Here is a 57,671-nt window from a genome sequence, read left to right as displayed (position 1 = left end):
GCTACCGTTCAAGAAATGCTTGAACGTCATTTTGCACGTTATGTGTAATCAAAAAAAGCTCACTTGCCTTTCCGCGTCGCATGACGTGCAGAAAAGACCAGTGCGCTTTTTCTTATTGTGCTTCTTGATCCAAAAAGGGTTCGACATAAATCGCTTCCAATGGCTTGTGGAACAGATAGCCTTGTAACGTATGACATCCGAGTCGTCTTAATAACTCGGCTTCTTCAGTCACTTCTATTCCTTCTGCGACAATCGACATATCCAGTCTTTTTCCTAACTGAATGATCATCTCAACAATCGCCCGTTTCTCTTCTGAATCAATCGCCGCTTCGACGATTTCTTTTGGAATCTTTAGTTGATCAAACGGCAGTTCAACAAGTGTCTGCATCGAAGAAAACCCTGTTCCGAAATCATCAAGTGCAATCCGAATCCCATAGGAATGTAGTTCATTGAGCGTATCAATAATTTGCATCGTACCTTCAATAAAGATATGTTCCGTCATTTCGATTTCCAATAAGTAAGGTGGAAATCCCGTCACGTTCAATATATCGAGTGCGTTTTTCGTAAAATCCGGTTGCCGCAACTGCCATGGCGAGACATTCACGGCAATCGTAATCGGAGTCCTTCCTTGTTCAAGCCACATCTTCCCTTGTAGGCAAGCCTTTCGCATGACCCACCCACCAAGTGTCTCGATGAACCGCGTCCGTTCGGCTAAGGGAATGAACTCGAGGGGAGAAATAAGCCCATACGTCGGGTGATTCCAACGAACCAAGGCTTCTGCTCCCGTTATGCGATGACTTGTTGCATCGACTTGTGGTTGAAATAAAATAAAAAAATCACGATCGAGATCTGCATCATATAAATCCCGTGTCAGTTGCAAGGCTCGTTTCCGTTCATTTTGTGTTGCTTGATCGGTAATCGCAAATGTATTTTTCCGATTTGATTTTGCTGTGAACAAAGCGATTTCCGCATCATTGATGACATGATCAATCGATGCCCCATTTACGAAGGCAACACCGATGCTTGCCGTCATATTGATTTGCTTAAAATCAATCTGGATACGCTCCGAAATACTCGATAAAATCGCGTCACACAATATTTGTACCGGTTGATTCGGTCTGGCATGCAAAAGAAATGCACTTCCACTCGCTTTGGCGATGAGACAATCTGAAAAACGCGTCACCAATCTTCTCCCGATGATATGCAAGGCACGATCACCCGTTCGATAACCAAACGCATCATTGATCGTCTTAAAATCATCAAGATCAATCAAGCAGATAAAATCGCCGGTCGTTGCTTGTTTTTCCGTTTCAATGACAAAAAAAGATCGGTTCGCAAGTTCTGTAATCGGATCGATAAACGCCTGTTCCTTCAGGCGAGACAAATAATCGATATTCCGTTCTAAACGAGTGACATATTGGTTATGAATCAATAAACTAATCAACGTCGCAATCAGAACTAGACCCATTCGCGCGATATGATCTGATGCATTGTATACAGAGGATCCAGCCGGCGATTCAAACCAGACATACAATAAAGAAACGATGCTTATACCTGCTACATACAACAACATCGTCCGACTGATGACGACGAGGGAGGTCAATAAAAATAATAACGAGGCCGCCCACACCGTCTGTGCTCCACTATCGAGAAAGGGATAATTGATGAATGGAATCAACAAAAATACGCTGGACATGACATGGGGTTTCCACTTTTCAGTTAAATTACTTCTTCCAACCATCCATTGACAAAAACCTACGAGAACGATCAGACCTGCACGCCATACATCGATCCGTTCCAACCCTGATTCACCCATCGCACTAGAGAGAACGTATAAAATCGCCCCACAACCCGTCAATACAAAGATGATCATTCCGAATAAGCGGTAATTCGCCTTCACTTCACGGTGATAGTCAAGATTCGCTGATGAAGGTCGATATGACAGCTTCATAACATCCCCTCGTTTCGGTTTCTTGTCCTGTCTTTTTCCTTTTTAAACTGGAATTAAAACCTATATTCTCCATCATTTTGGTTTCTTGTGTAACGTCTAAGTCCACCTTGATTGGGGTAATTGACTAATATAGAAAGGAGCGATCCGTTATGAGTCGCCTATTATTCATCGAAGCTAATGATAGCACCCATCAATCAAAAGGTATCAGTTCACAGATGAACGAAACGTTCCTGTCCAGTTACCGGACACATCACTCGGAAGATGAGATTGTCGTCTTAAATCTATTCGAAGAACGCCTGCCTTTTTTTGACCTGAAACTCGCCACATCTGCGGCAAAACTGTTTCGGGGGGAATCTCTGGATGCTGAAGAAAGTGTCCCGGTTGAAAAGTTGCAAGATTACCTGACCGGTTTTCTCGACTCGGATAAAATCGTTTTTTCATTCCCGATGTGGAATTTGACCGTTCCTGCTCCGCTCCATAATTATATGGATTACTTGGCACAGGCCGGTCAGACGTTCCGTTATACATCTGAAGGTTCTGTTGGACTCGTAACGGGGAAACATGTCTTGTTGCTCCATTCACGTGGCGGTGATTACTCGACTCCTGACAAAGTCAGCTCGGATCATGCCGTCCGCTACATGATTGACATCCTTCGCTTTTTTGGAATCGACGATGTTGAATCGGTAATTCTTGAAGGTCATCAACAATATACGGACCGGGCCGATGAACTCATAAAAAATGCCCTCTCTGCTTGCGAGAAGGCCGGGCAACGATTTTAAAATTTATACAATAAAAATTCTTCATGACTGTCGATGACAAGCTGTTCGTAACTCGGCATTTCAAAAGCTTTAAACAGACTATAGGACAGTGTAAAATCTCTTTTGATATCTTGAAGAGCACCATTCGTTTTTTTCGTGAAGTAGCCACGTTGATAATAAAAATGTCCTAAAAACGAAGCATCATCTAAGGCTAAGCTTTCCTGAATCCCGACAGCCACTACTTGAAGACCTTTTTGGTAATTTTGTTGGAACGACAGTTGTTGAGCATGATTATAAATGATTTTGATTCTCATTTTTTTTAATTCAATCGTATCGTAGTTCAAGTTTAATATTTCTTCATACACGCTTTCCGAATGAATAAATTGTTTGTTTTCAAAATAAAAATTAGCCATTGCCATTTTTATGCGCAGATACATTTGCGGAGATTCAAACCACACTTCTTCCGTATCCGTTAAATGTCCCAATTGTGAGATACTGGTTCGAAAATCGACTTTTTTAGTCCGCTCCCCACTGATGATTTTAAAGTATTCTAATAAAAGAAGAATTTCCTTGTTTGTGGACTGGCTTTTTATTTCTTCGATTTGATCCATCAATTCTTCAAATTGATGATTTCTCAACAATCCTGTAAGAAGCCGGTCACATTCACGGAACTGCTCACTTTTATATTGATCGCGGAACAACATTGACATTGGTACTCTTAATCGCTTGGCAATTTGTTGCAACAAGTCAATTGTTGGCGAATTACGCCCATTCTCAATCTTACTGATTTCTGCTTGACTGCAAATTCCCTGACACAGATCTGCTTGCGTCATTCTTTTTCCTTTACGAATTCGTTTGATTTCATTTCCAATCGATACCGGTAGTGAATTCATTAACTGTCTCCCTTAACAAAAAGCCATATCAAAATTTAAACAATAAATAATCAGTTCTTCCTGTTTCTACGATTTCTACATAACGTTCAAGATTTAGTGCAGCAAATAAAGAATAAGATAATGAATAATCTTCTTTTACAGTTTCCATCTCATAATCTAACTTTTCTTTGAAATTAGCCCGTTGATAATAAAAATGGCCAGAAAAAGAAGAATTTTTACGTATGATACTCTCATCAATTCCTAGTTCAGTGACTTTTAGTCCTTCTTTATAATCGCCTTGAAAAAACAATTGTTGCGCATGATTATATAAAATTTTTAAGCGCAAATGTTTCAGTTCTTCGGTTTCAAAATCCATTTTCAATAATTCTTCATAGATTTTTCTCGAATGTACATATTGTTGATTCAAATAGTAATAATTAGCAATTGCTAATTTAATACGCAAATACATTATTGGAGACTCGTACCATACTTCTTCATTGTCAGCTACGAACGACAATTGTGAGATACAGGATCGATAATCTAGAGACTTTTTTCCTTCTAATGCAATCAACTCAAAATATCTTGCCAATAAATGAATTGAAGAATAGAGTGGCAAATCCACCGTTTTTTTGGCAAATACTATTACTTCATCAAATTGTTCATTACGAAAAAGTTTTGTGAATTTATGGTCATATTCCCGAAAGATCATCGATTGAGTATCTTCTTCGAATAATTGTAGAACAGAGACGTTTAATCGCCGGGCAATTTTTTGAATCATATCTATTGTCGCGGACACTTTACCTTGCTCAATTTTACTCAGCTCCGCTTGACTACAGATATCTTTGCATACTTCTTTTTGAGTGAGGTTTTTTTCAAGGCGAATTTGCCTCAAGTGGTATCCGATTGAAGTAGAAAGTGGAATCATTTTGAACAGTCCTTTTTATTCTGTTTTAGTAATACTCGAAAAAAGGAAATTTTTTTTGACATCTTTTACAATATCGGCATACCGAAACATTTGAAAAGCACTAAACAACTCATAAGCCATCATATAACTTTGACAAGTATTTGCTTCCAATCCATACAATTCCTCAAAAAATTCTCCCTTTTGATAATAAAGATGTGCCATGTACGAAAAATTATGGAGATGCACACTTAATTGAATTCCTTCTTGAGTGACAGTAAGTCCTTTATCAAATTTACCAACTTTAAAAAGTAACTTTGCATGATTGTAAATAATTTTTAGTTGTTGTGTTCTCATCTCTATATCATTTCTAAAATCTATATCTTCCAAATCAGCATATATTTTTTCCGCTTGTTTATAATCGAAATTTTCTGCATATAAAATCGCAAGTGCCATTTTTATTCGCAGATATAGTCCTGGACTTTCAAACTTGAGTTCACCTTTTTCAGTTAATCGAGATAATTTAACTGATGTTGTCCGATAATCAAATTTATCCATTCGATAATCACTAATGATACGATAATATTCGAGCAACAACATCGTTTCACTCGAAATACTATTAGATTTTTGAACTTCATATTTTTGAATTTGATCATAATGACCTTCTCTTGTTAGTTTTAGCAACATATGATCAAAACGATTAAACGTTTCGATTTCCGCTTTATTTTCCAATAAATTAGAAATAGGCACCTCTAACCGTTCAGCAATTTGCTGCAACAAATCAACGGTAGGCGAATTGTGTCCATTCTCAATTTTACTGATTTCGGCTTGGCTGCAAATATCTTGGCACAACTCAGATTGTGTCCAATTCCGTTCTTGCCGAATCCGCTTGATTTCATTGCCAATCGAAATATTTAATGAATTCATCGATTTCTCCTTCAAGGTCAGTTCCTGTTCCAAACTAAAACAGGTCTTCCGCGCAAGTAATTGACTTGTGACGGAAGACCTGTTTATTTTTGATGCTTCCGGCGAGAATCGAACTCGCACTGCAGCATTACCATTGCTGAGGTCTGCCATTAACCTACGGAAGCCTATTTTTTCTAATATTAGTATAACGTAAACCTGACATCATTTCAACATTTTTGAAAGAATAGAAAAAGCAGCTATTCTCATTTGATCGAGATAGCTACTTTCGTTCATTAAAGGACTGTTTTTGTTAATGAGTTATCAAAGACAATCAACACGGAATAATGTTCATCCGCTTTCGATGCAACGAATGTCGAGAATTTGAGTGTGATGATTGAATTTGAACCGACACCATTTTCTTCAAAGAAATGATTTAACCGTTCTTCGAGTTCTTCTGGTGATCGACCAACTAACACTTTAGAATGTAACATGAAATCCACCCCGTCCTTTTTTTTGTGTACGATATTGAGTTTTCCCAACGTCCCTCCGTTTAAAACCTTTATTTTTCGAACTTGCCGAAATGAAGCCCGTTCGGTACTGTGAAGACAGTAGCAATTCTATTTTGAAAGGAATGAAGACAGATGCAAGAATACTCCTTTGATGAAGTGTTGGAAAAAAGAAAAACCGGATCTGCGAAATGGGATGGGTTGGAACAATTATTTGGATCTGATCAATTGATTCCGATGTGGGTCGCCGACATGGACGTCCGCCCCGCAGACAGTATTACAAAAGCACTGACAAAACGGGCAGCAAGCGGTCATTTTGGCTACTCCCTATTCGAAGAGGATGCAAAACGTGCGATTTTGCATTGGTTTAAAAAACGATATGATCAACCGGTTGACGAGGAAACGATTCTTTATTCCAGTGGAGTCGTTCCTGCCCTGGCGCATAGCGTGTTAGCTTTAACAGAAAAAGAGGATGAAATCATCATCCAAACCCCTGTCTATCCTCCATTCCATCATGTCATCGCGTCAAATGAACGACAATTGATTGAAAATCCTCTTCTTCTCACGAAGGGACGTTATGAAATCGACTTCTCATTACTCGAGCAACAGATGAAGACGGCACGGATGATCATTTTATGTAATCCTCATAATCCGACAGGACGTGTCTTCAGTCAGTCTGAGATTCAGCGTCTAGTAAGCTTGGCTAAACAATACGACTTGTATATCGTATCGGATGAGATTCATGCCGATTTAATTTTTTCAGGTTCACGCCACTATCCGATCATTGGGTTTGATTACGATAAGGTAATTTTAGTAAGTGCCCCGTCTAAAACATTTAACATCCCGGGTCTATACGCCTCGTATCTCATTGTACCGGAAGCTGAAACCCGACTAAAAATCGAAGCGGTTCAGCAAGCACATTTTGTTCATCCGAATGCTTTGGCTTCAACTGCCATCATCGCCGCCTATACCGATTCTCACAGTGAACAGTGGCTAGGCAACTTACTGGATTATTTAGAAGCTAATCGAAATCATGCCGTGCAACGAATTCAGACAGAGATGCCTCGTTTGACGGTGGTGTCACCTGATGCGACGTTTTTACTCTGGATCGATTGCCAAGCACTCCCGTTTGACGATGCAAGACGCGCCACTTGGTTAGTCGAGGAGGCCGGTTTGGCATTGACACATGGTCGTCCCTTTGGCACAAATGCCCTTGCATTTGAACGATTGAACTTTGGTTGTCCAAGGAGTCAGCTGGATGAAGCCTTGGATCGTCTTCACTCAGCTTATCAAAAACTGAATTTCATGGATTGAGTTTTCTTTTTCCTAGTCACACCACACGAATTGATGGGGATTTATCCATTCGTGTGGTGTTTTTTAGATATCAAAATGTTTTAATTATATCTAGTTTAATCCGTATAAAAAAAGGCATTTTCTTTACGTTTCGACCACTTTTACATGACGGAATTCAGAAAAATAGAACTTTTAGAGGGACAAAATGTGTCCCAACCCCTTGATAGTTATGGCTTGAAGCCATTTCCAATGACATTGTGAAGGCTTGCGTTACTGTTTCATCCCCTGTAAGGTGGGGAACAAATCGATTGTGCTTATTTGACAAGACAGTTAACTAGCGCAAAAAACAACGTTATTGGAGGCTTTATTGTTATGACGCAAGAATGGATTTCAATTAGCTTGTACTTAGTCATGATGCTTGCCATCGGCTACATTGCGTACAAGCGAACGACAAACACAGAAGATTATATGTTAGGCGGTCGTGATTTAGGACCTGGTGTGACGGCACTATCCGCCGGCGCCTCAGACATGAGTGGCTGGATGCTGATGGGATTACCTGGTGCGATGTATGCGACGGGTGTATCCGCATTATGGCTCGCATTAGGATTATTAATTGGTTGTTACGTCAACTACTTGATTCTTGCTCCACGTTTTCGCCTTTATACGGAGATGGCAAATGACTCGATTACGATTCCTGATTTTTTAGAAAATCGTTTTAAGGATACGTCACGTGTCTTGCGAACAGTTTCAGCCGTTGTCATCATCGTCTTCTTTACGTTCTACACATCAGCGGGTATCGTATCCGGTGGTAAACTGTTCGAAAGTTCGTTTGGCTTCGATTATCATTATGGTATGCTCTTGACGATTGCGGTCGTCGTCGCCTATACATTGTTTGGTGGCTTTCTCGCAGTCAGTTGGACCGACTTCGTCCAGGGTTGTATCATGTTCATCGCTCTCGTTCTTGTACCAATCGTTGCCTTGACAAATGTCGGCGGGATTGACGGAGCATACAGCTATGCTGAAAACTTAGATCCAACGTTATTTGACCCGTTTAAAGGAACAACCCTTCTCGGAATCATCGGATTTCTCGCCTGGGGACTGGGCTACTTTGGACAACCACATATCATCGTCCGTTTTATGGCGATCCGCTCAGTAAAAGATTTGAAAAAAGCGCGCCGTATCGGAATCGGCTGGATGTTCATCTCGATCCTTGGTGCGATGATGACAGGACTTGTCGGAATTGCCTATTTTGAAGGACAAGGAAATGGGCTTGGCGACCCAGAAACCGTCTTTATCCGTTTTTCTGACGTCTTATTCCATCCCTATATCACAGGATTCTTGATGGCAGCCATCTTAGCCGCGATCATGTCGACGATTTCGTCTCAGCTACTCGTAACATCAAGTGCCTTGACGGAAGATTTTTATAAAACGTTCTTGAACAAAAAAGCATCGGATAAACAATTGATCTTAACAGGTCGCATTGCGGTCTTAGTGATTGCTGTAATCGGTTCCGTTTTAGCCTGGAACCCATCTGCAACCATCTTGTCACTCGTTGGATACGCTTGGGCCGGATTTGGTTCCGCGTTTGGCCCAATCATCTTGCTTTCCCTTTACTGGAAACGGATGACGAAACAAGGTGCCCTAGCCGGTATGCTGTCTGGTGCGATCACTGTCATTCTTTGGGTCCAGTTTGGTCTCAGCACGACGCTCTACGAGATGGTCCCCGGATTCTTTACAAGCTTGACCTTTACCGTTGTTGTCAGCCTGTTGACGAAACAGCCTGCTGATGCCATCCAAGATAAGTTTGACGACATGGAAGAAGAATTAAAAGAAGCTGTTGAATGACTAAAATGCCTCTTCGCAAGTTGCGGAGAGGCATTTTTTGTACGCGTCACAGTTCCAAGACACCATAATGCAGTTTCGAAGATTTACGTTTCGTTCGTTCGAAACCAAATCGGTCAAACAAATCGCTTTCGAAATGGGCTTTTAAGACGATCCGCCGCCGAGCGACTCGTTTCGCTTCGATCAATACGGCTTCCGTCAACGGTTCATAATTCGCAAGTTGGCGTAATCCATTTAAGTGTGTGGATTCCGAAACCGTTTTTTCAAACATCGGATCAAAATAAATGACATCGACTGCGTCATCCGAACAACTTTTGAGATATGTCAGGTGATCGGCATCTCGAACGACAATCCGCCGCATCGCATCGACGATCGGCTGATACCGTTCAATCCAGTGCTTTAAACCTTGACGGACGATCAAAGCGGTTGCTGCGTTACTTTCTAGTCCAGTCACTCGTCCGGAAGAGCCGACCGCATGGCTCATGACAATTGCATCCGCACCTAACCCTAGCGTACAGTCGAGCACCGTCACACCTTCCACCAACCGTGCGATTGTAATCAAAGGATCGTGTCCACTCGCATCAAATTGTTTGATTCGGAAAACTGCACTTGATGGATGAAAGAAAAACGAATGGTCTGTCCCTTCCGGATAGTACTCCAATTGTTTTTTATCAACGACAAGGACCGGAAGCCGGTAGTGATCATGAAGCGACCGAATGCTGAGTTTTTTCCGTTCAACGATTTGGAAGTCGACCGTCTGTTCCGTTTCAGCTAATCGTTTTGCTCGAGCATTTACGTCAGGTGTAGGTCTCAAACACGTTGTTAATACAATCCTCTGTTTATTCAAAATCTTTCCACTCCCAGAAAAAAATAAGCTAGCCTACGCCAGCTTATTTCTTTTTCTTCAATAACCCTTCGATGTCCTCGATGAGTGCTTTTTTTGAAATCAAGTCTTCTTGTTTTTCTTGTTCGACTTTGGCGTCGACGGTCGTCCGTTGCAACAAGGCTTGTAACGTCTCATCGATACTTGATTTCAGATGATCGCGATCTTCTTTATTTAATGCAAGATCGTGACGCACTTCGTCACCTTGTTCATCCAGTTGGCGTAACCGCTCCGTTAATTGTTTTGCTTCACGATTTAAATCTGAGTATAAACGTTCAATCTGTTCCAAGCGTAATTTAATTCCATCCCGTTCTGTGAACACATTCCCCAACTCCTTCCAGCATACAGATGTCTACATCATTACTTTACCATATCCATCACTAAATGAAACAATCACAATCCGTTTACAATCCCCTTATTTTTCGGGATGACTGTTTCCGGCATTCGTTTCAGCTATCTTTTGCAATTTCTTTCTTCGAGTCGCTATAATGAATAAGCAGAGTGAATTGCGATCAGAGGAGGACAACGTCATGGATTTAAAGCGTCGAGCATTACGTCACGTCGACCAGACCGAATTCGAACATTTTTTAAAGTACGGGGAACAGGCTTACGGATTATCCAGTCAGGAAATTCAAGGCTACAATCATGAACTCGGGGTGGAACGCGCTTTTGATTCCGTCGAACACAGTTATTCAGAAGACTTTTATTTTGATATTCTTGTCGACGATCAACTGGTGGGACGCCTACTTCTATTGAAAATGGGCCATTACTTCCAACTGGACTTAATGATTTTTGATGCCTATAGCCGACGGGGTTATGGAACCAAAGCTGTTCAGTTCGCTTTACAACAATCAGACGTGCTAGCGGTCTATGAAGTACGTGCTCGTGTCTTACCGACGTCACCTCACCAAGAGATTGCCTGTCAGATTTTTAAGACGAATGGATTCGTACAACAGAATGATTATTTTAGTAAAGGTCGCCGTAAACGTTATTCGTTGCAACGACCTTGATCGTATGCCGACGCGAACTTGCGTCGGTTTTTTTTGACAGATCCTCAATTTAAGCGTAAAATTTTTCTTTGTATGATTCTGAAAGGAGGACACGTGGATGAATGAATGGTTATGGTTCCCTTCGATTCTTATTACGATGGGATTATTATTACTCAGTTATCGTTTGTTTGGTAAAACCGGTTTGTTGATGTGGATTGCCATCGCAACGATCATCGCGAACATTCAAGTGACACAACAAGTTGAAATTTATTCTTATATCTTCACATTAGGGAATGTCGTGTATGGAAGCTGTTACTTGGCAACAGACATCTTAAACGAAAAATACGGGAAAAAAGTTGCTCGTCAAGGCGTCTACATGGGCTTTTTCTCTTTGATCACAACAACATTCCTCATGCAATACAGTCTTTTGTATACACCCCTTAACGATACGCTTGCTAAAGACATGTCGAGTTCCTTAAACTTATTATTCGGCTTACTTCCGTGGATTGCCCTTGGTAGTTTATCCGCTTATCTCGTTTCTCAACTATTTGATGTCTTCATCTATTCTAAGATCCGCCAAAAAACAGGCGAAAAAAAGCTGTGGTTGCGGACGACTGGTTCGACCGTCTTAAGCCAACTGATTGATACGTTAACGTTTTGTGCGATTGCATTTCATGATTTACCGTTTGATATTTGGTGGCAGATTTTTGTGACGACGTACTTAGCGAAGTTTGTAATCGCTTGGGTCGCTACTCCATTCATGTATCTTGCAAAACGAATCCATCCGACGGCTTCTTCTAAAGATCTCGCTGCTTGATTTGTTGATTTCCCTTCTTTTGAGACACCCGTCTAGAAGATTGTCTTCTTTTAATGGATAATGGAAATTAGGAGGTGGTCTTCTTGAAAATCAAACGAAATGAGTCGTTTCGGTATCACTTTGATGAACCGATCACTGGTGAATTCTATCTCGTCAAAGAAGGACGTCGGACACCGGCTGGGTTAATGGAAATTCACAATATTTCTCCCAGTGGTATCGCCATTGCAACGCCATTGAAGTTGCCAATCGATCGTTCGACTTCTATCGTCGTCGAATTTTCACTTTTACTCGGTTCAGAACCGCTGAACGTATCCGGTCAGATTTTACATGAAAAATGGACGGAGGCACAGCGTTTATATGGTGTTCGATTAGACACGACGAAAGAAGATCAACAACGAATCATTGAGGCGATCAAACAAATCGTCAAGGAAAAACCTTGAACTCCACCCACTTTTCGGTACAGTTGAAGTGGGCGGACTCAAAAAGTGACCACGCAAATCACGCGCTTCCCTACAGGATTCGCGTGATTTCCTTTTACCAAATACTAAAAACGGGTTGACGGATTTGAAATCCGTCAACCCGTTTTTGTTAGAAACTTATTTTTGAGGCCGTTCCTTTTTTATTGCATTGTGCGATACACGATTGCCTCGTAAGGACGAAGTGTCAACTTTTGGTCTGTCACGATAGGTGAGGCGTCATAGTTTCCAATGACTGGATCTGTCGTATCGTGTACGAGCGGAACCGTTACGTCTGATTGAGCAAAGGAACAGTAGATATACCATGTTTCCTTTTCATACGTTCTCGTATAGGCATAGACTTCAGGCTCTTCTTCCAAGATTAACGCATACTCTCCATAAACAATCAAATCATGTTGATGGCGTAATGCAATCAATTGTTTATAGTAATAGAAAATCGAGTTCGGATCTTGTAAAGCTTGTTCGACATTGATGGATGGATAATTCGGGTTGACCTTCAACCAGGGTGTTCCCGTCGTGAAGCCTCCATGGTCTGTCGCGTCCCATTGGATCGGAGTTCGAGCGTTATCCCGTCCCTTTAGATGAATCGAGCGCAACAAGTCTTCGGGTGATGCCCCTTGTTCGATACGTTCTTTCCACATATTTCGAATTTCGATGTCTTCATAATCATCGATCGATTCAAAAGCGACGTTTGTCATCCCGATTTCTTCCCCTTGATAGATGTAGGGAGTTCCTTTTAATAAATGTAACAACGTCGCCAACATTTTCGCTGACGCGACGCGGTAGGTCGTATCATTTCCAAAGCGACTGACGACGCGTGGTTGATCATGATTGTTCCAATAAAGTGAGTTCCACCCTTTTTCATGAAGAGCGACTTGCCATTTCGTGAAGTTTGTTTTTAGTTTTTGAAGATCAAACGGTTGGACATCCCACTTCCCGTTTGGTCCGGAATCCAGATCCATATGTTCGAACGTAAAGACCATATTAACTTCTTTTCGTTCAGGATCGGTATAGAGAATCGCATCGTCCGTCGTCGCACCCGGCATTTCGCCTACTGTCAACACATCATAATTGCCGAACGAGGCATCATTCATTTCTTTCAAAAATTCATGAATCCGTGGACCATTAATATAATGTTGTCCACCCTCGCCGTAAAGTGCCCCTGGAGAGACCGTCGCATCCGGAAGACCCGGTGTCTTCGAAATCAAATTAATGACGTCCATCCGGAATCCATCGATTCCTCGGTCCAACCACCGGGTAATCATCTGGTAGACTTCTTGACGCAACTGTTCATTTTCCCAATTCAGATCAGGTTGCTTTTTTGAGAAGAGGTGCAAGTAATATTCGTTAGTTGCTTCATCCAGTTCCCAGGCTGGACCTGAAAAGATCGATCCCCAGTTATTCGGTAACGTTCCGTCTTCCTGTCTACTTCGCCAAATGTAATAATCACGGTAAGGATTATCCTTACTTTTGCGAGATTCTGCGAACCAGGCATGCTCGTCAGATGAATGGTTGACCACAAGATCCATTACGATTTTAATACCCCGATCATGTGCTTGGTCCAGTAATCGATCAAAATCCGCCATCGTTCCGAATTCGGCCATGATGGCTTCATAATCACGAATATCGTATCCATTGTCATCATTTGGTGAATCATAGACCGGACTCAGCCAAATGACATCGATCCCAAGTTCTTTTAAGTAATCCAGTTTTTCGATGATTCCGACAAGATCACCAATTCCGTCACCATTTGAATCTTTGAAACTCCGCGGATAGATTTGATAGACCACACTGTCATGCCACCATTTACGTTCCATCAGATTGATCGACTCCCTCATGACTATTTAATGCAAGCGATTGCATTTATTTTTAAAAGCGCTTCCATTTATTTCATCGACATCGTATCACGAACAAAGCGGCAAGAACAAGGAGATTCCCTTATTTTCGTAAGGTATACTGAAGTTGTCTCTACGTTCGGTTTGACGTTTAAAACCGTCAGATAGAGGAAAATGATTTAGGAAAGGAGGAATGACACTATGTACCGCCGCTACTTATTATTTTTGATTTGGGCAATCGCCATCGTATTTATTTTAGTGTTCGGAAACAACCGTGTATTCCCCGCTGGTTTTCTGTTCTCCTTCTTCCGTTTTGACCAAAGTCAATTTGATACGTCCGCACTGAGTTTGTTTACCTTACTCGGCATTTATCCAGCTGCTTTTTTTATGTTGTTTTTGGATGAAAAACGTTTTTTAAAACCTTCCCCGATGTTGGCTAGTTGTGGAGCCTTTGTGTTAGGATCGTTTATTTTAATGCCCTATTTAGCACTTGCGATTCCGCGTCAAACTTTTTTACCGTTTCGGCGCCGTAAATTTGTTCCGTACCTCGTCGCCGTGCTCGCTGTTCTTTCCGCCATCGTCATCTGGCTCGCACTCGCTCGATCCGATTGGTCCATTTTCCAGATTTACTTTATGACAAATCAATTCGTACGCACGATGACTGTCGACCTTGTGATGTTCTACATCCTACAGTTGTTCATGTTACACCGAATTCGAATTCGCCAAGATCAACGACTCGGTTGGCGCGATCTGATTCCGTTATTCGGGCTGTTCAGTTATTTATTCCGCTGCCATCTTCCTGCCTCAACCAACAGTTGATTCGACCGAACGGATTCGGCTACAATAGGGAGATAGCTTTTAGAGGGGGATTTAATTCATGAGACAGTATCATCAACTTTGTCACGAAATCTTAACGAACGGCATCCAAAAAGAAGACCGGACGGGAACCGGGACGACCAGCATTTTTGGTCATCAAATGCGGTTCCCTTTACAAGACGGGTTTCCGATGGTGACGACTAAAAAACTACATATGAAATCCATCATCCACGAGTTGATCTGGTTCATTTCCGGTGACACGAACATCTCCTATTTACAAGATCATGGTGTACGGATCTGGAACGAGTGGGCGGACGAAGACGGAAATCTCGGACCTGTCTATGGTGCCCAATGGCGTTCATTCCCTAAACCGGACGGCTCGACGGTTGATCAATTGGCAGATGTCATCGAACAAATTAAAACCAATCCGGATTCACGTCGTTTGATCGTCAGCGCCTGGAACCCCGGCCAGCTAGAAGAGATGGCATTACCACCTTGTCACCTGTTGTTTCAATTTTATGTCGCAAACGGAAAGTTGTCCTGTCAGCTCTATCAACGGTCCGCGGATGTCTTCCTAGGGGTACCGTTTAATATCGCTTCCTATGCCTTACTGACCCATATGATTGCCCATGTCTGTAAGCTGGAAGTCGGGGACTTCGTGCATACATTAGGTGACGCTCATATCTATGCGAACCATTTGGAGCAAGTTGAGCTTCAATTAAGTCGGACACCAAAACCATTACCGACCATTCGTTTTGCGCGGGAAATCGAACGGATCGAGGACTTTACGTTTGAAGATATCATTATTGAAGGATACGATCCGGACCCTCATATCAAAGGAGTGGTCGCCGTATGATTTCACATATCGTCGCCTATTCAAACAATCGTGTCATCGGTCGGGAAAATGCGATGCCTTGGCATCTGCCCGCTGACTTGGCTCACTTCAAACAAACGACTTATGGTAAACCGGTCATCATGGGTCGGAAGACCTTTATTTCGATTGGTCGTCCCTTACCTGGACGTGAAAATATCGTCATCACCCGGGATCTTTCATTTCGTCCAGAAGGTGTCACCATTTGGCACGACTTGAGTAAACTTGATGCATATCTGCATACGGATGATGAAGTTTTTTTGATTGGTGGCGGTGAGTTGTTCCGACAGACGTTGTCTCATGTCAAACGGATCTATGCGACCGAAATCGACGCCGTCATTGAAGGAGACGTCTATTACCCCGAGTTACCAAACGACTTTGTCCAAACGACGGAAACATTTCATCCGATCGATCGTACTCATGCCTTTGCTTTTACAATCAAACGGTTTGACCGTTTTGTCCCGTCTAACTAACATACGTCCTCAAAAAAGGTATCGATACGTCCATGACGTGTCGATACCTTTTTCATTTAAGGAAGACGGACTGTCCATTGTCGAATTTGCTCTTCTAGCTGATCCCGGTCAAGTGGAGACAAACAATAATCTGTCACTCCCCGTTCAAGTGCTTGGCCCAGTAACTGATTTTCTTCTGACGCGATCGCAATGACTTCAATCATGCCGTCGCGGAACTGTTTCCATTCCTCTAACAATTTAAAGTTTGAAGCCGCCAGTTGATCGAGTGGTAGCACACACAGCTGAAGTGGGGCAACCGACGTCTCGTCATAAGGAATGATCCGAAAATGGTACTTGGCGTGATGTGGAAGCGGCAATGGCGCAAGCTGATCAAACGAGTTCGATTCGATTTTAATCAATGCCTCCATTTTTTCTTTTGCAGTTGCCACCGAATAGATCGTCACTTGATTTCTACCATTTCGTTTTGCTTGGTACAGCGCTTCGTCAGCTTCAGAAGTCATCTCTTCTACATCCATGGTTGCATCCTTGATGACCGTTAAGCCAATTGATACCGTGACCTTTAATCCGTTCGGAAACGTATGCCGTTCAATCCGCGCTCGGACCTTCTCCATCATATCAACTGCGTGTTCCGAATCGTCGGCACTAAACAGCAACATGAATTCTTCACCACCAAATCGAATCAATTCGTCTTCTTGTCGGATGGCTTGTTTCGTCAATACGGCAAGCTCTGCCAATACAAGGTCGCCTGCCGGATGACCATGCAGATCGTTGATCCGTTTAAAATGATCCAAATCAAATATTGCCAAGGCAAATAACTGTCCATCCCGTTCAAGACGTGATGTCCGCCGGCGATACGCATTTTGGAGATACTTACGATTAAAGGCACCTGTCAATTCATCCACTAAAATCGTCGCCGAAACCGTCCGAAGTTTACGCAGCAATCGTTTCAGACGAATTTGACGTTCCTCAATCAAAACGGTTGCATCCCAGTAATCATCTGCTCCTAGCTGATAACAGGTTTGGCGGATCGACGAATCGGTTGGACCGATGATGATCAGCGGAATGAAGGCTGCCTCTACTTTTTTAATCAGCTTGAAGAGCAAGGTTTCATCTGTTGTCTGAATGATTTCATAATCAATCAGCATCGCATCGACGTGAAGATCATATCCGACTTCTAATGTGTCTTCAATAGAGCCAAAAAAACGTGTCAGATACCGTTCGTTTTCAAGTGATTTTTTCCATTGAATATTGTCTAAAAATCGTTTTGTGACAGAAAGAATCATTTCCTTACGAATCACTTTCTTTCGGCTTCGTTCCGAAAGATGATCAATGACCGGTGCAAGTAGCATCTGGATTTGATCCGGTGTGACCGTCTCGGCAATACCTTCTAACTCCTGAATCCAGCGTGATGCTTGTCTTTCAAAAAAATCGAGTTCGTCGTGTTTACCGAATCGGTTCAACCAGTCTGAAAAAACAAGTAACTCTGACTTAGGAACAGACTCCATCCGAAGTAACCGTTCGACCATGAGGATTGTCTGGTGGATTTGTTTTTCTATCTGATTCTGATCTGTCTCCACAAGTCTTCCCCCTCTTTCTATACAGCCGAAACCCCCTGCTTCGACTGAAGAGAAAACGAGGGAAACCCTCGCTTTCGATTATGCTTTTAAATTTGGACTCACCATTTCAGCCGGAATAATCCACTGATCGTATTGTTCCTCTGACAATAAGCCAGTCGCAAGTGCTGCCTCTTTTAATGTTGTACCCTCTTTATGGGCAGCTTTAGCAATCCGAGCTGCGTTTTCGTAACCGATGTGTGGATTCAGTGCCGTCACGAGCATCAATGATCGTTCGACGTTTTCCGCAATGACCGTACGTTCCGGCTCGATTCCGATTGCACAGTGGTCATTAAACGAATGAAGTGCATCCGTCAACAAGCGAACAGATTGGATATAGTTATACATGATGACAGGCTTAAAGACATTTAATTCAAAGTTTCCTTGACTCGCCGCAAACCCGATCGTCGCGTCATTACCAAGAACTTGCGCTGCGACCATCGTCAACGCTTCACTTTGTGTCGGATTGACTTTCCCAGGCATGATCGAACTACCGGGCTCATTTTCTGGAATCGTGATCTCACCGATACCAGCACGTGGACCGGATGCCAACCACCGGACATCATTGGCGATTTTCATCGCATCCATCGCGAGTGCCTTGATGGCACCATGCGAAAAGACCAGTTGATCATGGCTCGTCAAGGCATGGAATTTATTTTCCGCACTGACAAAGGATTTACCCGTCTCTTCACTCATCTTTTGTGCCGCACGATCTCCAAACTCTGGGTGAGCATTGATTCCCGTTCCGACAGCGGTTCCACCGATTGCGAGTTCCGTCAACGGCTCTAACGTCAACTCAATCATTTTTTTCGACAATTGTAACATCCGGACCCATCCACTGATTTCTTGACCGAGTGTAATTGGCGTTGCATCTTGTAAATGCGTCCGTCCAATCTTGACGATGTCTGCGAACGTGGTTGCCTTTTCGTCAAGCGTCGCATAAATCGCATCGATTGCTGGCAACAGCTGATCGATGACAATCGTCTTCGCTGCAATGTGCATCGCTGTCGGATATGTATCATTCGAACTCTGTGATTTGTTGACATCGTCATTCGGATGAATGACTTGCTCACTTCCACGCTCCGTTAATTTTCGAGTTGCGACTCGGGCGATGACCTCGTTGACGTTCATGTTTGACTGTGTACCCGACCCTGTTTGCCAAACGACAAGCGGAAATTCCGCATCAAACTGACCCGCAATAATTTCATCACAGACTTCAGCGATGACTTCCGCTTTCTCTTGATCGAGAACACCTAAATCACGATTGGCTAAAGCCGCCCCTTTTTTAAGGACCGCAAATGCCCGAATGATTTCGATCGGCATTTTTTCCGTCCCAATCTTGAAGTTTTCTAGACTCCGTTGTGTCTGTGCTCCCCATTCTTGTGCTTCTGGGACACGAATTTCCCCCATCGTGTCACGCTCTAACCGATATTCCATTTTAACTTCCCCCTTTATCTACTGATACATTAATAGTTTAACGGAAACGAGAACGAATGGGAATGATAGAGGCGAGTTTGGGGAATAGTTTGTTATCGAAAAGGAGTGAATGCTTGATGTGGTTGATTAATTTAACAATTGTCGTCTTATTGATTCTCGCAAACGGCTTATTTGCAATGACCGAACTCGCTTTATTGTCTTCAAAAAAACAAAAACTGCAACAGTATGCAGATGACGGAAAAAAATCAGCTCAAATCGCCCTCGATTTTCTGGAACGTCCAACCGATTTGTTATCGACGGTCCAAGTCGGGATTACCCTGATCGGCATCATCAATGGTGCGTTTGGTGGTGCTGCCTTATCCGCGCCGTTGATTGATTGGTTAGGAGGGTTTTCCTGGCTCGCGCCATATGCCAGTACTGTTGGTTATATGATCGTCGTCACCATCATCACGTATCTCTCACTTGTCATCGGTGAATTGGTTCCAAAGCGTATCGCTTTAGTCAGTCCGGAACGGGTAACGATGATGTTAGCCCAACCGATGCGTTTTTTTTCAAGTCTTCTAAAACCCTTTATCTTTATCTTAAGTAAATCGACAAGCTCTATTTTTCGTCTGATTGGTCTTGATCGCTTACAGATGGAAGATGAAACAGAAGATGAAGTGAAACAGTTGTTGATTCGAGGATTAAAAGAAGGTACGTTTGCCTCGTCTGAAGCAGAACAGGTATCCCGTGTGTTTGCTTTTCATGATCAGTTGGCCTATGAATTGATGGAACCGCGGACAGTCACCGAGTGGATTGATTTGACGGATTCGCCGGAACAGATTTTAGCGGATTTACGCACTGCGAAACACCGGAACTTGCCAGTTGGTCATGGGGATTTGGATCATTTTGTCGGTTACATCGATGCGAAAGAAGTGTTAGCTTCGGATCATCCGATTGCTGTCATCGAATCCTTGATCCATACGCCACTGATTGTTCCGAAACAGCTACAGGCGACGGTATTACTGGAACGGATGCGCAAAGAGACCGTCTCAATCGCCTTTGTCCTGGATGAGTATGGTGGTTTTTTAGGAATGATCACCTTGTTTGATATTTTAGAAGCCTTCGTCGGTGAAATCTCGACGATTGAGGAAGAACCTGAACTCGTTCAACGAAGTGACGGCTCCTATCTGGCCGACGGGTTGTTGCATATCGATGATTTAAAGCGAGTGTTGCAGATCAAACCGCTCTTGCCCGGAGAAGAAAAGAATATCTATCACACGGTCGCTGGTCTCGTATTGTATCTTCTCGGAGAATTCCCTGTCCGGGGAAGTCATGTCGTCACAAATGGGTACCGGTTTGAAGTCGTTGATCTGGATGGTCGCCGGATTGATCAGATTTTGATTGAGCCTGTGCGTGACGCGCCCTTAGAAACATCGTTTCCTACATCGGAATGATGGTTACATCCAACAACTGGATAAAAGAAATCCGAACGATATCAACTCTTCTCTGAAGAAGAAGGGAATCGTTCGGGTTTCTTCGTGTATTCTTATGTTTCAGTTTCCTTGTTCGTCAGAAGTCGTTTAAAGCCTCTTTTGCAACACGATCCGCTTTATTTTCCGAACGTGGAATCCATTTAACAAAAGCTAACGGCAAACGACTGAATCGTTCAAACGCCGGATCAAAATAAATTTGGATCCGCTTATTTTTAGCAAATTCTCGTTCTACTGCCAGCGAGACCGCTTCCGAATCCGTCCGGAAGGAAAAAACGCTTTCGCCTTGAGCAAGTAACTCTTCTGCCAAATCCACCGCTCTCTCAAACGCCTGAAATTCTGCTTCATGATTATTTTCTGCCGTGATTCTAAATGTCCGCTCAATGACCTGTCCTGCTGAATTTTTGCAAAAAATCCCGATTGCTGCATCGTCATTCGATGGTCGGACTGCCCCATCAAAATATAGTTCAACCATGTTCTCTCGCCGCCTTTACACCTTTTCGAATCGCGTGTTCATCTAAATTTTTCCCAATGAACACTAACGTCGTTTGTTTATGTTCTTCAAATTCCCCACGCACTGCCGTCCCATAAATCATTCCTGTTCCTTGCAGGATGACTTTTTGGTTCGTATCTGCAAAATGAATGATTCCCTTATACCGGTACAAGTCTTCCGCATAGGCTTCAAGAATTTCGCGTAGCACTGCTCCAAAACGTTGGCGGTGCAATGGGATCGTTTCTGTAATCGTCAATGCTGTAAAGGACTCTGCTGCTTTTTGTAGACCATCGGTTTGCTTGGTCAAACGTTCCTCTTCCTGCTTTGGAAAATGGAATGTCTCAAATAAGTGTTGAATATCCGTTTCCGATTCCACCGTCGGGAGAATCAATGCCGTTGGATTCAGATTGGATAAACGACGTGTCACGTTCACGACTTCATCTGCTGAAATCAAATCGATTTTGTTTAACAAGAGTGTGTCCGCAAAACCAATCTGCTTTACGTTTTCTTCGAACGTCAATTGCCGTTCCAGCTGATAGGCATCCACGACGGTAATGACACTAGAGATTTGATACTGTTGTTCAATGGCCGGTTCAAAATAAAACGTCTGTAAAATCGGACCAGGATCCGCGATGCCTGTCGTCTCGATGATCAACCGATCGAATTCCATCTCACCTTGCCGTCTTTTTTTAGCGATCCGTAACAAGGCATCACGTAAATCACCCCGAATCGAACAGCAAATACATCCATTCGTCAATTCAATGACTTCTTCGTCACTTCGTTCAATCAACGCTTCATCGATATGAACTGCCCCGACTTCATTTACAAGTAAGGCCACTTTTTCAATCGGATTCGTGACGATCCGGTTCAACAACGTTGTTTTCCCAGCTCCTAAAAAACCGGTGATGAGTGTCGTTCGAATACGTTCTGACATGGTTTCACTCCTTATGACGATTGGTTCTGCCGCCACTTTTCTTTTCGCGCATCTAATAGATCGATTGCATGTAGGTACCAAGCTTCTGTCGTTTGTGGTGTTACGCTTGAGCCCCATTCTTTTTTACCATGATGGGACAGGATCATATGCATTAAGCGATGGTATTGATCGATTGGTAGCCGGATCGCATCGTTTTGTAGTGCCTGTTCTAAAACAAAACATCCATATGGCATGTGTCCCATCAATACACCGTTCGGATCAAGGGCAATGCCCGAGACCGTTTCTTCCGTTGGCTCTACTTGGACTAAACGAGCAAATCGGTCGTCCGAGGCACCCAGATGGGTATATTCAAAAATCTTTCCGATATCGTGTAAAAGGATACCGAGTAATAGTTCATCTCGACGAGGGGATTCATTCAACAGCGTAATCGATCGAGCTGCTTGATATAAGGCGTCAAAACTCTCGTCCCAAGCGAACTGACGCATCTCCCGCTCACTCGCTTGAAACAAATCATTTTTATGATCCGCCTCTGCTTCTTGAATACATTGCAAAAGGGTTAAATAAGGACGCTCAGATTGGCAAATCCCAGTACCGATGGTCATCATACAAGCCGTATGTTTTAATAATCCACCGATATAGGCATGGTGATGATACAAGGCTGCTGGTCGTGTCGAAAAATCGAACCAATACGTTACGAGCACACGATGCGCCAGTTGTCGAAGTGGTTCCTCCATCTGATCAATCAAGCCAATCAACTGATCGCGGTATTGACTCGCCGATTCACCATGCGGCATTTGCGGTAAAAGAGTTGTTCCCGATTGACCATGAACCGCTTTGACACGCTGGACTGTCAGCGACTTATTTCCTGAGTCGACGGGGTACTCCTCGACCTTGGCAAAGACATGGACGATTCCCGTCTCCAAATACGGACGCATCGCCTCTTCAGCCGTCCCTTGGTTTAACCATTGTTTTCCTTTGCACGTCCCTCTCGGAGAGTTAAAGGTGAACTGTAACCACTCACGCCCCGTTTGGCTCGTTTTGATTTCCGCTGAAGCGACCAGTAAGGTTTCTTCTACCTGTTCACCGGGAACATGATCGATGATTGAAAACCCTGTTGCTGATTCTGATATCTCGAGTGGATAGTCATTTCCGTTATAGACCGGCATCTCCACTTCAGGAATTGCTTTAAATAATCGAACCATTGTCCACACTCCTCTCGTTTGCTCCGTCTTTCATGATATCAAATCTTTTCTTGTCGTGTATATGTCAAAACAATCATTGTAAGCGCTTCATTTATGTTTTAAGATGACAGTAGCAGACAAATTATCCACTATAAGGAGGACTGTCGGATGATTATTTCATTATCTACGTGTTATGAAGATGTGCGAACTGCAACGGTCGAGTTACAGCATCCCATCGAGATGACACGTGAGCAACTTCGTCAAGCCGTCTCGGTTTATGATCCGTTTGTCTTTAAGGAACCTTGTTTGTTACAACAACTCATTCGTCAGGAAATGATACTTTCCTGTCGTCGTGTCCAATCACTTGGTTTGCCTCTCGAATCCGCCCCGGTCAAATTGTTGATTGTCTCCTCGTTTAACGTAGGCGCAGGTTTTAATGCTGATGAAATCAATCAGATGTCCCCTGAAATGGTTAAACGGCAGTTAATGACAAATGATGTCGTATTTGCCCGTTTCATTCAACACTTATTTCTTCATCAGACACAACGTGACATCATTTGCCAACGTTTGATGACCATATTAGCTGGAGCATCCGCTAAAAAATCTTTTGTCCGTGCCGAGCGGCTTCAGGCATCTTGGACCGTTTTACGCTAATAATACAAAAAGTCCCGACTCCAGTGAGTCAGGACTTTTTTCAACGACCTGGCATTCCAGCTCCTTGATTGGCATTTCCTATGAAAATGCGGCATTCCGCTTCGTCATATTCTATATATATCATTGCAGAATCTTGGGAAATTGTCAATTCATTTTTCAAAAAAAGTGGGACCATCTCGTTTGAGATTGTCCCGAATGGAAGAGTGAATAATTACCATGGCAATGCTTGATTTCATCATACAATGCAATGGAAGCGTTTACAAGTCTTTATCGAAAATTCTTTCAAGAAAATATTCTTCGGTCAAAGGACGATGGACGACTTCGATTCCACTTTGACGCATGAGCGTTAATCCATCACCATATTCATAACCGGTGGAATAGACGACTCGATCAATTTTCGAAGCGATCAATGCTAGACTACAAGCGTGACACGGACTATGTGTCACATAAGCGGTTGCATGGCGCGCACTCGTCGAATCGGCCGCCAGCTTTCCTAACGCGTTGATCTCAGCATGAATTTCATTGAGTTTTGACCATTCATGATGCTCTTCTTGATTCGAACAACGATAGAACAGAAACCCATTATGTAGGATTGACTCGCCATCCGTATTTTCTTCTGCAGATGCCTTATATAAAATACCCTCTTGCTTCAAATAAATTTCGTTGCAATTAACGTGTTGACTTGGTGTTCCGTTTATTCCAATCGAAATCGGCTTTTCATCTTTGACAATGACACAGGCGACAGACTTCGAAGCACATTTTGAGTGACGATCCGCCATCATACGGGCAAACAAAAGCCACGTCGTATCCCATTGTTGTTGTTTTTGCAAGTTGATTCTCTCCTTTACATAAACTACTAAGGAACACGTAAACGTGTTCCTTAGTATGGACGATTTGGTAATTCACGACTTTTCGAGGCAACTTCGATGACTTTTTGTTTGAGTTCATGTTCCATCCGCTCAAGTTCATGTTCCGCATCACGGCGTTTTTGTTTCCCGTCTTGCTGAATCCGAAGTGTCTCATCAAGCGTCTCAATTAAGTTTTGATGTGCTACCTTCAAGGATTCGACCGAAACAATTCCTTTTTCATTTTCTTCTGCGATTTCAATCGACGAATCTTTTAACAGACGCGAATTTTGCTCAAGTAATTGATTTGTCGTATTCGTTACATCTTTTTGCATTTGCAATGCTGTTTTTTGACGCGATAGGCTCAAGGAAAGCACCACTTGGTTTTTCCAAAGGGGAATCGTATTGACGACGGCTGACTCAATCTTTTCCGCCAAAATTTGATTATTTTGTTGGATGACACGAATTTGCGGAGCCATCTGTAAACTAATTGTCCGAGATAACTTCAAATCGTGAATCTTCTTTTCAAATCGATCAGCGAGTTGGATCAAATCATTTAACTCTTGTAATCGTGTCTGATCGCGTGAACGTTCGACTTCTAGTCGTAACGGCTCGATTTCATGTTCTCGAACGTGTGCAATCTTTGTCTCACCCGCCGCGATGTAGAGATTTAATTCTTCGAAGTAACGTTTATTTTTTTGATACATTTGATCAAGTAATGTAATATCCTTCATCAATCCAAACTTCGAACGATCGAGATTGTGGACGACTTCTTCCAAGTAAGCACTCATCTTTTCATACTGTAAGAAATACGTCTCTGCCTTTTTCTTTGCCCGACCGATGACCGGTACGTTTGACCAAAAACTTTTCTTTTCTTGTAATGTATCCGGATCCATTTGACGAACACGCTGCATCAAATCAGATAATAATTTTCCGGCGTCCCCGCCGTCTTTCATCTTCACTTCACTCAATACCTGATCGGAAAACTGTGAGAGTTCCCGTTGGACCGGCGCACCGAATTGCATGACAGCATCGGATTTTTTTAAATCGATTACTTGAAGCAACCGTTCAATTTTTTGACGTTGTTCAACCGGCACATCACTTGGAATCATTTCTTCGACCGGTCGGGCCTGTATCGCTTGACTAGGTGAAGTTTCGGCAAGATTGACATCGACGGAAGGATCTGAAATCGTTGGTTGTGTAGCTTGTTCGTCCTCCGGCCATTGTTGCCAGCTATTGTTGTCAGAATGGGTCATGTTTATAACTCTCCTCCTGTTTTCGTTGTTCGGATTCTTGGGCCAAAACTTTTTCAATCGTCAACAACTCACGTTCCAAGTCGACCGTATCTCCTTCTAATAAAAGCGATTGCTGTTGTTTTAGTTTTTCAGCAATCATCTTTAGATTCGATTGTAACTGTTCCCGTGTATCGACTTGAACTTGCGCACCGCGACGTTCTAAGTCGGCGAACTTTTCCGATATCGACAGTAGGGAATCCAGATAAAATGTAAAGAAGTCACGGACTTTTTTCACCTCACGTGGCGCTGTAAACAGTTCCTCAAATAAGACATGGGCCTCACGAGACACGATTCTCATCTCAGAACGGATTTCACTGTCACGAATCGATGGCATGATTTTGTCAAACGCCTGTAGTTTGACGAAGCCTTCTTCGACCGTCCGTTGTAAAACCTGCAATTCGAGATCGTCCGTTTCATCAAACCGTCGTGTCGCCTGTTCAGGTTTCAAGATGATACTGCCAACAAATTCTTCTTCGTCATCAAGAAGTAATTTCTTTTTGACGTTTTTTCGTTTCAACTCAGTTGATTTTCGTTCCGTCCGGTATCGTTTCCCCGGTTTGGCACGGTATCCACTCCAGATAAACCATAACCCTAACGCGATGAAAATGCCGGAGAAATTTAGGACGTCTGCTATTTGAAGAAATACGAACATCAGACCAATCGAACCTAGTACCCACCATGTAGAAGACTTCATCTCATCACCTCTTTCAGTTGATTCCTCTATCTGTCTTACAAGTTGACTGTATAGTTACTTCTATCTTACCATTACGGATCATATAACAAAAAGTTTCCCGTTTTAGAGAAATGTTAGTCCTCTCTATCAAAATTAGGCGAGAGTACTCCCACTTCTAAACGAAGTGAAAGTGGGAGGTGAATCGCCCCCCTCCCTTTCGGGTATAATACCTTTCAAGGAGGTGAAAATCATGTTGAAGTATAAGGCCTACAAATTCAGAATATACCCGACAAAAGAGCAGGAAATACTGATCGCGAAGACCATTGGTTGTTCACGCTTCGTCTTCAACTACTTCTTATCGAAGTGGGATGAGACGTATAAAGCGACAGGCAAAGGACTGTCTTACGATTCTTGTTCGAAAGAAATCCCGATGCTGAAGCAAGAATTAGACTGGCTGAAAGAAGTCGATAGCCATTCGCTTCAATCGAGTGTCAAACACCTGACCGATGCGTATGACCGCTTCTTCAAGAAGCAGAACGAACGACCTCGATTCAAATCGAAGCGCAATCTCGTCCAATCCTACAAGACCAATATCGAGAAGAAGAACCAGCTTCCCGAGGTCTCGATCGTCGGCAGCAAGCTCAAACTTCCTAAGCTGAAGTGGGTGCGTTTCGCCAACTCGAGGCAGGTCGTAGGACGCATCTTGAACGCGACCATCCGGCGTAATGCTTCAGGAAAATACTTCGTCTCCCTGCTCGTCGAGCAGGAAATCCACGAACTGCCGAAGACCGGTTCATCCGTCGGCGTAGACGTCGGGTTGAAGAACTTTGCCATCCTGTCGGACGGTACGGTATACAAGAACGACCGCTACTTCCGTTCGCTTGAGAAGAAACTGGCGCGCGAGCAACGCAAGCTCTCTCGTCGTCAGCGCATGGCCTTGGACAAGAAAGTGAAACTTTCCGAGTCGAAGAACTACCAGAAGCAGAAGCGAAAGGTCGCCCGCATCCACGAAAAGATTGCCAACAAGCGAACCGACTTCCTGCACAAGGTATCCACCGAGATCGTCAAAAACCACGACGTCATCGGAATCGAGACCTTGCAGGTGAAGAACATGCAGAAGAACCGCAAGTTGAGCAAGTCCATCTCCGAGGTCAGTTGGTCGGAGTTCTTCCGCATGCTCGAATATAAGGCGGACTGGTGCGGGAAGACCGTCGTGAAGGTCGGGAAGACCTTTGCTTCCAGCCAACTGTGCTCCAGTTGCAAACATCAACACAAAGACGTGAAATATCTTGGCTTGCGTGAATGGACATGTCCGAATTGCGGGATCCACCACGACCGTGATGTGAACGCAGGACTGAATCTTAAACGAGAAGCTGAACGCATCTTGGCTTCTTCAACCGTCGGGACGACGGGGCTAGCCTGATAAAGTTTCGACCGTCAGGTCGAATAAATCAGGAATCCCCCACCTCTAAGCAAGGCGTAGGTGGGGGTAGTTCAATTCTTATTTCACCATAATCTATCCGGCTTCACATCCGTCTCAAGTTTGATTTATGGATTCTCAAAAAAGCTAGTCTGCCATGAGGCAGACTAGCTTTTTTGGAATGGGACATCCATCTTCAAGAACTGAACAACGGCCAGATCAGGATGATCAAAATCGCAACGGGACTCATGTAACAAATGCTAAAACGCCAAAACGGAAGCATACGTTTCATGAACGGATTCGTGACGAGTTCTTGCTCCACTAGGGTCCGGTCAAGTTTAAATCCGGCAAAAAACGAAATCAACAAGGCACCGATTGGCATCAAGATGTTCGAAACCGTAAAGTCCATCCAATCAAATATCGTCTTATTCATCCACATGATGTCACTTGCAAGACCAAAGGAAAGAGCGGACGGAATGCCGATTAATGCAATCAAACCGGTTGCGATGATCGTATTTCGTTTTTTGTCCTGGAATGTAGCCCCTTCTTTTCGATCCGTGATCGATGAGACGACCACTTCAAGCATCGCAATCGACGAGGTAATCGATGCGAAGGCAAATAATAAAAAGAAGAGGGTCAAGAAAACGGTACCAAACTGTATTTGACTGAAGACAGTCGGCAAGACGATGAATAAAAGTGCTGGTCCTTCCGCTGGATCAAGCCCTGAGGCGAAGACCGCCGGAAAAATTGCGAACCCAGCAAGTAAAGACACGACGATATTCAACGAGACGATCCAGACTGCTGAGCGGTTGATTTGTCCTCGCTCTTTCATGTAAGAAGCGTAGGTCAACATTGCGGACACACCAAGCGACAAGGAGAAGAACGCTTGACCAAGTGCACTCAGGACCGAAGTTCGACTCAATGCTGAAAAATCCGGTTCAATGAAGAAACGAACGCCTTCACTTGCTCCCTCTAACGTCAACGAACGAACAACAAGAATGATGAAACAAAGAAAGAGTAACGGCATCATGATTTTACTCATTTTTTCGATTCCAGCTTGGACGCCACGTAAGACGATGACACAGGTGATGACCAAGAAAATCAGTTGTCCCGATACCGCATACACTGGGGAAGCCGAAATCGTACCAAACAATTCTCCCAGTGCCTGCCCGTTCATCGTGGTCAGACTGCCTGAGAAACCTAGTACCGTATAAATCAGTACCCAGCCACCAATTACACTATAAAACGACAGGAGAAGAAAACAGGCGATGACACCCAGTATACCAATGAACGTATATTTTTTATGACCCAATTCCGTGAAGGCCCGTAACGCTGTTTTCCCACTTGTCCGACCGATTAAAAATTCGGCAATCAAGACCGGGAGTCCAAGTAACAAAGTAAAGGCTAAAAACAGTAATAAAAAAGCCCCTCCCCCATTTGTTCCCGTTGTATATGGAAACTTCCATATCGCCCCAAGACCAATCGCTGATCCTGCTGCTGCTAAAATAAAACCGACCTTCGAAGCCCATGCATTTCCTTTCATGGTGCTCGACCTCCTTTTCAAAAATACTTTTCCATTGTACAAAAAATCCCTTTGGAAGTCATCCTTTATCAAACATTTTCTTTAAAGCGTCAAAGCATAACCGCATATTCGTGATAAAACATACAGGTTTTAGTTGATCGATAACAAAAAACCGAAGCCCACAGCAGTGGACTTCGGTTCAAAGGTCGACTTTCATTGGGAAAACGGTTGTTACACCAACGTATCCAAACGCCCACTGTACATTTTTAAATACTCGGGTAAAACGCTGACTTCAATCGGTGAATGCATTGCTTTTTCTCCATCTGTATCAATCACTTTCGGAGAATCCGTTTTCAGTGTAAATCCACTTGTCAAAACATGTGTAAAGGATGGTTCTGTGGCTAAGCCGATTTTTTGAAGGATGACATCCCGGATTGTCGTGAGATTGACCTCATCGACGATTACGAGATCCAATTTCCCGTCATTATAGGCTCCTTCTGATAAATTGGTGCCAATACCACCTAACGATTCTCCATTCGCAGCCAAGATCAAGACGGCTTCTCCCGTCATTTTTTGACCTTCTGCTAACTCTAGTTCGTAGGAAAAGGGTTTCGCTTCCATACTTGAGCGAATCGTCGAAAGATAATACCCCATCTTACCGAGACGGGCTTTTTCTTCCGTGTCAATGCCAATCGACGCCTCCGCCACTAATCCGAGTCCAAGGAAATTCAGGAAATACGTATCGTTGACTTGTCCAAGATCCACTTCGACGATTTGCTGGGTGGCAATCATTTCAGCAGCCAGACGAGGTACCATTGGTAACCCTAACGTTCTCGCAAAATCATTGCATGTCCCTCCTGGAATGATACCGAGAATCGGACGTTTGTCGAGTTTAGCGACACCGTTGATGACTTCAAATACCGTTCCGTCACCACCAATGACGACCAGTGCGTCGAAATCCGTTGCTTCTTCCGCAAAGTGTAACGCATCGAGAGACTGAGTCGTTTGACGGATGACAATTTCGTCAAATATCCCGGCCAAGGGATCAATGACATCTTGTAACAGACCAGCACGATTTGATCCTGCTGTCGGATTACTGATCAGTAGTAATCTCATTTAATGATTCCTTCTTTCTCTAAATACTCACGTGCCACTTGATTCGCTGTTTTTCCACCGTAGGCAACGGCTTCATTCATTTGCGACATTTCGACATCGGAGATTTTTCCATCTAATTGCTCAAGTGCTTGACCGACTTCCGGATACTCATCCAGTGTTTCTTGACGTAAGAGTGGCGCCCCTTCATATGGTGGAAATAGTTGCTGATCGTCTTCTAGGACGACCATATTGTATTTCGCGATTTCGGGGTCTGTCGAGTAGGCATCGATGACTTGAATATCACCTGATTGAACAGCTTTATAGCGTAACTTCGGTTCCATCGTCACGACGTCTTTAAAATTCACACCGTATTTTTCTTGAATCCCCTTGTACCCATCTTGGCGATCTTTAAATTCTAGCGTGAATCCTGCCTTTAATTGATCGGCCACTTGCTGTAGATCAGAAATTGTTTTTAAGTCATATTGTTCAGCTACTTTTTTCGGGACAGCCACTGCATACGTATTGTTGTAATTCATCGGCGGAAGCAATGCTAGCTCCTGCTTCACTAAACCATCTCGTGCTTGCTCGAATACGGCCTCTTTTTCATTCGAGACGGGTTTTTCATTCGTCAGGCTCGCAAGAACCGTTCCTGTGAATTCCGGATACAAATCGATATCCCCAGATTGTAATGCTTTATAGACGAACGTCGTTTTCCCGAAGTTCGGTTTGACTTGCACATTTAAGTCGGTCTGATCCTCAATGACTAACTTGTACATGTTCATCAAAATTTCAGGTTCGACGCCTAGTTTTCCTGCTACAACCAAGTCTGGTCGTTCCGTGCGTCCAAGAGCGAATGGCGTAACGATCAATGTCGCGATTAAAGCGAGTGCTACGACAAGTCGACCTTTTTGACGTTTTTTGGTTGCCACTTCCGTTTGTCTTAATAGGACATCAAATAAAAGAGCTAACAAGGCTGCCGGAATGGCACCTAATAAGAGCAGATAGTTATCGTTTCGATCAATTCCTAATAGAATGATTGATCCAAGACCGCCTGCACCGATCAAGGCAGCAATCGTCGCTGTCCCGATAATCAAGACCATCGCTGTCCGGACACCTGCCATCATGACAGGCAGGGCAAGCGGCAATTCGACCTTCAGTAAGCTTTGCATCGGTGTCATGCCGCAGGCACGTGCCGCTTCCTTGAGCGAAGAATCCACTTCTGCTAATCCTGTATAGGTGTTTCGAACGATTGGAAGTAACGCATATAGGACAAGTGCGATGACAGAGGGGACCGTTCCAATCCCGACAAGCGGAATCATCAACCCAAGCAATGCCAATGAAGGAATCGTTTGGATGACGGAAGTGACCCCAATCGACCATTCACTTAGTTTTTTATTACGAGAAAGATAAATCCCGAGTGGAATGGCAATCAGGCAAGCAATCACCAGTGATAGGACAGACAATTGAATATGTTCAATCAGTGCTTGCAGCAATTCTGTTTTCCGATCTTGATACGTCTCGAATAGTCCTGTCATTGGATCGTCCCCCTGACTTGACCCATGAATTCTTTGACGAAGGCATCGTCGCTAGCCAAGATTTCTTCTTTTGTTCCGATCAGAACGATTTTCCCTTCGTCCATCAAACAAATCCGACTGCCCAATTTCAATGCTTCATTCATGTCGTGTGTAACGAACAGAATCGTTTTTCCAAGTTCGTCGTTCAGACGCAATAAATCATTCTGAAGTTGCTCTCTTGAAATCGGATCGAGCGCTGAAAAAGGTTCATCCATCAAGATGACATCTTGCTCGGCTGCCAAGGCTCGCATGACACCAACACGTTGTTGTTGACCACCGGAAAGTTCAGTTGGATATTTCTTCCGCAAGTTTTCATTTAAGCCTGTCAGCTGAAATAACGTCTCGACACGCTCTTCAATCTTCTTTTTATCCCATTTCAACAACTGGGGTACGACACTTACATTTTCTTCTACCGTCATATGCGGGAATAAGGCAATCTGTTGAAGGACGTAACCGATTTGACGACGTAATTGGTGTTCATCGATTGACATGATGGGTTGTCCATTGATCCAAATCTGTCCTTCTGTATGGTCGATTAGCCGATTGACCATTTTCATCGTCGTTGTTTTCCCACAACCCGAGGGACCAATCAAACAGAAAATCTCTCCTTGTTCGACCGTAAAATTTAAATCACGGACCGCTTTTGTTCCATCTGGATATGTTTTTCCGACTGCTTTAAATTCAATCACACACGATCCCTCCACCATCTGTAGTAGTCAAGTCTATTCTTTATTATCTTTGTAAAATTCCCCTGAATTGCCTGTTCTGAAACCTGCTTTCACATGCCTTGACATACAAAAAAACCGGCAGAAAGTCTGTCCGGTCCGTCGTTTATTTTGATTTTCGTTCTAACAATTCAATCTCCGATTTAATCAATACTTGTTTCTCGAACTCAAAACCAAGAGTTTCGAAGTTTTTTGTATGTGAGAGATCTCCCACTACGGTATTGGTTAATACGGCTGTGACTTCAGCGACCCAGCCCTCTTTTGTCTTTACCATATCACCGACGATATAATCAAATAACTCTTCTTCTTCCATCTCAATCATCTCCTGACACGTTCAGATATTCTTAATCATATAAAAGAACTCATGAAAAAGCTAGTATTGCGTCAAGGTCCGTAACATCTGCCGTAAGATTTTTGCCGTCAGTCCCCAAATCAAATACTCTTCATGCTCATAAAAATGTTCAACGGTTTTATACGTTCGATCCAAGTAGGCATCACGATTGGCCAAGCGGTCTGTCGGAACTGTTTTCCCTGGACGAATGCGCCATTCCATCTCGCCTTGAATCGGCTCGGCTGCTACTAAATCCGATAAGGCAACAAAAAAGATATGATCAACTTCCATCGGAGACGGATGAATTTCCTCTGCCGTCAAGATACCCACATAGGGATAGATGATTGACCGATTTGGTGTCACGAGGGGTTCCAATGTGCCGATGACTTCAATATTGGTATCACTCAAGTTCAACTCTTCTTTTGTTTCACGAATGGCCGCCTGCTTCGGCTGCTCACCGGGATCAATCCGCCCACCTGGAAACGAAATTTCTCCTGGTTGCGACCGGAGCGTTTTCGCTCGTACTTGAAACAGGAGATAGACCTCTCCGTGACGTTCGAGGAGCGGAACTAATACGGCAGCAGCATTTTTAGGGAGTCGCTCTTCTGACGAGGCAAACGCTCGTTTCACATCATCCATCCGGAAGTCACTCATCGTGTTTCCTGCGCGACTTTCTGATACGCTTCTTCCAGATGGCGCATGCGTACGATCAAGTCCGCATTTTTAGCAATTCGATCGGCTAAAATCGATCCTGCTACGACTTTATAATAGGCATTAAGTGCCTGAATCTTCGTCATATACGCTTCATTTTGTCGCATGTATTCTCTGAAGTTGCTCATCAAGCGTTCCGTCGTAAATAGTTGTTCATTCACTGCCCTCATCCTTTCAGACGGTTACCCGCCAAGTCGATAGTTTAATGGTAGCGAGTTTTGGCTAAGAAGTAAAATAAGGGGGGCTATTCGTGAAGAAAAAAGTAGATGTACTGATCATTGGTGCTGGACCAACCGGTTTGACGTTAGCGCTCGCATTATCACGTTATGGTTTGACTTTTCGAATCATTGAACGTGCAAGTGGTCCATCCGTCGTCTCAAAAGCGATTGGAATTCAGGCTCGATCACTCGAATTATTCGCGCGCCTTGGCGTAGCCGATGCATTGATGGAGCATGCAATCAAAATCAATCAAGGTAATCTGTATGTCAATGGCGCTTGGCAAGCCAAACTTGACTTTACTGATTTAAATACACCGTTTCCGTTCGTCACCTTATTACCTCAAAGTGAGACCGAACGAATTCTTGAAACCCGGTTGCAGGAAGATGGGCATACCGTGGAACGTGAAACGGAACTGACTGGTTTTGCTCAGTTTCCGACGTTCGTCAGCGCCTCGATCCGTAGACATGATGTGACGGAGACCGTCGACGCTTCCTTTATCATCGGAGCAGATGGTGCCAATAGTTTTGTCCGACGTGAACTGGGACTTCCATTCAGCGGGAAATCCTTTAAAGAATCGTGGGCATTAGCCGATATCGAAGTGGATTGGCCGTTATCTTCTGAAGAAGTCCACATCTTCTTTTCCGATCATGGTGTCATCGAGTCCTTTCCACTGCAGTCCAACTTATTTCGAATTACAGGCAACTTGACGAACGGTACCGTTCCGACAGACCATGCTGCAATCGAAGATTTTTTACAAAATCGGGCGAAAGTTCCGTTTAAGTTAAAAAAAGTACATTGGTATTCCATGTTCCGGGTCCATAACCGAATCATCGAAAAATTTGGTCATCACCGGATTTATCTCATCGGGGATGCTGCCCACATTAATTCACCTGTCGGCGGTCAAGGAATGAATACCGGGATTGCCGACGCAATGAATCTAGCCTGGAAATTATGGTGTGTCCACCGGTTTAAAGCCAGTTTTCCATTGCTTGATTCGTATAGTATCGAGCGACGTGAGGCAGCCCGCGGAATTTTACGTTCCACGAATCTCGCCACTGAATTGTTGCAGATTAATGTGCCTTTTTTATTACCACTCCAAGAAAAAGTCATTCGCAACAGTTTAAAGATTACACCCCTACACCATTACGTCACCAATCGCATTGCCCAACTGAACAGTAATTATCAAGCTTCCCATTTATTTGTCACACAGGGACGTTTTCCGCTCCTGACTCCACGTCCGGGAGAACCGATGCCGTATAGTGAAGTCGTGAATCCACGCACAAAGAAAAATGAATTATTATTACGACGTGCAGACCGGAACTTCTTGTTGTTACTTTTTTTACCTCGTCAAGCAGACGAAGCCACACTCTCACCTTTTAAAGAATTGGCATATTCCTACCCCGATTTATTCGAGACCGTGCCAATCCATCAAGAGTTGAAGGATGATGGTGTCGTTGACCAAGGTGGCGAGCTCGCTCGGAAATTCGGGATTAAACAAGCTGGACTCTATCTTATTCGACCAGACGGGTACATCGCCTACCGTCAACAAGGATTAAAACTTCAGCCTTTTTCACGTTATCTTGAACGTTTACTTTATGCGCGTTAAGGACGTATGATAAAAGATGAGGTGATGTTATCCATGGATTTTAATACGATACGTATTATATTGATTGTTGTTCTTGTTTTATATTTTATCGTCATTGTGACACGACGAACTAAAGAATCAATGCGCTGGGTCGTACTTGGTGAAGCGTTTGGAGAAAAAGGAGAACAGTTGGCTCGTGATCATGATCGGTTAGATCAAGCAGGCCTTCGCGTCCGGATGGAACGTGGCGTTAAAACATCTTTTCTCTTCCGACGCTTCAGTAAAGAGTTGGACGACCGGGTAGCCCTTTATGTCCTAAAAGAAGATTTACCTCAGGCAGAAGAGATTCTACGCCATAATTGACAAAAAATCGGCATCCTCATTTGGTGGAGGAGCCGATTTTTTGCGTCTGCGTCAATTTTTTCCATTACGTTCACGTATCCGTTACTCTTCTTGATGCGGTCGTCCAAAAACGGCTTTTTCAAGATTTGAGATGCGACGTAACATATCATAATTAGAAGGGTTCGAAGGGACTGTCGGCACGTCTGGTTCCGTTCGCCGTTCTTCTCGTTTGATGCCAACGGAAGACGCCACTTTTGCTTCTTCTAGTTCCCGTTTTAACCGGTCGATTTCCCGTTCAAAGCCTTCGTAATCTTTGATGACTTGATCCAAATATCCGTCTACATCTTCGATGACATAACCCCGTAGACCTGTTTTGAATTCCTTTTTGTAAATATCATCTGCTGTCAATAACGGCTTGTACATATGCTTCACTCCCATTGTTCATTGTAGGTCTGCTCCTGTTCCATCATTGCCAAATCATCTTGTGTAATCAAGAACAACTGATAATCCGATCGTTCCATTTCTAGTTTAGCACGTTCCACCAGATACTTGGCAGATCCTCCATGTTCCTCGTCAAACACGGACAATAACCCTTGACTCTTTTGAATCATGAATTCCGTTTTATTTCGAAACTGAGATGGATTTTCGTATGGTTTTTGACTGATTGCGTCCACAAAGTCTGCTTGATTCAAAACCGCTAGATATTGTGCTTGTACCGGTTCTTTCCATTTTGCTTCTTGTTCAAGAAAAGGAAGCAAAATCCCTAACCGGATATCTGGATACTCCTGTTTGAGTTCTAAAATGACTTCACATGCCCACAACTCACATCCAGGAGCCGCACTCGTAATGAACCAAGTCGTCCCCATATCTTCAATCAATCGGATGAGACGTTCACGGTAGGCTGCTTTTAAAATCTTGATACCGGGATGCTTTTGGTCAAAGATCCCAAGTTCCGTTGGTTTATATCCTGTTACTGCTACGACCTTCATCGACGACACTTCCTTTGTAGACGTAAACTTCGATGATCTAGTTCGGCTAACAATCGTTCCCGACGCGAAGCTAACAACTGGTGGTGCGCTAACATGTTTTTGGCTCTTTCCGTATAATCATAAGCAACGGTTGGTTGTTTGGCAATGTGCTCGGCCCATTTCGCAAGTTCGATGAACCCTTCGTACGAATCACTCTTTTCAAAACAGAGTTTGGCTTTCTCATACTGCCGCAGTTTTTTGTATAACATCCCTTGGCGGAACCAGCCTTGCGCAGTCAACTCATCCGCCTGTCCAAAATGTTTGACCGACTGATCATGAATGCCTAGATCCGCTAACCAGACCCCAATATTTTCACGAATCTGAGACGTGGCTTCTTGGCGATGTGTCACAAGCCGATTACATTCATCATAAAGGCTGACCAACGTAAGACAGTCATGCAAATGATGCTCAAGAACCCCAGACATGATGTCCGGATTTTGATGTTCGACGTATTGAAAATAGTGCATCGGCGCCAAAAAACCGGGCAGATCATCTGTCCGTTCAAATCCAATCCGCTCTTCCATCCGTGTCAACCGGTACGAGTCATACATTCCTTTGAACAGACGACGACAGACATGGAGTAAATCGAGATGACCGACTTTCGGCAGACGTGGTACACGTTCACGGACAAACACATGGCGTGTCTTTATTTGCGGCCAGTCAAAACTTTTCCCATTGTAGGTGACGAATCGAACATCTTCCCCGATATCTCGCAAAAAATGGTGATACAAAGCCGCTTCATAGTGTGGATGCGGCAGAAAATATTGCCGCATCAGCAATTCGCCTTTTTCAAATCGTGCAAATCCAAGTAAAAAAATCGTGGTCCCCGTACCTTTTAGACCCGTTGTTTCCGTATCAAAAAAAATGATTTGTTCGAGTGGGACATCTAGCGCCAGTGGCGGATGCGGTAACTGTAATGATTCAAAAACCGCTTCAAATGACCGATGACCGTGCTGAGCCGTCAGGGGATACCGACGATCCAGTCGGACAATCCATTCCTCTTCGAATGTGAGGATGTCAGCTCCTTTTGCTAACCAGGCTGCTTGTTCAGCCGTCGTGGCTTGTTCCTGATCCGTGGATGAAGGACTTGTTTTCGGTTCTGTCTCGGTCGTCTTCAACATCCGTCTCAGTTTATTTTTCATAATTCTGTCTCCATTTCAGCAAGCATTCTGATTGTCCGCTCTTTTTCATCAGATACCCCAATCATACCAATGCAAGCCGGACAACCGTCAAGGCAAGGACATGTTTCAATCGAGTCCCGGGCAGCACGGAGCATGATAGTCCGTTGTTTGTAAATCGATGCTGCAAGCCCAACACCACCCGGATAACGGTCGTACAGATAAATCGTCGGCTTTTGTGTATGCGTGGCTTTGACTTGAGGAACAACAAACACATCACTCGCATCACACATCAAATACAAGGGAGCAACACGACGCAGACTGTTTGCGACCCCTTCTAATACTTGTTCGAGTTCTGTGCTCGATGTAGACGTTTCCGGTAAGGAAAACCAGACACCGGTCGTGTGAATTTCCCGTTCGGGCAGATGAATGGGACCTGATCCGATGTTTTCATGTGTCCCGAACTTGATCTTCTTGAACATCGTCGCCATTCCACGGACACTGACATCTCCGCGTGCGACACTAAAAACACCGTTCGTATAACATTCATCTTCATCCAGAACTGATAATTCGACTGAAAAATTAGCATCCGTATAATAATCAACATCTACGGCTCGGACAAAGGCTTTTTTTTCTTCGAAATCCAAGGCTTCGACTTGGTATTGATCTGCCCCGTGTAAATAGATCGCTTCATCGTGTAATAACGTCATCGCACTGAAGGTATCCATCTCGCCGATGACTCGATTCGGGACTTCTGTTTGATCAACGATGATGACATTTTCTTGATCGCTGGATCGAAGCGAAATACCATGTGCCGGGAACGCATCGTTCATCCAGTAATACCGTTCCCCCCGCTGATGCAATACACGTTCTTCGACGAGATACTCTAAGATATCTTCCGTCTCAAGTGTCCCGAACGTTTCGCCCTGACGAAACGGTAATTCAAACGCGGCACATTTGATATGATCGACGGCGATGATGAGATTATCCGGGTCGAGTCGAGCTGCTTCCGGTGATTGATTTAAAAACAATTCCGGTCGTTCGGCCACATATTGATCGAGCATTCCGGAAGAAGCGACTAAAATGATCAAGGCATCATCCTGACGCCGTCCGGCTCGTCCCGCCTGTTGCCATAATGAGGCAATCGTTCCCGGATAACCGTTCATGATACAGACTTGAAGTTGTCCGATGTCGACACCAAGCTCTAGTGCATTGGTCGACACGATGCCGGTAATTTCACCTTTACGCAACCGTCTTTCAATATCCCGCCGTTCAGTTGGTAAATAACCACCCCGGTAGCCTTCGATCGATTTGGGTCCAAGTTCGTGCCGGATCAGACTGCGAAGATACGTCAACAACACCTCGACACGGACACGTGACCGGGCAAAAACAATCGTCTGGAACTTCTTTTTGATGAAGCGTGAGGCCAGTTGTTTGGTTTCTAGTGTCGCTGAACGACGAATTCCAAGTTGCGCATTAACGATTGGCGGCTGATAGACGATAAAATGTTTTCGACCGGTTGGTGCTCCATTATCATCAATCAACTGAACCTTTTTTTCCGTCAAACGTTCTGCTAGTTCTTGTGGATTCGCAATCGTCGCACTTGTCATGATGAAAATCGGGTCACTCCCATAATATCGGCAAATCCGTCGCAACCGTCGGATGACGTTTGCCACATGGCTGCCGAATACTCCGCGATACGTATGCAATTCGTCGATGACGATATGCGATAAATTTTCGAACAGTTCGATCCATTTCGTATGATGCGGTAAGATACCGGAATGTAACATATCTGGATTCGTAATGACGATATTACCGGCTTTACGGACTTTTGTTCGAATCGTCGGTGACGTATCACCATCATACGTAAAACAACGAATCGGTGCTTCCATCTCGTCGATGAGTTCTAACAGTTCACTGTTTTGATCTTGTGCCAACGCTTTTGTCGGATAAAGGTACAAGGCCCGTGCATTCGGGTGGGCTAAGAGATGAGATAAAATCGGCAAATTAAAGCAGTAGGTTTTCCCAGATGCTGTCGGTGTAACGATAACGGTCGATGCACCACCTTGGACGGTTCGAAAGGCTAGCTCCTGATGCCGATACAACGAAGTGATGCCGCGTTTTTCCAGGGCTTGTCGTAACCGTTCCGGCATCTCTTTGGGAAACGGTGCGTACTTCCCAACTGTCGCTTCCATCGTTTTCATATAGGTAACACGCTCCATGAAGGAACGATCAGCTTTGAGTTCTTCTAAATAGGTGACAAGTGATTGTCTAGCTTCCATTGCCCCACTTCCTTCCTCTGTTCCATTATACAAAAAAAACAGGCAAGACCGAAGAAACACATCCGTTTCCTCGGTCTTGTCTATCTTAAGCGGTCCTCGGACCCATTATTGATTGGATTCTGAATCAGCCGGTGTGTCATTACCCCGACCTTGATTCCCGTTTGATTGACGTCCATTATTCGACTGGGTAGAAGCTCCATCGTCGGTCGTTGGTTCATCCGTCGTTGGTTCGTCCGTCGTCGGTTCATTCGTCGTCGGTTCATCCGTCGTCGGTTCGTCCGTCGTCGGTTCGTCCGTCTCGACTTCGGCAACCGTCACCGTGGTCGAAACAGGACCGGACTGCTCACCGGATGCTTTAGCGACGACCGTAAACGTCGTCCGTCCCGGATCCAGTCCGCTGATGCCGATTCGGTTCGTTGAACTTGTCCCGAGAACCGATTGTTTCCCGTCTGGATCTGTCATCGACACTTCAAATGATACACTATCGTAGCCGTTTGTCCGCAGTGCTGAATCGTTGTAACTCCACGTCAGTTCACCAGACTCCGAGTCTTCATTGTAAGATGCTTGTAAGCCAGTCGGAGCTGGTACGGCCTTTTTTTCAACAACCGGTTCTTTTGTTCCTTTGACATAAAGTTCGTCACCGATACTGAGAACAGAACTTGGTTGTTCAAAAGGTGCTGGTGTCCGGTCACGTGTTTTCGTGACAAAATCTTTCCAGAGGTTTTGAGCCATCGTACTATTCGTTGGTCCACTTAAACCTAACTCATTGTTATTACCTGATTTCGTCGTTCCCGTCCAAACACTGATTGAGACATCGGACGTATAGCCGGCGAACCAGACATCTTTGTAAGCATTCGTCGTTCCGGTCTTACCTGCTGCATCAAAGGCAAGAGCGGCACTCGGGAACGTCCCACCTGGCTTCAAGACGTCTCGCAACATATCCGTCAACATGTAGGCCGTATAATCTTCCATTGCTTTTTTCGGTTTGACAGGTGATTTGATTTTTGAGCCGTCACTGTATTCAATCGTCTTGATGATGTGTGGTTTGATATAATCGCCACCGTTACCGAGTGTGGCGTAAGCAGATGCCATTTGTGTCGTGTTGAAGCCGTGTTTCATTCCCCCAATCGCATAAGCGGGTGAAATCGACTCGTCGTCTTTTAAGTTCAATCCGGATTTGGCAGCAAAACTCTCCACCGCATCTCCTCCGATTTGTTGGAACGTTTGAATGGCCGGCGTATTGGCAGAAATCTTAAGCCAGTTCCGAATCGTATTTGTCCCTCGGTATCCATCGTAATAGTTTCCGATATTTTTTCCATTCACTTTTGTTTCTTGGTCCGTCAACATTTTAGCCGTTGACCATTTTTCATTTTCAATGGCCGGTCCGTAAGCGAAAAACGGTTTTGATGAAGAACCCGGTTGGTGCGGTTCTTTTGCAAAATTTCGGCGCGACGTACCTGTCCCTGGATTTTTCCCATCAACGATTCCGAGAATTTCACCCGTTTGCGTGTTGACGGCGGTCGCTGCGGCTTCCGCATAATCCGGTAACTGAACGACTTGGTCTTTTTTGATTGCTTCGTTCATATAATCATGCATCGGTTTGTCGATTGATGTATAAATCTTTAATCCTTGACCGTAGATATCTTTTCCTTCTAGACCAAAGACGTCTTCTAGCTCTTGTGAGACCATATCAAAAATCACGCTATCGTATGCAGCGTCGTCTTTTGACTTTGGAGCGGGATCAATCAATTTTGAAATCGGCTGATCGACACCTTGATCACGTTGATTCTGTGAAATGACGCCGGTCGTCAACATCGCATCAAGGACCTGTGTTTGACGCCCTTTTGTTAACTTCGGATCACCGTTGATCGGATCGTAAGCAGATGGACGTTGGGGCAGACCTGCAAGCATCGCACCTTCTGCATAGTTCAGTTTATCGACAGTCTTATTGAAGTACGCTTTTGATGCGGTTTGAATCCCATACGATTCTTGACCGTAATAGTTTTTGTTCAAGTACATTTCAAGAATCTGATCTTTCGTATAATCGCGTTCTAAACGAATTGCTAACCACTGTTCCTGGACTTTACGGGTGATTGTTTTATCAGAACTCAAGAACGACTGTTTGATGACCTGTTGCGTGATCGTCGAAGCACCTTCTGATCCGAAACCATCTGTGATGTTGGCAATGATCGCGCCTCCTAAGCGGCGGAAGTCGATCCCGTTATGTTGATAAAAACGCCGGTCCTCAATCGAGATGAATGCGTCTTTGACGACATCCGGTACTTCTTTGATCGAGACGTATTCACGGCTCGTCCCACCTTTTTTGATTTCTTCCTTATTGCTCGCATAAATTTTCAGCGGAAGCGCATCGCGTAATTTTGATTCGTCCAGCTCCGGTGCTGTGGCTATTGCGTAAACGGCAAAACCTCCACCAGCAAGCATCAAAATGATGAACAATCCTGTTGCCACTAACAGCAACTTTTTCCAAAGGGCACCCTTTCCGCCAGATCCACCCGTCTTTTTCTTTTTCGGACGTTTTGTCCGGTTCGTTTGTTTGACTGACGTCTTCGTTTCTTCACGACGTGCGACACGACTTCTTTCCATATGCTATCCTTCTCCTTCAATCTGTAAAGTTTCTCAAGTGAAATATAACTCGTCCACTGCTGGTAAATAATCAATTGCAGGAAACGCACCTGTCTCGAGTTTTTTTCCATGACATTCGATTTCTGCTAACGGAATCGACTTTCTGCCTGTTTCCAACTGCTCCCACCAGGGGAACAAATGCTCGACAGACAACACATATTGCACATTATACATACTGAATCGAATGATGACAAAACAAATTCCTCCATGTGCTACACACTGACGCATATGTTCAATTTGATGGGAATGAAAGTTTTTTAGTGGGAAGGACGTTTTGTGATTAGTTTCCTTCGCTTCAAAATCGATGTATCGTCCGCGGTACACCCCGTTATAATCCGTTGTCGACGGTTGTTTGAAATAGGCTTCTTTGACAACGGCAGCCGACCGTTTCGGGTAATCAACTTGAACGATTTGAAGAGGAGTCGGTTTCTTATGAATGATTGCCCGATTGTGGGTCAAATAAAACGTATTACTTTCATTAATGAGTTTTTCTAGCTTCATTCCACGATTCGAGAACGTCGAGCCTTTGGAACGGGCGTTTTGAATCGTCATGCCGTGCGACTCAAGTGGTTTTTGAAACTTTTTACCATTCGGGTAATTCAAAAGGATTCCCCTCCTAACGCGTTTATTGTACCATGATATGTGATTGTATCGTATCGGCCGAGAGGAGTAGTTAAAAACAAATGACAATAGAACCGTTACTTCAAGAGATTGAACGTATTTATCAGGCAGGACGCGATGGGACAGAATATGACTTCCAAAAAGAGGTGATTCCGTTCGTCGAACAAGCGGACCTTCTGATTGCAGAATGGCAACAAAACGCTCAGAACAGCCCTTACTTACGCCCTGCGATGGTCGAGAGTGCCGTCGATCAGCTAAAACAGTTGTCCGTCCAAGCGTTTCAACCGAAAACGAGCTTAAAGCGCTTTAATGAAACCATCAAATCTGTCCGTTATATCGATCAACTGATGCAATAATCAGAGGAACTCTGTTTTTCGTCACGTAACCCCGGACCTAAGATGGACACTTTGAATATGTAATCTGATAACAAGATGATCTGTTTTGTTCAACAGTTTGATTATAACTCGTCAAATTTCTACTATTAGTGTATGTTAGCAAATGAGCTGATTCCCCTCATGCTTTTTGCGTATTTAGAACGATTGTAAGTATGGTAAATTGACTAATTTTCATCAAACAAAGCATAATGATAAACAGCAAAGCGTTACACATCTCGCTCTGCTATGAAAGGATGTTGTTTATGTCATCAAAAAAAGTATGGTCAGTAGAAGGTTATGAAGAGCACGGTGTAGAGAACCATCGTGAAGCAGATATGACTGAATCGTTCACGAATGAGGCTGAAGCTCGTAAGGCTGCTAAAAAAATGGCTGATAAGTACGATAACCTCGACGTCTATGTCATTTATACTAGTACGGTAAACGGTAAAACAGAAGAACGATTCTTTAATTCTGATGGTTCTTATAGTGAAGAAGGATTTGAATGGTAACACCTTAGCCGTCTATATGACGGCTTTTTTTGTACAAAAAAAGATACTGCGAACACAGTATCTTTCCCGTCGTCTAGCTAGCAATGAATTCCAAAACCTTTTCGGAACACGCATCGCATAACTCATACATTTTTGAATACAAAACGTCTTACTGATCGAGTCGTTTGCTAAACAACTTCTTCAAAAGGTTCTTCATGTTCGAATTGTCGTCTTGGAGAATAGCTATATCGCTTGAACTACCTCCACCTTGCGCTTCACTTAGAGGTGGAGGATTCCTGAGTTATCCGACCTGACAGTCGAAACCTGATCAGGCTACCCCCGTCGTTCCGACGGTTGAAGAAGCTAAAATGCGTTCTGCTTCTTGTTTGAGATTCAGTCCTGCGTTCCCATCACGGTCGTGATGGATGCCGCAACTCGGGCATGTCCATTCACGCAATCCAAGATGTTTCACGTCTTTGTGTTGATGTCCGCAACTGGAGCACAGTTGACTGGAAGCAAAGGTCTTGCCGACCTTGACGACAGTCTTCCCGTACCATTCTGCCTTGTACTCCAGCATGCAAAAGAACTCCGACCAGCTGACGTCCGAGATGGCCTTGCTCAACTTGCGATTCTTCTGCATGTTCTTCACCTGCAAGGTCTCGATGCCGATGACGTCGTGGTTTTTGACGATCTCGGTCGATACCTTGTGCAGGAAGTCGGTACGCTTGTTGGCGATCTTCTCGTGGATACGGGCAACCTTCCGCTTCTGCTTCTGATAGTTCCTCGCCTCGGAAAGCTTGACTTTCTTGTTCAGAGCGATGCGTTGACGGCGGGAGAGCTTGCGCTGTTCGCGCACCAGTTTCTTCTCAAGCGAACGGAAGTAACGGTCGTTCTTGTATACCGTGCCGTCCGACAGGATGGCGAAGTTCTTGAGTCCGACGTCGACGCCGACGGATGAACCGGTCTTCGGCAGTTCGTTGATCTCCTGCTCGACGAGCAGGGAAACGAAGTATTTTCCTGAAGCGTTACGTCGGATCGTGGCGTTCAAGATACGGCCTGTGACCTGTTTCGAATGGGCGAAACGAACCCATTTCAGCTTCGGAAGTTTGAGCTTGTTGCATCCAATCGAGACTTCAGGAAGCTGGTTTTTGCCTTGGATGTTGGTCTTGTACGACTGGACGGGATGGCGCTTAGACTTGAAACGAGGGCGTTCGTTCTGCTTCTTGAAGAAGCGGTCAAACGCATCGGCAAGGTGTTTGACGCTGATCTGAACAGATGTACTATCGACTTCCTTCAACCAGTCGAACTGCCGCTTCAACAAAGGAATTTCTTTAGAACAAGAACCGTAGGACAGTCCTTTTCCAGTGGTCTTGTACATTTCATCCCACTTCGCCAAGAAGTGGTTGAAGACGAAACGCGAACATCCAATCGTCTTCGCGATCAGGATTTCCTGCTCTTTTGTGGGGTAGATTCTGAATTTGTAGGCCTTGTGCTTCAACACCATTTTTCACCTCCTTCAAAGGGAATATACCCGAAAGGCAGGCTGGCGATTCCTCTCCCACTTTCACTTCGTTTAGAAGTGGGAGTATTCTCGCCTAATTTTGATAAAATCCGCTGATTCAAATAAATGAGAATAGTGTTTAGTCGTGCAGGAAGGGGAAACTGTATGACGAATATTAAAAAGAACCCCACTACCGGTAAATGGAAAGCTAGGATCAGTCTTGGATTCGATGAACAAGACGAACGGATATGAAACGTGAACCGGAGTATTGGATGGCCAACTTTCTCAATGAACGTGAGGACAGGTCCATCGAACGGCAAAAGTCTCACAGCTGACGGTAGAAAATCTGATTGCGATCTATTACGAACGTCATGCTCCTCAATTGGTGAAAGCGATGTTTTACAACCGCAGAAAGGTATCGTCCCTGTTAGAAATCGTGCTGGGAAAAACCATCAGATCTGGTCGACAAGAGTGCGAATTCTTCATCGGGACGCATGAGTAGGAGTTGCGTGTCCTCCCCATCATCTTGATCCTGTATACCGGGCTGCGCATCGTGAAGTCATCACCATATGTTGGTCTGGCATCGAATTTGAGCAACAGACCATACTCGTGAAGCGCTCCATCGCAGATCATAACCGGCTCAGCCATCTATAACGAGAAAGCCCCTAAAAACGACCGCTCTCGCCTCATCGTGTTGAATGAGAACGCCATAGACTACTTGAGAAGTATGAAGCGGACCTAGTCTGCTCATCAACTCAGTCAGGGCTACCGGAGTGACCGTGATTATGTTTGTCTGAACACGCTTGGTGTTACACTCAGCACAAGCATCGTCCACCGGGCGTTCAACTGGTTGTCGGAGCTCGCCGGAGTACCACGCATCCGGATTCACGATCTTCGTCATACGCATCTACCCTGTTGCTCGAACTAGGCGTGTATCCAAAAGTCGTTCAGGAAAGATTGGATTCATGCAAGTTATGCAATAACCATGGATTTATATAGCCATGTCAGTGTAAAGTTGCATCAAGAGGCCGCGAACGTGCTCGTTTTCAAAAAAAGTGTGCAATAATTGTGCAATCGGAGGAGATTCGCTTGAATAAGAGAGAAACAAAACACGTGAAAAACGTTGATGTCAAAGGGTTTCCAAGGTCTACAAACTCAGTCCCTAAAAAATATGTCATGTTCGTTGATGAGACGGGGACACCTAAAGGTAATACACAATTTAACTTGACTGGAGTCTTAATGGAATATAAATACGCCATCGATTCTGACGAAACCGGTGAACCAAGTCCATTACGTAAACGTTTGATGGAATTCAAATCGTCTGTTTTCGAAGATCCGCATATTCCGCTTCATCTGAAAGAAATTTTAAAGGCGGAACACCCGTATGGCAAGGAAGACGGCATTACGATTGATATGTTACGTCATTTTTGGGTCGCTTTACCAGATTTCCTCGTTGACATCGATTGTACGATCGTCAGCGTTGAAGTCGATAAACAAAAACTGCAGGAATTCTATTCTACACCAAAAGATCCGTATGTCGTCGCATTTGCTCATTTGATGAAATCGTTTTATGCGTTTCTCGAGGAGACGGAAGCGACGAGCGCCCGTGTCGTACTCGAAAGTCGGGATGACTATCAGAATTTGTTGATCCAAAAAGCATTTTTTGATATCTTCAACTCCGGAACTGTTCATTTGGACGTGGAGAAAAGTCGTCAAAAAATCAAAGGGTTCATTTTTGCTGAAAAAGATAGCGACCTCTACCAATCTGGTCTTGAGATTGCCGATCTCGTCTGCCTCCCCCTCTCCCGCGTCCGACGTGGGGTCATTGAGGTGAAACCCCGGTTTGTCCATTATGGGGACGAAAACCGAATTTTCAAAGCCATCAAAAATAAGATTTACATCCGACGTGACAGTCCCGATCAAGATTTCCGAAACTGGGGCTTCAAAAAAGTTCCGATTACGAAAAAACGCCGCGAGTGGTCCGACACACCGTGGAACGGATGATTGGCACAAAAAAGCGTCCCGCAATTTTACTGCGGGACGCTTTTTGTTATTCGCTCTCCATTTCATATTGGTGGAAGCAATCCTTTTGTCCGTTTTTTTCCTTCCCGACACATACCAAGTAAAGGACATTCTAGACAATTCGGCCGTTGCGCCTTACAGTGGTATCGCCCAAAAAAGATGAACTGATGATGCAACTTCGACCACCGTTCCCGCTTAAACCGTTTCATTAACGTTTGTTCAACTTGTGTGACATTGTCTTTCCAGCGGCAGATTCCGAGACGTTTCGAGACCCGTTCGACATGGGTGTCGACAGCGAATGCCGGCACATCAAACGCAACGGACAAAACGACGTTCGCCGTTTTTCGTCCGACACCTGGTAAAGCTTCGAGCCCTGCTCGCTCAGTCGGTACTTCCCCATCATGAAGAACAAGCAATTGCTCCGCTAATGCTTTGATGTTTTTAGCTTTATTGCGGTATAACCCCAATCGTTTGATTTTCTCTTCAATCTCTTCGACCGGTGCCGCGGCCAAACGATCCGGTGTCGGATAGGCGGCAAATAGACCAGGTGTCACCTTGTTGACCAGCACGTCTGTTGCTTGCGCACTGAGAGCCACGGCAATGACGAGTTCAAACGGATTTTGATGAATCAATTCACAAAACGCATCTGGAAACATCTCTTCAAGGGTCGATTCAATCCGTTCAATATCTGCTTTGCGTAACATCCCTATCACCCCCCTCTCGTTGCCAGATCTTCGAGCGTCTTAATCCCTTCACGTTCCCACGTCCGTAAGATTTGGTTGATGTAGGTCATCTTCCGGACGTTATGGTAGACGGCTTCGCGTAAGGCGGCCAAGACGAGCTCTTCGGCGATGTTTTCGATCGTCAGCCACTGGATGATCTGTTCCATCTGAAATGGTGACATCATCCCCAGTTCCCGTTCAAAATGTTGGAAGACAGAGGGATTGATCGTATCGAAGTTCGGTGCTTCCTGTTCGGGTGGTGCCATTAATTTTTCGTAGAGTGGCACCAGGGAATAACGTTCCGAACCGGCGACGTTCTCCATGGCGAGTAATCCTTTTTGAAGCAATCCAAGTGTCGTCTCGATTGTTTCCGTTTCAGAAAGTCCCAGTCGGTTGCTGAGCTCCTCTGGTGAAGGCATCTCCATCCCTTCTGCGCGACAAGCAAACAGTTGTCCAATCAACGTAAACTCGACAAAACTGATGCCAAGACGTTTGGCTTCCGTAAACAATCGTTTGGGGAGCACAACCGTTCCTTCCTCAAAAAGTTGAATTAAATTATGATCCATGACACTTCCTCGATTCTGTAAGATAAGCAAGAAATCGACCCGTCCGAGGGATGGGTCGATTTCGGTCGATATTACGGATACAATCGGTTCAACAGACGTGGGAACGGAATCGTCTCACGGACGTGTTCGACACCTGTAATCCAGGCGACTGTTCGCTCGAGTCCAAGACCAAAACCACTGTGTGGGACTGATCCATATTGACGGGTTTCCAAATACCACTTGTAGGCACCGGTTTCATCCAGATCATGTTCTTTCATGCCGGCACGTAACTTTTCATAATCTTCTTCCCGTTGCGATCCGCCAACGATTTCTCCATATCCTTCTGGAGCAATCAAATCGTCACATAACACGAATCCTGGGTTTTCCGGGTCTTCTTTCATGTAGAACGGTTTGATGTCTTTTGGCCAATGTGTGATGAAGACGGGACGCGCAAACGTGTTCGCGATTGCCGTCTCATGTGGCGCACCAAAATCATCTCCGAATTCAATATCATCAAATCCTTGTTCCTTCAACATCTCGATTGCTTCCGTGTATTTGACGCGCGGGAATGGTGCTTGAATACTCTCGAGCACTGTCAAATCGCGACCCAATAAATCGAGTTCGGCACGGCAGTTGTTCAGTGCCGATTGTACAAGATGCGTCACGTAGTTTTCTTGCACTTCTAAGTTCATCTCGTGATCATAAAATGCCATCTCCGGCTCCATCATCCAAAACTCGATCAAGTGACGGCGTGTTTTCGATTTTTCAGCCCGGAATGTCGGACCAAACGAAAAGACTTTTCCAAGTGCCATCGCTGCCGCTTCCATATAAAGTTGTCCGGATTGCGACAAGTAAGCATCTTCATCAAAATATTTCGTATGGAACAATTCAGTCGTCCCTTCCGGTGCGCTTCCCGTCAGGATTGGCGGATCGACCTTGATGAAGCCTTCTTGGTTAAAGAATTCATACGTCGCACGAATGAGTTCGTTCCGGACCACCATTACGGCATGTTGACGTTTTGATCGTAACCACAGATGGCGGTTATCCATCAGGAAGTCGGTTCCATGGGCTTTTGGAGTAATTGGATAATCGACCGCTTCATGAATCACTTCAATCGCTGTGATCTCCATTTCGTGTCCGATCGCTGTCCGTCCGCCGTCCGATTTGATGACGCCCGTCACCCACATCGATGTTTCTTGCGTCAATCCTTTAGCCGTTTTAAACAACTCTTCCCCGACTGTTTCTTTGACGACGACACCTTGCATGAAGCCGGAACCATCACGTAATTGAAGAAACGCAATCTTTCCACTAGATCGTTTATTGGCCAACCAACATCCGATCGTGATTTCTTCGCCTACGTGTTTTTCTACATCACGAATCATTGCTTTCAAAAGTCAACATCCTCTCTCTATTAAACGGCGGTATGCGCCGTGATAAATCCTTCGATTCGGTCCAGTGCCTCAAGGACACGTTTTGGATCCGTTGCGTACGATAAACGGACGTACTCCGGTGCGCCAAAGCCAGACCCTGGAATCAAGGCGACTTTTGCTTCTGATAAGACGGCCGTACACCAGTCATCGACGTTTGAGAACCCACACATCTCTGCTGCCCGTAACGCATGGGGGAACAGATAAAAGGCACCTTCTGGTTTCAGGCACGTTAAGCCCGGAATCTGAATCAACCGGTCATAAATTTGTTCTAAACGTTCTTCAAATACGACCCGCATCGCTTCAACCGGTGCATCGCCTTCTGCATAAGCGGCAACAGATGCTGCTTGCGCAATCGATGTCGGGTTAGACGTCGAATGGCTCGCAAGGTTCGTCATCGCAGCGATGATTTCTTTTGGCCCGATCGCATAACCAATCCGCCAGCCTGTCATCGCATGCGATTTTGAGACGCCATTGATGATGACGGTCCGTTCTCGCATATCCGGTAACGTCGCAATCGATAAATGCGTCACGCCATTGTATAATAACTTTTCATAAATCTCGTCACTGATGACAAGAAGATTATGGCGTGTCGCTACATCTGCGACCATTTCAAGTTCTTCCTTCGTGTAGACCATCCCTGTCGGATTTGAAGGTGAGTTTAAGACAAGTGCTTTTGTTTTCGGCGTGATGTGCTGTTCGAGCAGGTCACGTGTCACTTTGAATCGTGATTGTTCCGTCGTTTCTAAGATAACAGGAACGCCGTCACTTAACTTGATTTGTTCCGGGTAGCTGACCCAATATGGCGCAGGGACGATGACTTCATCGCCCGGATCTAAAATCGCTTGAAACAGTGTCGACAAGGCATGTTTTGCGCCTGAAGCGACCATGACTTCCGACCGTTCATACGAAAGCCATAAATCGCGACGCGTTTTTTCGATGATGGCGTCTTTTAAGGCCACCGTCCCACCAGATGGCGTGTATTTCGTATCGCCTGCTTCTGCCGCCGCAAATGCAGCTTGGATAATAAATTCTGGAGTGTTGAAGTCCGGCTCGCCCGCACCGAGTCCGATGATATCCTGTCCTTCTTCACGTAATGCTTTTGCCTTTGCAGTAATCGCTAGTGTCGTTGACGGTGCCAACTGTTGTACACGTTTAGATAACATCTTGCACACTCCTTTTTTTAATTGATCCGTAGACGTTTGATAAACGTTCCTTCTTGATAGGTGTAATACGAATAATCATAGCCGACTTTTGTTTTCGAGACGATCTCAATCAACGCCCGATCTTCAAAACCATACTTGGCGGAAACGATTTCGGCTGGATTACCGGCTTGTCGAATGACTTCGGCAATCTCCATCCCGTCTGAGACCCGTCTCGTCTCGATGCGACCTGCCTTCGGCACAAACGCCCGGACAGCTTGTCCCTCTTGTTGAATCGTAAACACACTATACTGGGTTTTGCCATTAAAGACATGGTCAAACCGAATCTGTTCCGGTGCCAACTCTTTTTCCAGACGTGCTTCTGCCTGAAGCACCACTTTTTGTTCGCGTCCTTTAGCTTCCGCGACGGTGAATTGATAAACTCCCGTACCGATGAGCGTAATCAGAAGGATGAAGCAGACAAGACCGATGACGACCTTCCAGTTCATGTGCGGTAGATGGTAAAGACCATCTGCTCCTTATCTTTTTCGTCCAGTGCCAGACCAAACATCAAATCCTCTGTTTTCAACGTGCGATTCAATAAGTCTACAATCTTGTACGTATCGTCATGCCGATTGACCTTGACGGTTGCGAGCGTCTCGATTTTCGAATCCATCTTATATCCTCCCTCATTTTTCTACATCTATTATAATGCGATAATGCTTATTTTAACAGACTCAATCCATATCATTTAAGAACAATTCCAGTTCTGCCGTCAGTTCGTCGAGTGGTTTTGCCAGAACCGGCACATGCGGTAGACTCGAAACAAACCGTTTTCCGTAACGTGTCGTCTCAATTCGCCGGTCAAAGACAAAGACGACGCCACGGTCATTTGTCGTGCGGATCAACCGACCAAATCCTTGTTTAAAGCGAATGATCGCTTGCGGTAAACTGTATTCGAAGAACGAGGATTTCCCTTGCTGTTCAATTTGTTCCGAGCGGGCTTGGACAATCGGTTGATCGGGTGGTGCAAAAGGCAAGCGGACAATCACAAGACAACTTAAATCGTCCCCTGGCACATCGACCCCTTCCCAAAAACTGGCCGTCCCGAACAGGATACAGGCGTCAAGTTGTTTAAACTGTTTCATCAGACGTTGACGTGAACCTTGGGTTATCCCTTGAGAAAGTAACGTAAAGCGTTCAGGTAATGCCATCTTCGTTGCATCATGCGTTTGTCGCAACATCTCGTTTGAGGTGAACAAGACAAGCATCCGCCCTTCTGTCACTTCCGCAATCCGAATGATTGCATCCGCGATGACTTCGGAATAGGTCGCTTGTGGGACATCTTGTAATAACGGCAAATCCGTCGGGACCATCAACCGGACTTTTTCAGCATATCCAAACGGCGACGGGACGATGAACCGTCGTGTCTCGAGTTCTGATAATCCCAGACGCTTTTCGATGAATTGAAATTTGTTCGACACGGTTAAGGTTGCAGAAGTTAAAACACACGTTCGTTTCGAAAAGACATCCCGATGCAGGCGTCCAGAAATATCAATGGGTTGTGTGTAAATCCGTGTCAGCTTCCGATTTTTAACGGTCGTTTCAATCCAGGAGACCGTCTCATCGTGTGGAGCGAGCATCGTTTCGAAAATGGCTTGTTCGGCCTCTTCGAGTTGACCGATGACCGTCTTTAGATCCGCGACGACCGATCGTTCCCGATAACTCATATGTTCGCGTTGATCATGGAACAATTTATGGATCGCCCGAATCGCCTGACGTAACCGTCTTAAGACCAGTTCGACCCGTTTTGCACTTTCTTGGACGGCACGCATCGAATGATCGAGTCGTTTAAAGCGGACCGTGACCCGTCCTTCCCGTCGTTCTTTACGTGAAGCAAGCTCCAGCCCGTAGGCCTGGATGATCGTCAACAGACCATCTGCCTCTTCGAGTAGTTCCGTTAATGTCTCATCAATCGTTTCACTATGCGCTTCAACCAATTCCGTCAAATCAAATTGATCGGACAGACTGATCAATTTTGTTAATAATTTTTTATCCGATGAAAAACCAAGCTGTCTGAAAATCCGATCAAACGAATGCCCATCAAATACTAATCCAAAATGATGACTGGCTACTTCTTCGATTTGATGCGCTTCATCTAAAATCAACGGACAGCCCTTCGGCAAGACACCTGCTTCATATTGGATGTCACTAAACAATAACGCATGGTTCGTGACGATGATTGTCGCCTGTTTTGCTCGACGAACCGCATGATGGAAGAAATCCCGGCTATACCAAGGGTCAAATCGTCCAAGTTGTGATTGACTATCGGACTGAATCAATTGTTTGATCGCAATATTGCCTTGGGCAGCTCCACCCGGTAAGCTGACTTCCTCCAAATCCCCCGTATCTGTCTGCGTCAACCAGACAAGCAAAATCGCTTTTGCGAGTGTAAAATTATACGGTTCTTCCGTCTCACTGAGGAAAAATTCGAATTTTCGTAAATCCATATAATTATTCCGACCCTTCAGCAGGGTGATGTCGACAGGTTCGTCGAACAGCTGGCGCAAGAGTGGTAAATCACGTGCAAACAATTGTTCCTGTAATTGAATCGTATGCGTGCTGACGATGATCGGGGTCTCGTGTTCAATCGCATAATGCGCTGCCGGCACAAGATATCCGAGCGACTTCCCTGTCCCTGTCCCTGCCTCGACCAACAAAGGTGTTTCTTGATCAAGCGATTGATAGACATGACGCATCATCTCGAGTTGACCCATTCGTGGTTCGTATCCTGGGAATAATTGAGGAAACACCGTTTCATTGAGTCGATCAACAAATGGGCTAAACGGTTCAAGATCCGTCCGTATCGTCAGTTCTTCCGAGTCGACCCGCTTTTTCAAAGCAATCTTTCGGAAACTGTCGAACCGCTCATCCGGCTCAAGACCCACCAGTCGAATCGCCTGATCGATTTCTTCTTCAATCGCACTAAACAATTTTCCGGCTAGGCGACGTAAATGGCGTAATGTATCAAGCGGTAAATTCCGCAGCTCACTAAGTAAATAGAGTAATAGCTCTGCCGTCGCTTCCGCGTCACTGCCTGCTCGATGTGCTTCGTGATGCGTCAAGTGTAAGGCGTCGGTCAGATGTGATAACGAATGACTCTCTGCTGTCGGCAATAAAATCCGCGCCAATTCAACGGTATCAATGACAGGACCTGTATACGGTAAATAACCTTCTTCTTCTAGCGCCTCGTTTAAGAACGTCAAATCAAACTGGACGTTATGTGCTACGAATATACCACCGTCTAACAATTGCAAAACACGTGGTGCAATCTGATCAAACGTTTCAGCATTCGCAACGTCTTTGTCCGTAATTCCCGTCAGCTGAGAAATAAACGGCGGAATCGGTTTTTGCGGACGGACAAATGCTGACAGACGTTCTGTAATCTGACCGTCTTCAATCACTGCCATACCGATTTCAATCATTTCATCGCCGGATTTAATCGAATGTCCGGTCGTTTCTAGATCCACTACAACAAACTTTTTTTCCACGGCTTCTCTCCACCTTTAACCATCCACATGTTCACCACATGGCATCTCAAGTTCCATCTTAACAAAAAAAGACCCAGCATGTATCCCGGGTCTCTCAAATTCATAAGATCGTATGTGCGATTTCTTGTGACAACATCTGTTTAATGCTGTTCTCTTGATCGAGTACCGCTACTTTAGGAACATGCTCAGCGATTTCTTCGTTCGTGAGTTGTGCATACGCCATGATGATGACTTCATCACCAATTTGGAAATGACGTGCCGCTGCTCCGTTTAAGCAGATGACACCTGAGCCACGTGCCCCTTTGATGGCATACGTCTCAATCCGGGCACCATTCTGATTATTCGTCACTTGAACTTTTTCGTTTTCAAGAATCCCGACAGCATCAAGTAAGTCTTCATCAATCGTAATCGACCCGACATAATGGAGATTTGCCTCCGTGACACGGGCTTTGTGTAATTTTGCGTGCATGAATGTTCGTAACATGGTCATGCTCCTCTCGTATATAATAAGTTATCGATCAAGCGGGCTGATTCGAATTGAACCGCAACCGCTAATAAAATCGTTTCTGTCGTTGCGTCAACCGGTCCAAGCGTCGGATAAGCGACGGCTTCGGCATAATCGATCGCCGCTCCTTCAAACTGAAGAAGTGTACGTGTTTTTTCGAGAACCGTTTCAAGCGGCTGACCTTGATCCAACGCCTGTTTCGCTTCGACCAATGCTTGTTGAATCCCCGGTGCCTGTTCCCGTTCTCTATCCGACAAATAGACATTCCGCGATGATTTCGCCAGTCCATCTGCTTCTCGAATGATCGGACACCGTTTGATTTCGACCGGGACAAAATAATCCGCGACGTATCCTTCAATCAAAGCGAGTTGTTGCGCATCTTTTAATCCAAAATAGGCACGCGTCGGACGGACGATGTTAAACAATTTACTGACGACGGTCAGGACACCATCAAAATGTCCCGGACGTGAAGCGCCACATAAGACGTCATCCCCAGAACGAACGGTCACTCGGGCCATATCGAGCGGATACATCACCTCGTTTGTCGGATAAAACAGGTAGTCCACTCCGGCTGACTGCGCCAGTTGCTGATCGCGTGTTTCGTCACGTGGGTACCGGTCTAAATCTTCATTCGGTCCAAATTGTGTTGGATTGATAAAAATACTTAAGACGACGATGTCATTTTCTGCACGGGCCTGCTCGAGTAACGAGGCATGCCCTTCATGCAGGAATCCCATCGTCGGAACAAATCCGATTGAGTGTTGTCCGCCTAAAGCTTCCTGCAATTGCGCGACGCTACGCATGATCTTCATTCTGTTGTTCCTCCGTATAAAGCACCGATCAATTCTTCATCCATCATAAACGAGTGCGCAAGTTCTGGAAACGTACCATTTTTGACTTCTTTGACATAACTAGCGATTGCTTCCGTTCCCGATGTATTCCAGTCGGCATACGCCTTGACGAATTTCGGCAGACGTCCAACTCCGTAAGTCAAAAGATCATGATAGACCAACACTTGTCCGGCGACATCAGCACCGGCACCAATCCCGATCACCGGAATCGTCAATAATTCTTGGACCCGTTTGGCTAACGGATGAGGGACACATTCTAAAACAAGCATCTTCGCTCCGGCTTGCTCAGCTGCTAAACTGTCGGCAATCAACTGTTCAGCTGCCTCAAGTGATTTCCCCTGGACCTTAAATCCTTCTAGAACCCCAACAGATTGTGGTGTCAGTCCTAAATGGGCGACACAAGGCATACCGGCATCTGTCAAACGACGAATCGTCGTTAAGATTTCGCCTGCTCCTTCAAGCTTCAAAGCGTCCGCGTTACTTTCTTGGAAGATACGCGCCGCTGCGTCAAGCGTCCGGTCGAACGAACCGTGGTAACTCG

The 57,671-nt window shown here is 44.7% G+C and carries 58 protein-coding genes and 1 tRNA gene (2 of these 59 running past the window's edge); 18 read left to right on the top strand and 41 right to left on the bottom strand.

The genetic code is table 11. The features are described from left to right. Positions 1-48: the final stretch of an amino acid ABC transporter permease gene (locus tag BLD48_RS04110; RefSeq protein WP_071499050.1), read on the top strand. It extends 639 nt beyond the left edge of the window; only the last 48 of its 687 coding nucleotides appear in the window; its start codon lies off the left edge, out of view; it ends in the stop codon at positions 46-48. A gap of 64 nt (positions 49-112) precedes the next feature. Here BLD48_RS04110 and BLD48_RS04105 read toward each other — a convergent pair whose 3' ends face one another. Continuing rightward, positions 113-1,951, bottom strand: a complete 1,839-nt coding sequence (locus tag BLD48_RS04105) for a putative bifunctional diguanylate cyclase/phosphodiesterase (RefSeq protein ID WP_071499049.1) — start codon at positions 1,949-1,951, stop codon at positions 113-115. Positions 1,952-2,100: 149 nt separating this feature from the next. Between BLD48_RS04105 and BLD48_RS04100 the strand changes: the two genes are divergently transcribed. Further along, positions 2,101-2,730 carry an FMN-dependent NADH-azoreductase gene (locus BLD48_RS04100; RefSeq protein ID WP_071499048.1) on the top strand — a complete coding sequence of 210 codons (630 nt, stop codon included), beginning with the start codon at positions 2,101-2,103 and terminating at the stop codon, positions 2,728-2,730. Here BLD48_RS04100 and BLD48_RS04095 read toward each other — a convergent pair. From BLD48_RS04095 to BLD48_RS04075, 5 genes are all read right to left on the bottom strand, one after another. Next, positions 2,727-3,602: a helix-turn-helix domain-containing protein gene (locus tag BLD48_RS04095; RefSeq protein WP_071499047.1), complete on the bottom strand. Its 876-nt coding sequence runs from the start codon at positions 3,600-3,602 to the stop codon at positions 2,727-2,729. The two genes, BLD48_RS04100 and BLD48_RS04095, sit on opposite strands and share 4 nt — an antisense overlap. A gap of 28 nt (positions 3,603-3,630) precedes the next feature. Continuing rightward, complete coding sequence (locus BLD48_RS04090; protein WP_161487691.1) at positions 3,631-4,473, bottom strand: helix-turn-helix domain-containing protein; 843 nt, start codon at positions 4,471-4,473, stop codon at positions 3,631-3,633. Between the two features lie 48 nt (positions 4,474-4,521). Then, complete coding sequence (locus tag BLD48_RS04085) at positions 4,522-5,409, bottom strand: helix-turn-helix domain-containing protein (protein ID WP_071499045.1); 888 nt, start codon at positions 5,407-5,409, stop codon at positions 4,522-4,524. Between the two features lie 93 nt (positions 5,410-5,502). After that, positions 5,503-5,573 (bottom strand) — tRNA-Thr (locus tag BLD48_RS04080). 108 nt (positions 5,574-5,681) lie between these two features. Beyond that, positions 5,682-5,879 (bottom strand): hypothetical protein, encoded by a 198-nt coding sequence (locus BLD48_RS04075; RefSeq protein WP_014970552.1) that lies wholly within the window; start codon positions 5,877-5,879, stop codon positions 5,682-5,684. A gap of 150 nt (positions 5,880-6,029) precedes the next feature. On the opposite strand from BLD48_RS04075, the gene BLD48_RS04070 reads away from it, so the two are divergent. Continuing rightward, a complete protein-coding gene (locus tag BLD48_RS04070) occupies positions 6,030-7,208 on the top strand; it encodes a MalY/PatB family protein (protein ID WP_071499044.1) in 1,179 nt (392 codons plus the stop codon). A 351-nt stretch (positions 7,209-7,559) separates the two neighbouring features. Next, on the top strand, positions 7,560-9,032 hold the full coding sequence (gene putP / locus BLD48_RS04065; RefSeq protein WP_071499043.1) for a sodium/proline symporter PutP: 1,473 nt from the start codon (positions 7,560-7,562) through the stop codon (positions 9,030-9,032). A gap of 46 nt (positions 9,033-9,078) precedes the next feature. Here the strand turns inward: putP and BLD48_RS04060 are convergent, their stop codons facing one another. After that, the gene (locus tag BLD48_RS04060) at positions 9,079-9,876 is read right to left on the bottom strand and encodes a class I SAM-dependent methyltransferase (RefSeq protein WP_083412235.1); all 798 of its coding nucleotides are present in this window, start codon (positions 9,874-9,876) and stop codon (positions 9,079-9,081) included. A 43-nt stretch (positions 9,877-9,919) separates the two neighbouring features. Beyond that, positions 9,920-10,234, bottom strand: coding sequence for a hypothetical protein (locus BLD48_RS04055; protein ID WP_012370605.1), 315 nt, complete (start codon positions 10,232-10,234; stop codon positions 9,920-9,922). Between the two features lie 208 nt (positions 10,235-10,442). On the opposite strand from BLD48_RS04055, the gene BLD48_RS04050 reads away from it, so the two are divergent. The 3 genes from BLD48_RS04050 (at position 10,443) to BLD48_RS04040 (ending at position 12,158) form a co-directional block, all read left to right on the top strand. Beyond that, the gene (locus BLD48_RS04050; RefSeq protein ID WP_071499042.1) at positions 10,443-10,922 is read left to right on the top strand and encodes a GNAT family N-acetyltransferase; all 480 of its coding nucleotides are present in this window, start codon (positions 10,443-10,445) and stop codon (positions 10,920-10,922) included. 97 nt (positions 10,923-11,019) lie between these two features. Further along, positions 11,020-11,718: a queuosine precursor transporter gene (locus BLD48_RS04045; RefSeq protein WP_071499041.1), complete on the top strand. Its 699-nt coding sequence runs from the start codon at positions 11,020-11,022 to the stop codon at positions 11,716-11,718. An 83-nt stretch (positions 11,719-11,801) separates the two neighbouring features. Then, positions 11,802-12,158, top strand: coding sequence for a PilZ domain-containing protein (locus BLD48_RS04040; RefSeq protein WP_071499040.1), 357 nt, complete (start codon positions 11,802-11,804; stop codon positions 12,156-12,158). A 179-nt stretch (positions 12,159-12,337) separates the two neighbouring features. Here the strand turns inward: BLD48_RS04040 and BLD48_RS04035 are convergent, their stop codons facing one another. Then, positions 12,338-14,011, bottom strand: a complete 1,674-nt coding sequence (locus BLD48_RS04035) for a glycoside hydrolase family 13 protein (RefSeq protein ID WP_071499039.1) — start codon at positions 14,009-14,011, stop codon at positions 12,338-12,340. 219 nt (positions 14,012-14,230) lie between these two features. Between BLD48_RS04035 and BLD48_RS04030 the strand changes: the two genes are divergently transcribed. From BLD48_RS04030 to BLD48_RS04020, 3 genes are read left to right on the top strand one after another with little or no spacing between them, the layout of a single operon-like run. Beyond that, the gene (locus tag BLD48_RS04030) at positions 14,231-14,848 is read left to right on the top strand and encodes a hypothetical protein (RefSeq protein WP_071499038.1); all 618 of its coding nucleotides are present in this window, start codon (positions 14,231-14,233) and stop codon (positions 14,846-14,848) included. Between the two features lie 58 nt (positions 14,849-14,906). After that, positions 14,907-15,701: a thymidylate synthase gene (locus BLD48_RS04025; protein WP_071499037.1), complete on the top strand. Its 795-nt coding sequence runs from the start codon at positions 14,907-14,909 to the stop codon at positions 15,699-15,701. After that, positions 15,698-16,189: a dihydrofolate reductase gene (locus BLD48_RS04020; protein ID WP_071499036.1), complete on the top strand. Its 492-nt coding sequence runs from the start codon at positions 15,698-15,700 to the stop codon at positions 16,187-16,189. Before BLD48_RS04025 ends, BLD48_RS04020 begins: the two co-directional genes overlap by 4 nt. Before the next feature lie 56 nt (positions 16,190-16,245). Here the strand turns inward: BLD48_RS04020 and BLD48_RS04015 are convergent, their stop codons facing one another. Together BLD48_RS04015 and fumC are read right to left on the bottom strand one after the other, a co-directional pair. Beyond that, complete coding sequence (locus tag BLD48_RS04015) at positions 16,246-17,766, bottom strand: diguanylate cyclase (protein ID WP_071499035.1); 1,521 nt, start codon at positions 17,764-17,766, stop codon at positions 16,246-16,248. 78 nt (positions 17,767-17,844) lie between these two features. Further along, on the bottom strand, positions 17,845-19,239 hold the full coding sequence (gene fumC / locus BLD48_RS04010; protein WP_071499034.1) for a class II fumarate hydratase: 1,395 nt from the start codon (positions 19,237-19,239) through the stop codon (positions 17,845-17,847). A 116-nt stretch (positions 19,240-19,355) separates the two neighbouring features. Here fumC and BLD48_RS04005 point away from each other — a divergent pair, with 116 nt between their 5' ends. Next, the gene (locus tag BLD48_RS04005) at positions 19,356-20,675 is read left to right on the top strand and encodes a hemolysin family protein (RefSeq protein WP_071499033.1); all 1,320 of its coding nucleotides are present in this window, start codon (positions 19,356-19,358) and stop codon (positions 20,673-20,675) included. 115 nt (positions 20,676-20,790) lie between these two features. Here the strand turns inward: BLD48_RS04005 and BLD48_RS04000 are convergent, their stop codons facing one another. The 3 genes from BLD48_RS04000 to BLD48_RS03990 are packed head-to-tail and all read right to left on the bottom strand — an operon-like array spanning position 20,791 to position 23,340. After that, positions 20,791-21,186, bottom strand: a complete 396-nt coding sequence (locus tag BLD48_RS04000) for a ribonuclease HI family protein (RefSeq protein WP_071499032.1) — start codon at positions 21,184-21,186, stop codon at positions 20,791-20,793. Beyond that, positions 21,179-22,138, bottom strand: a complete 960-nt coding sequence (locus BLD48_RS03995; protein ID WP_071499031.1) for a CobW family GTP-binding protein — start codon at positions 22,136-22,138, stop codon at positions 21,179-21,181. Before BLD48_RS03995 ends, BLD48_RS04000 begins: the two co-directional genes overlap by 8 nt. Positions 22,139-22,149: 11 nt before the next feature. Next, positions 22,150-23,340 (bottom strand): HD domain-containing protein, encoded by a 1,191-nt coding sequence (locus BLD48_RS03990; RefSeq protein ID WP_071499030.1) that lies wholly within the window; start codon positions 23,338-23,340, stop codon positions 22,150-22,152. A gap of 147 nt (positions 23,341-23,487) precedes the next feature. On the opposite strand from BLD48_RS03990, the gene BLD48_RS03985 reads away from it, so the two are divergent. Then, positions 23,488-23,973 carry a hypothetical protein gene (locus BLD48_RS03985; protein WP_071499029.1) on the top strand — a complete coding sequence of 162 codons (486 nt, stop codon included), beginning with the start codon at positions 23,488-23,490 and terminating at the stop codon, positions 23,971-23,973. A gap of 257 nt (positions 23,974-24,230) precedes the next feature. Here BLD48_RS03985 and BLD48_RS03980 read toward each other — a convergent pair whose 3' ends face one another. Genes BLD48_RS03980 through BLD48_RS03970 form a run of 3 tightly spaced genes read right to left on the bottom strand, consistent with a single transcriptional unit; the run spans position 24,231 to position 26,807 of the window. Beyond that, positions 24,231-24,803, bottom strand: coding sequence for a deoxycytidylate deaminase (locus BLD48_RS03980; RefSeq protein ID WP_071499028.1), 573 nt, complete (start codon positions 24,801-24,803; stop codon positions 24,231-24,233). A gap of 50 nt (positions 24,804-24,853) precedes the next feature. Then, positions 24,854-26,074 (bottom strand): toxic anion resistance protein, encoded by a 1,221-nt coding sequence (locus BLD48_RS03975; RefSeq protein WP_083412233.1) that lies wholly within the window; start codon positions 26,072-26,074, stop codon positions 24,854-24,856. After that, entirely contained in the window at positions 26,061-26,807 is a 747-nt protein-coding gene (locus BLD48_RS03970; RefSeq protein WP_071499027.1) for a 5-bromo-4-chloroindolyl phosphate hydrolysis family protein, read from the bottom strand. Before BLD48_RS03970 ends, BLD48_RS03975 begins: the two co-directional genes overlap by 14 nt. 229 nt (positions 26,808-27,036) lie before the next feature. Between BLD48_RS03970 and tnpB (BLD48_RS03965) the strand changes: the two genes are divergently transcribed. Then, positions 27,037-28,209 carry an IS200/IS605 family element RNA-guided endonuclease TnpB gene (gene tnpB / locus BLD48_RS03965; protein ID WP_071499026.1) on the top strand — a complete coding sequence of 391 codons (1,173 nt, stop codon included), beginning with the start codon at positions 27,037-27,039 and terminating at the stop codon, positions 28,207-28,209. Between the two features lie 193 nt (positions 28,210-28,402). Here tnpB (BLD48_RS03965) and BLD48_RS03960 read toward each other — a convergent pair whose 3' ends face one another. From BLD48_RS03960 to yvfG, 7 genes are all read right to left on the bottom strand, one after another. Beyond that, entirely contained in the window at positions 28,403-29,749 is a 1,347-nt protein-coding gene (locus BLD48_RS03960; protein ID WP_071499025.1) for a sodium-dependent transporter, read from the bottom strand. Between the two features lie 210 nt (positions 29,750-29,959). Then, entirely contained in the window at positions 29,960-30,844 is an 885-nt protein-coding gene (locus BLD48_RS03955; RefSeq protein ID WP_071499024.1) for a diacylglycerol/lipid kinase family protein, read from the bottom strand. Continuing rightward, on the bottom strand, positions 30,841-32,358 hold the full coding sequence (locus tag BLD48_RS03950) for an ABC transporter permease/substrate-binding protein (RefSeq protein ID WP_071499023.1): 1,518 nt from the start codon (positions 32,356-32,358) through the stop codon (positions 30,841-30,843). Before BLD48_RS03950 ends, BLD48_RS03955 begins: the two co-directional genes overlap by 4 nt. Next, positions 32,355-33,086 (bottom strand): ABC transporter ATP-binding protein, encoded by a 732-nt coding sequence (locus BLD48_RS03945; RefSeq protein ID WP_014970571.1) that lies wholly within the window; start codon positions 33,084-33,086, stop codon positions 32,355-32,357. Before BLD48_RS03945 ends, BLD48_RS03950 begins: the two co-directional genes overlap by 4 nt. Positions 33,087-33,228: 142 nt before the next feature. Continuing rightward, on the bottom strand, positions 33,229-33,435 hold the full coding sequence (locus BLD48_RS03940; RefSeq protein ID WP_014970572.1) for a hypothetical protein: 207 nt from the start codon (positions 33,433-33,435) through the stop codon (positions 33,229-33,231). 60 nt (positions 33,436-33,495) lie between these two features. Continuing rightward, positions 33,496-34,107, bottom strand: coding sequence for an NUDIX hydrolase (locus BLD48_RS03935; RefSeq protein WP_083412232.1), 612 nt, complete (start codon positions 34,105-34,107; stop codon positions 33,496-33,498). Next, complete coding sequence (gene yvfG, locus BLD48_RS03930; protein WP_236629935.1) at positions 34,104-34,334, bottom strand: protein YvfG; 231 nt, start codon at positions 34,332-34,334, stop codon at positions 34,104-34,106. Before yvfG ends, BLD48_RS03935 begins: the two co-directional genes overlap by 4 nt. Positions 34,335-34,414: 80 nt before the next feature. Here yvfG and BLD48_RS03925 point away from each other — a divergent pair, with 80 nt between their 5' ends. Together BLD48_RS03925 and BLD48_RS03920 are read left to right on the top strand one after the other, a co-directional pair. Then, a complete protein-coding gene (locus BLD48_RS03925) occupies positions 34,415-35,989 on the top strand; it encodes an FAD-dependent monooxygenase (protein WP_071499022.1) in 1,575 nt (524 codons plus the stop codon). A 96-nt stretch (positions 35,990-36,085) separates the two neighbouring features. After that, the gene (locus BLD48_RS03920; RefSeq protein WP_236629934.1) at positions 36,086-36,331 is read left to right on the top strand and encodes a hypothetical protein; all 246 of its coding nucleotides are present in this window, start codon (positions 36,086-36,088) and stop codon (positions 36,329-36,331) included. An 81-nt stretch (positions 36,332-36,412) separates the two neighbouring features. On the opposite strand, the gene gpsB is transcribed toward BLD48_RS03920, so the two are convergent. From gpsB to recU, 6 genes are all read right to left on the bottom strand, one after another. Beyond that, on the bottom strand, positions 36,413-36,733 hold the full coding sequence (gpsB, locus tag BLD48_RS03915; protein ID WP_083412231.1) for a cell division regulator GpsB: 321 nt from the start codon (positions 36,731-36,733) through the stop codon (positions 36,413-36,415). A gap of 5 nt (positions 36,734-36,738) precedes the next feature. Beyond that, positions 36,739-37,299 carry an SLOG family protein gene (locus BLD48_RS03910; protein WP_014970578.1) on the bottom strand — a complete coding sequence of 187 codons (561 nt, stop codon included), beginning with the start codon at positions 37,297-37,299 and terminating at the stop codon, positions 36,739-36,741. Further along, positions 37,296-38,480, bottom strand: a complete 1,185-nt coding sequence (locus BLD48_RS03905) for a ribonuclease H-like domain-containing protein (protein ID WP_071499019.1) — start codon at positions 38,478-38,480, stop codon at positions 37,296-37,298. The genes BLD48_RS03910 and BLD48_RS03905 overlap by 4 nt, the downstream gene beginning before the upstream one ends. Further along, positions 38,477-40,738: a DEAD/DEAH box helicase gene (locus tag BLD48_RS03900; protein WP_071499018.1), complete on the bottom strand. Its 2,262-nt coding sequence runs from the start codon at positions 40,736-40,738 to the stop codon at positions 38,477-38,479. Before BLD48_RS03900 ends, BLD48_RS03905 begins: the two co-directional genes overlap by 4 nt. 105 nt (positions 40,739-40,843) lie before the next feature. Then, positions 40,844-43,342 (bottom strand): transglycosylase domain-containing protein, encoded by a 2,499-nt coding sequence (locus BLD48_RS03895; protein WP_071499017.1) that lies wholly within the window; start codon positions 43,340-43,342, stop codon positions 40,844-40,846. 33 nt (positions 43,343-43,375) lie between these two features. Further along, positions 43,376-43,990, bottom strand: a complete 615-nt coding sequence (gene recU / locus BLD48_RS03890) for a Holliday junction resolvase RecU (RefSeq protein WP_071499097.1) — start codon at positions 43,988-43,990, stop codon at positions 43,376-43,378. Between the two features lie 74 nt (positions 43,991-44,064). Here recU and BLD48_RS03885 point away from each other — a divergent pair, with 74 nt between their 5' ends. Together BLD48_RS03885 and BLD48_RS03880 are read left to right on the top strand one after the other, a co-directional pair. Then, a complete protein-coding gene (locus BLD48_RS03885) occupies positions 44,065-44,358 on the top strand; it encodes a DUF1798 family protein (protein ID WP_071499016.1) in 294 nt (97 codons plus the stop codon). A gap of 281 nt (positions 44,359-44,639) precedes the next feature. Beyond that, positions 44,640-44,885, top strand: a complete 246-nt coding sequence (locus BLD48_RS03880; RefSeq protein WP_071499015.1) for a hypothetical protein — start codon at positions 44,640-44,642, stop codon at positions 44,883-44,885. Positions 44,886-45,192: 307 nt separating this feature from the next. Here BLD48_RS03880 and tnpB (BLD48_RS03875) read toward each other — a convergent pair whose 3' ends face one another. Further along, complete coding sequence (tnpB, locus tag BLD48_RS03875; RefSeq protein ID WP_071499096.1) at positions 45,193-46,365, bottom strand: IS200/IS605 family element RNA-guided endonuclease TnpB; 1,173 nt, start codon at positions 46,363-46,365, stop codon at positions 45,193-45,195. Positions 46,366-47,454: 1,089 nt separating this feature from the next. Between tnpB (BLD48_RS03875) and BLD48_RS03865 the strand changes: the two genes are divergently transcribed. Further along, complete coding sequence (locus tag BLD48_RS03865; protein ID WP_083412229.1) at positions 47,455-48,369, top strand: DUF3800 domain-containing protein; 915 nt, start codon at positions 47,455-47,457, stop codon at positions 48,367-48,369. Between the two features lie 62 nt (positions 48,370-48,431). Here the strand turns inward: BLD48_RS03865 and nth are convergent, their stop codons facing one another. From nth to panB, 10 genes are all read right to left on the bottom strand, one after another. Then, a complete protein-coding gene (nth, locus tag BLD48_RS03860; RefSeq protein ID WP_071499013.1) occupies positions 48,432-49,091 on the bottom strand; it encodes an endonuclease III in 660 nt (219 codons plus the stop codon). Between the two features lie 5 nt (positions 49,092-49,096). Next, a complete protein-coding gene (locus BLD48_RS03855) occupies positions 49,097-49,675 on the bottom strand; it encodes a DnaD domain-containing protein (protein WP_012370642.1) in 579 nt (192 codons plus the stop codon). Positions 49,676-49,746: 71 nt separating this feature from the next. Continuing rightward, complete coding sequence (gene asnS / locus BLD48_RS03850; protein ID WP_143082912.1) at positions 49,747-51,036, bottom strand: asparagine--tRNA ligase; 1,290 nt, start codon at positions 51,034-51,036, stop codon at positions 49,747-49,749. 29 nt (positions 51,037-51,065) lie between these two features. Next, positions 51,066-52,247 carry a pyridoxal phosphate-dependent aminotransferase gene (locus BLD48_RS03845; RefSeq protein WP_071499011.1) on the bottom strand — a complete coding sequence of 394 codons (1,182 nt, stop codon included), beginning with the start codon at positions 52,245-52,247 and terminating at the stop codon, positions 51,066-51,068. Between the two features lie 17 nt (positions 52,248-52,264). Next, a complete protein-coding gene (locus BLD48_RS03840) occupies positions 52,265-52,732 on the bottom strand; it encodes a hypothetical protein (protein ID WP_071499010.1) in 468 nt (155 codons plus the stop codon). After that, entirely contained in the window at positions 52,729-52,899 is a 171-nt protein-coding gene (locus BLD48_RS03835; RefSeq protein ID WP_012370646.1) for a YpmA family protein, read from the bottom strand. The genes BLD48_RS03840 and BLD48_RS03835 overlap by 4 nt, the downstream gene beginning before the upstream one ends. Before the next feature lie 61 nt (positions 52,900-52,960). Continuing rightward, a complete protein-coding gene (gene dinG / locus BLD48_RS03830) occupies positions 52,961-55,774 on the bottom strand; it encodes an ATP-dependent DNA helicase DinG (RefSeq protein WP_071499009.1) in 2,814 nt (937 codons plus the stop codon). Positions 55,775-55,874: 100 nt separating this feature from the next. Further along, positions 55,875-56,258: an aspartate 1-decarboxylase gene (gene panD, locus BLD48_RS03825; protein WP_026829829.1), complete on the bottom strand. Its 384-nt coding sequence runs from the start codon at positions 56,256-56,258 to the stop codon at positions 55,875-55,877. Positions 56,259-56,260: 2 nt separating this feature from the next. After that, positions 56,261-57,091, bottom strand: a complete 831-nt coding sequence (gene panC / locus BLD48_RS03820) for a pantoate--beta-alanine ligase (protein ID WP_071499008.1) — start codon at positions 57,089-57,091, stop codon at positions 56,261-56,263. Next, positions 57,088-57,671, bottom strand: partial view of a 3-methyl-2-oxobutanoate hydroxymethyltransferase gene (gene panB / locus BLD48_RS03815; protein WP_071499007.1) — the 3' portion only. The gene runs 256 nt beyond the window's last position; 584 of the gene's 840 nt are visible here — the last part of the coding sequence; its start codon lies off the right edge, out of view; it ends in the stop codon at positions 57,088-57,090. The genes panC and panB overlap by 4 nt, the downstream gene beginning before the upstream one ends.

The sequence above is a fragment of the Exiguobacterium sp. KRL4 genome (assembly GCF_001870785.1).
Classification (GTDB): Bacteria; Bacillota; Bacilli; order Exiguobacteriales; family Exiguobacteriaceae; genus Exiguobacterium_A.
Note: the sequence above shows the minus strand (reverse complement) of the source record. Positions and strands in the feature narration are given on the sequence as shown.

Excerpts from the sequence above, each read along its gene's own strand:
- BLD48_RS04105 (WP_071499049.1), bottom strand. The coding sequence starts at position 1,951 with ATGAAGCTGTCATATCGACCTTCATCAGCGAATCTTGACTATCACCGT.
- BLD48_RS04100 (WP_071499048.1), top strand. The coding sequence starts at position 2,101 with ATGAGTCGCCTATTATTCATCGAAGCTAATGATAGCACCCATCAATCA.
- BLD48_RS04095 (WP_071499047.1), bottom strand. The coding sequence starts at position 3,602 with ATGAATTCACTACCGGTATCGATTGGAAATGAAATCAAACGAATTCGT.
- BLD48_RS04085 (WP_071499045.1), bottom strand. The coding sequence starts at position 5,409 with ATGAATTCATTAAATATTTCGATTGGCAATGAAATCAAGCGGATTCGG.
- BLD48_RS04075 (WP_014970552.1), bottom strand. The coding sequence starts at position 5,879 with ATGTTACATTCTAAAGTGTTAGTTGGTCGATCACCAGAAGAACTCGAA.
- BLD48_RS04070 (WP_071499044.1), top strand. The coding sequence starts at position 6,030 with ATGCAAGAATACTCCTTTGATGAAGTGTTGGAAAAAAGAAAAACCGGA.
- putP (WP_071499043.1), top strand. The coding sequence starts at position 7,560 with ATGACGCAAGAATGGATTTCAATTAGCTTGTACTTAGTCATGATGCTT.
- BLD48_RS04050 (WP_071499042.1), top strand. The coding sequence starts at position 10,443 with ATGGATTTAAAGCGTCGAGCATTACGTCACGTCGACCAGACCGAATTC.
- BLD48_RS04045 (WP_071499041.1), top strand. The coding sequence starts at position 11,020 with ATGAATGAATGGTTATGGTTCCCTTCGATTCTTATTACGATGGGATTA.
- BLD48_RS04035 (WP_071499039.1), bottom strand. The coding sequence starts at position 14,011 with ATGGAACGTAAATGGTGGCATGACAGTGTGGTCTATCAAATCTATCCG.
- BLD48_RS04030 (WP_071499038.1), top strand. The coding sequence starts at position 14,231 with ATGTACCGCCGCTACTTATTATTTTTGATTTGGGCAATCGCCATCGTA.
- BLD48_RS04025 (WP_071499037.1), top strand. The coding sequence starts at position 14,907 with ATGAGACAGTATCATCAACTTTGTCACGAAATCTTAACGAACGGCATC.
- BLD48_RS04020 (WP_071499036.1), top strand. The coding sequence starts at position 15,698 with ATGATTTCACATATCGTCGCCTATTCAAACAATCGTGTCATCGGTCGG.
- fumC (WP_071499034.1), bottom strand. The coding sequence starts at position 19,239 with ATGGAATATCGGTTAGAGCGTGACACGATGGGGGAAATTCGTGTCCCA.
- BLD48_RS04005 (WP_071499033.1), top strand. The coding sequence starts at position 19,356 with ATGTGGTTGATTAATTTAACAATTGTCGTCTTATTGATTCTCGCAAAC.
- BLD48_RS04000 (WP_071499032.1), bottom strand. The coding sequence starts at position 21,186 with ATGGTTGAACTATATTTTGATGGGGCAGTCCGACCATCGAATGACGAT.
- BLD48_RS03995 (WP_071499031.1), bottom strand. The coding sequence starts at position 22,138 with ATGTCAGAACGTATTCGAACGACACTCATCACCGGTTTTTTAGGAGCT.
- BLD48_RS03990 (WP_071499030.1), bottom strand. The coding sequence starts at position 23,340 with ATGGTTCGATTATTTAAAGCAATTCCTGAAGTGGAGATGCCGGTCTAT.
- BLD48_RS03985 (WP_071499029.1), top strand. The coding sequence starts at position 23,488 with ATGATTATTTCATTATCTACGTGTTATGAAGATGTGCGAACTGCAACG.
- BLD48_RS03975 (WP_083412233.1), bottom strand. The coding sequence starts at position 26,074 with ATGACCCATTCTGACAACAATAGCTGGCAACAATGGCCGGAGGACGAA.
- BLD48_RS03970 (WP_071499027.1), bottom strand. The coding sequence starts at position 26,807 with ATGAAGTCTTCTACATGGTGGGTACTAGGTTCGATTGGTCTGATGTTC.
- tnpB (WP_071499026.1), top strand. The coding sequence starts at position 27,037 with ATGTTGAAGTATAAGGCCTACAAATTCAGAATATACCCGACAAAAGAG.
- BLD48_RS03960 (WP_071499025.1), bottom strand. The coding sequence starts at position 29,749 with ATGAAAGGAAATGCATGGGCTTCGAAGGTCGGTTTTATTTTAGCAGCA.
- BLD48_RS03955 (WP_071499024.1), bottom strand. The coding sequence starts at position 30,844 with ATGAGATTACTACTGATCAGTAATCCGACAGCAGGATCAAATCGTGCT.
- BLD48_RS03950 (WP_071499023.1), bottom strand. The coding sequence starts at position 32,358 with ATGACAGGACTATTCGAGACGTATCAAGATCGGAAAACAGAATTGCTG.
- BLD48_RS03940 (WP_014970572.1), bottom strand. The coding sequence starts at position 33,435 with ATGGAAGAAGAAGAGTTATTTGATTATATCGTCGGTGATATGGTAAAG.
- BLD48_RS03935 (WP_083412232.1), bottom strand. The coding sequence starts at position 34,107 with ATGAGTGACTTCCGGATGGATGATGTGAAACGAGCGTTTGCCTCGTCA.
- yvfG (WP_236629935.1), bottom strand. The coding sequence starts at position 34,334 with ATGAGGGCAGTGAATGAACAACTATTTACGACGGAACGCTTGATGAGC.
- gpsB (WP_083412231.1), bottom strand. The coding sequence starts at position 36,733 with ATGTACAAGCCGTTATTGACAGCAGATGATATTTACAAAAAGGAATTC.
- BLD48_RS03910 (WP_014970578.1), bottom strand. The coding sequence starts at position 37,299 with ATGAAGGTCGTAGCAGTAACAGGATATAAACCAACGGAACTTGGGATC.
- BLD48_RS03905 (WP_071499019.1), bottom strand. The coding sequence starts at position 38,480 with ATGAAAAATAAACTGAGACGGATGTTGAAGACGACCGAGACAGAACCG.
- BLD48_RS03900 (WP_071499018.1), bottom strand. The coding sequence starts at position 40,738 with ATGGAAGCTAGACAATCACTTGTCACCTATTTAGAAGAACTCAAAGCT.
- BLD48_RS03895 (WP_071499017.1), bottom strand. The coding sequence starts at position 43,342 with ATGGAAAGAAGTCGTGTCGCACGTCGTGAAGAAACGAAGACGTCAGTC.
- BLD48_RS03885 (WP_071499016.1), top strand. The coding sequence starts at position 44,065 with ATGACAATAGAACCGTTACTTCAAGAGATTGAACGTATTTATCAGGCA.
- BLD48_RS03880 (WP_071499015.1), top strand. The coding sequence starts at position 44,640 with ATGTCATCAAAAAAAGTATGGTCAGTAGAAGGTTATGAAGAGCACGGT.
- nth (WP_071499013.1), bottom strand. The coding sequence starts at position 49,091 with ATGTTACGCAAAGCAGATATTGAACGGATTGAATCGACCCTTGAAGAG.
- BLD48_RS03855 (WP_012370642.1), bottom strand. The coding sequence starts at position 49,675 with ATGGATCATAATTTAATTCAACTTTTTGAGGAAGGAACGGTTGTGCTC.
- asnS (WP_143082912.1), bottom strand. The coding sequence starts at position 51,036 with ATGATTCGTGATGTAGAAAAACACGTAGGCGAAGAAATCACGATCGGA.
- BLD48_RS03845 (WP_071499011.1), bottom strand. The coding sequence starts at position 52,247 with ATGTTATCTAAACGTGTACAACAGTTGGCACCGTCAACGACACTAGCG.
- BLD48_RS03840 (WP_071499010.1), bottom strand. The coding sequence starts at position 52,732 with ATGAACTGGAAGGTCGTCATCGGTCTTGTCTGCTTCATCCTTCTGATT.
- BLD48_RS03835 (WP_012370646.1), bottom strand. The coding sequence starts at position 52,899 with ATGGATTCGAAAATCGAGACGCTCGCAACCGTCAAGGTCAATCGGCAT.
- panD (WP_026829829.1), bottom strand. The coding sequence starts at position 56,258 with ATGTTACGAACATTCATGCACGCAAAATTACACAAAGCCCGTGTCACG.
- panC (WP_071499008.1), bottom strand. The coding sequence starts at position 57,091 with ATGAAGATCATGCGTAGCGTCGCGCAATTGCAGGAAGCTTTAGGCGGA.